Origin of the sequence: Pseudomonas sp. RL_15y_Pfl2_60 (genome assembly GCF_963970595.1) — a bacterium.
Taxonomy (GTDB): domain Bacteria; phylum Pseudomonadota; class Gammaproteobacteria; order Pseudomonadales; family Pseudomonadaceae; genus Aquipseudomonas.
Map to the genome: position 1 here is coordinate 689101 of NZ_CAXAOE010000001.1, position 57671 is coordinate 746771.

The 57671-nt window shown below is 56.9% G+C and carries 50 protein-coding genes and 2 pseudogenes (2 of these 52 only partly in view); 28 read left to right on the top strand and 24 right to left on the bottom strand.

Features of this window, described 5'->3' with window-relative positions:
* The 4 genes from AACY26_RS03255 to AACY26_RS03270 form a co-directional block, all read left to right on the top strand.
* On the top strand, positions 1-449 hold the end of the coding sequence (locus tag AACY26_RS03255) for a mannose-1-phosphate guanylyltransferase/mannose-6-phosphate isomerase (RefSeq protein WP_339510925.1). It extends 991 nt beyond the left edge of the window; the window shows 449 of its 1440 coding nt (coding positions 992-1440); its start codon lies off the left edge, out of view; it ends in the stop codon at positions 447-449.
* Positions 450-673: 224 nt separating this feature from the next.
* A complete protein-coding gene (locus AACY26_RS03260) occupies positions 674-1138 on the top strand; it encodes a multidrug transporter (RefSeq protein ID WP_339510927.1) in 465 nt (154 codons plus the stop codon).
* A gap of 90 nt (positions 1139-1228) precedes the next feature.
* Positions 1229-2062, top strand: a complete 834-nt coding sequence (locus tag AACY26_RS03265; RefSeq protein ID WP_339510929.1) for an SDR family oxidoreductase — start codon at positions 1229-1231, stop codon at positions 2060-2062.
* Complete coding sequence (locus tag AACY26_RS03270) at positions 2062-2436, top strand: hypothetical protein (RefSeq protein ID WP_339510931.1); 375 nt, start codon at positions 2062-2064, stop codon at positions 2434-2436. Before AACY26_RS03265 ends, AACY26_RS03270 begins: the two co-directional genes overlap by 1 nt.
* A gap of 53 nt (positions 2437-2489) precedes the next feature.
* On the opposite strand, the gene AACY26_RS03275 is transcribed toward AACY26_RS03270, so the two are convergent.
* Positions 2490-3389: a DMT family transporter gene (locus tag AACY26_RS03275; RefSeq protein ID WP_339510933.1), complete on the bottom strand. Its 900-nt coding sequence runs from the start codon at positions 3387-3389 to the stop codon at positions 2490-2492.
* A gap of 194 nt (positions 3390-3583) precedes the next feature.
* On the opposite strand from AACY26_RS03275, the gene AACY26_RS03280 reads away from it, so the two are divergent.
* Together AACY26_RS03280 and AACY26_RS03285 are read left to right on the top strand one after the other, a co-directional pair.
* Positions 3584-4459 (top strand): AraC family transcriptional regulator, encoded by an 876-nt coding sequence (locus AACY26_RS03280; protein ID WP_339510935.1) that lies wholly within the window; start codon positions 3584-3586, stop codon positions 4457-4459.
* A 149-nt stretch (positions 4460-4608) separates the two neighbouring features.
* Positions 4609-7242: a DEAD/DEAH box helicase gene (locus AACY26_RS03285; protein ID WP_339510937.1), complete on the top strand. Its 2634-nt coding sequence runs from the start codon at positions 4609-4611 to the stop codon at positions 7240-7242.
* 13 nt (positions 7243-7255) lie between these two features.
* Here AACY26_RS03285 and AACY26_RS03290 read toward each other — a convergent pair whose 3' ends face one another.
* Positions 7256-7726 carry a phosphate-starvation-inducible protein PsiE gene (locus tag AACY26_RS03290; RefSeq protein ID WP_339510939.1) on the bottom strand — a complete coding sequence of 157 codons (471 nt, stop codon included), beginning with the start codon at positions 7724-7726 and terminating at the stop codon, positions 7256-7258.
* 236 nt (positions 7727-7962) lie between these two features.
* Here AACY26_RS03290 and AACY26_RS03295 point away from each other — a divergent pair, with 236 nt between their 5' ends.
* Positions 7963-8952, top strand: coding sequence for an MBL fold metallo-hydrolase (locus AACY26_RS03295; protein WP_339510941.1), 990 nt, complete (start codon positions 7963-7965; stop codon positions 8950-8952).
* A 135-nt stretch (positions 8953-9087) separates the two neighbouring features.
* Positions 9088-9348: a YebG family protein gene (locus AACY26_RS03300; protein WP_339510943.1), complete on the top strand. Its 261-nt coding sequence runs from the start codon at positions 9088-9090 to the stop codon at positions 9346-9348.
* A gap of 60 nt (positions 9349-9408) precedes the next feature.
* Here AACY26_RS03300 and AACY26_RS03305 read toward each other — a convergent pair whose 3' ends face one another.
* Positions 9409-10179 carry a TSUP family transporter gene (locus AACY26_RS03305; RefSeq protein ID WP_339510945.1) on the bottom strand — a complete coding sequence of 257 codons (771 nt, stop codon included), beginning with the start codon at positions 10177-10179 and terminating at the stop codon, positions 9409-9411.
* A gap of 13 nt (positions 10180-10192) precedes the next feature.
* A complete protein-coding gene (locus tag AACY26_RS03310; RefSeq protein WP_339510947.1) occupies positions 10193-11149 on the bottom strand; it encodes a YeiH family protein in 957 nt (318 codons plus the stop codon).
* 320 nt (positions 11150-11469) lie between these two features.
* On the opposite strand from AACY26_RS03310, the gene AACY26_RS03315 reads away from it, so the two are divergent.
* Positions 11470-12138, top strand: coding sequence for a hypothetical protein (locus tag AACY26_RS03315; protein WP_339510949.1), 669 nt, complete (start codon positions 11470-11472; stop codon positions 12136-12138).
* Between the two features lie 10 nt (positions 12139-12148).
* Here the strand turns inward: AACY26_RS03315 and AACY26_RS03320 are convergent, their stop codons facing one another.
* From AACY26_RS03320 to AACY26_RS03345, 6 genes are all read right to left on the bottom strand, one after another.
* On the bottom strand, positions 12149-12448 hold the full coding sequence (locus AACY26_RS03320; protein WP_339510950.1) for a DUF6506 family protein: 300 nt from the start codon (positions 12446-12448) through the stop codon (positions 12149-12151).
* A gap of 23 nt (positions 12449-12471) precedes the next feature.
* Positions 12472-13422: a bifunctional enoyl-CoA hydratase/phosphate acetyltransferase gene (locus tag AACY26_RS03325; RefSeq protein ID WP_339510951.1), complete on the bottom strand. Its 951-nt coding sequence runs from the start codon at positions 13420-13422 to the stop codon at positions 12472-12474.
* Between the two features lie 72 nt (positions 13423-13494).
* Complete coding sequence (gene xsc, locus AACY26_RS03330) at positions 13495-15255, bottom strand: sulfoacetaldehyde acetyltransferase (RefSeq protein ID WP_339510952.1); 1761 nt, start codon at positions 15253-15255, stop codon at positions 13495-13497.
* A 57-nt stretch (positions 15256-15312) separates the two neighbouring features.
* Positions 15313-15489, bottom strand: a complete 177-nt coding sequence (locus AACY26_RS03335) for a hypothetical protein (protein ID WP_339510954.1) — start codon at positions 15487-15489, stop codon at positions 15313-15315.
* Positions 15490-15783: 294 nt separating this feature from the next.
* Entirely contained in the window at positions 15784-17274 is a 1491-nt protein-coding gene (gene pdxR / locus AACY26_RS03340; protein ID WP_339510956.1) for a MocR-like pyridoxine biosynthesis transcription factor PdxR, read from the bottom strand.
* Positions 17275-17518: 244 nt separating this feature from the next.
* On the bottom strand, positions 17519-18898 hold the full coding sequence (locus tag AACY26_RS03345) for an aminotransferase family protein (RefSeq protein WP_339510958.1): 1380 nt from the start codon (positions 18896-18898) through the stop codon (positions 17519-17521).
* A 303-nt stretch (positions 18899-19201) separates the two neighbouring features.
* Here AACY26_RS03345 and thiS point away from each other — a divergent pair, with 303 nt between their 5' ends.
* Together thiS and AACY26_RS03355 are read left to right on the top strand one after the other, a co-directional pair.
* Positions 19202-19402: a sulfur carrier protein ThiS gene (gene thiS / locus AACY26_RS03350; protein WP_339511704.1), complete on the top strand. Its 201-nt coding sequence runs from the start codon at positions 19202-19204 to the stop codon at positions 19400-19402.
* A 35-nt stretch (positions 19403-19437) separates the two neighbouring features.
* Positions 19438-20235: a thiazole synthase gene (locus AACY26_RS03355; protein ID WP_339510960.1), complete on the top strand. Its 798-nt coding sequence runs from the start codon at positions 19438-19440 to the stop codon at positions 20233-20235.
* A 26-nt stretch (positions 20236-20261) separates the two neighbouring features.
* On the opposite strand, the gene AACY26_RS03360 is transcribed toward AACY26_RS03355, so the two are convergent.
* Entirely contained in the window at positions 20262-21083 is an 822-nt protein-coding gene (locus tag AACY26_RS03360) for an IclR family transcriptional regulator (protein ID WP_339510962.1), read from the bottom strand.
* 179 nt (positions 21084-21262) lie between these two features.
* Here AACY26_RS03360 and AACY26_RS03365 point away from each other — a divergent pair, with 179 nt between their 5' ends.
* From AACY26_RS03365 to AACY26_RS03375, 3 genes are all read left to right on the top strand, one after another.
* Positions 21263-22927, top strand: a complete 1665-nt coding sequence (locus AACY26_RS03365; protein WP_339510964.1) for a GMC family oxidoreductase — start codon at positions 21263-21265, stop codon at positions 22925-22927.
* An 84-nt stretch (positions 22928-23011) separates the two neighbouring features.
* Positions 23012-24334 (top strand): MFS transporter, encoded by a 1323-nt coding sequence (locus AACY26_RS03370; RefSeq protein ID WP_339510966.1) that lies wholly within the window; start codon positions 23012-23014, stop codon positions 24332-24334.
* A 340-nt stretch (positions 24335-24674) separates the two neighbouring features.
* Positions 24675-25064 (top strand): DUF3461 family protein, encoded by a 390-nt coding sequence (locus tag AACY26_RS03375; protein ID WP_339510968.1) that lies wholly within the window; start codon positions 24675-24677, stop codon positions 25062-25064.
* A 7-nt stretch (positions 25065-25071) separates the two neighbouring features.
* Here the strand turns inward: AACY26_RS03375 and AACY26_RS03380 are convergent, their stop codons facing one another.
* Positions 25072-25317 (bottom strand): hypothetical protein, encoded by a 246-nt coding sequence (locus AACY26_RS03380; protein ID WP_339510970.1) that lies wholly within the window; start codon positions 25315-25317, stop codon positions 25072-25074.
* A gap of 208 nt (positions 25318-25525) precedes the next feature.
* Between AACY26_RS03380 and AACY26_RS03385 the strand changes: the two genes are divergently transcribed.
* The 5 genes from AACY26_RS03385 (at position 25526) to AACY26_RS03405 (ending at position 31623) form a co-directional block, all read left to right on the top strand.
* On the top strand, positions 25526-26506 hold the full coding sequence (locus AACY26_RS03385; protein ID WP_339510972.1) for a MoxR family ATPase: 981 nt from the start codon (positions 25526-25528) through the stop codon (positions 26504-26506).
* A gap of 8 nt (positions 26507-26514) precedes the next feature.
* Positions 26515-28233, top strand: a complete 1719-nt coding sequence (locus AACY26_RS03390) for a cobaltochelatase CobT-related protein (RefSeq protein ID WP_339510974.1) — start codon at positions 26515-26517, stop codon at positions 28231-28233.
* 331 nt (positions 28234-28564) lie between these two features.
* Complete coding sequence (locus tag AACY26_RS03395) at positions 28565-29581, top strand: TRAP transporter substrate-binding protein (RefSeq protein WP_339510976.1); 1017 nt, start codon at positions 28565-28567, stop codon at positions 29579-29581.
* A 109-nt stretch (positions 29582-29690) separates the two neighbouring features.
* Positions 29691-30287 (top strand): TRAP transporter small permease, encoded by a 597-nt coding sequence (locus AACY26_RS03400; protein ID WP_339510977.1) that lies wholly within the window; start codon positions 29691-29693, stop codon positions 30285-30287.
* Positions 30280-31623 carry a TRAP transporter large permease gene (locus tag AACY26_RS03405; RefSeq protein WP_339510979.1) on the top strand — a complete coding sequence of 448 codons (1344 nt, stop codon included), beginning with the start codon at positions 30280-30282 and terminating at the stop codon, positions 31621-31623. Before AACY26_RS03400 ends, AACY26_RS03405 begins: the two co-directional genes overlap by 8 nt.
* 100 nt (positions 31624-31723) lie before the next feature.
* Here AACY26_RS03405 and AACY26_RS03410 read toward each other — a convergent pair whose 3' ends face one another.
* On the bottom strand, positions 31724-32743 hold the full coding sequence (locus AACY26_RS03410) for a Leu/Phe/Val dehydrogenase (protein WP_339510981.1): 1020 nt from the start codon (positions 32741-32743) through the stop codon (positions 31724-31726).
* Between the two features lie 265 nt (positions 32744-33008).
* Here AACY26_RS03410 and AACY26_RS03415 point away from each other — a divergent pair, with 265 nt between their 5' ends.
* On the top strand, positions 33009-33812 hold the full coding sequence (locus AACY26_RS03415) for a SirB1 family protein (protein ID WP_339510983.1): 804 nt from the start codon (positions 33009-33011) through the stop codon (positions 33810-33812).
* A 9-nt stretch (positions 33813-33821) separates the two neighbouring features.
* Here the strand turns inward: AACY26_RS03415 and AACY26_RS21315 are convergent.
* From AACY26_RS21315 to AACY26_RS03430, 4 genes and pseudogenes are all read right to left on the bottom strand, one after another.
* A pseudogene (locus tag AACY26_RS21315) lies at positions 33822-34010 on the bottom strand (response regulator transcription factor); the annotation flags it as partial.
* Between the two features lie 129 nt (positions 34011-34139).
* Positions 34140-36350: pseudogene (locus AACY26_RS03420) on the bottom strand (hypothetical protein); the annotation flags it as partial.
* Positions 36351-36507: 157 nt separating this feature from the next.
* Positions 36508-37878 (bottom strand): DUF1329 domain-containing protein, encoded by a 1371-nt coding sequence (locus AACY26_RS03425; RefSeq protein WP_339510987.1) that lies wholly within the window; start codon positions 37876-37878, stop codon positions 36508-36510.
* Between the two features lie 28 nt (positions 37879-37906).
* Positions 37907-39670 (bottom strand): DUF1302 domain-containing protein, encoded by a 1764-nt coding sequence (locus AACY26_RS03430; RefSeq protein ID WP_339510989.1) that lies wholly within the window; start codon positions 39668-39670, stop codon positions 37907-37909.
* A 579-nt stretch (positions 39671-40249) separates the two neighbouring features.
* Between AACY26_RS03430 and gcvH the strand changes: the two genes are divergently transcribed.
* The 6 genes from gcvH to gcvT all read left to right on the top strand — a co-directional run bounded on the left by gcvH (position 40250) and on the right by gcvT (position 49098).
* Positions 40250-40633, top strand: coding sequence for a glycine cleavage system protein GcvH (gcvH, locus tag AACY26_RS03435; RefSeq protein WP_010486486.1), 384 nt, complete (start codon positions 40250-40252; stop codon positions 40631-40633).
* 9 nt (positions 40634-40642) lie between these two features.
* Entirely contained in the window at positions 40643-43498 is a 2856-nt protein-coding gene (gcvP, locus tag AACY26_RS03440) for an aminomethyl-transferring glycine dehydrogenase (RefSeq protein WP_339510992.1), read from the top strand.
* A 261-nt stretch (positions 43499-43759) separates the two neighbouring features.
* Positions 43760-45136 carry an alanine/glycine:cation symporter family protein gene (locus AACY26_RS03445; protein WP_339510994.1) on the top strand — a complete coding sequence of 459 codons (1377 nt, stop codon included), beginning with the start codon at positions 43760-43762 and terminating at the stop codon, positions 45134-45136.
* A 53-nt stretch (positions 45137-45189) separates the two neighbouring features.
* The gene (gene glyA / locus AACY26_RS03450) at positions 45190-46443 is read left to right on the top strand and encodes a serine hydroxymethyltransferase (protein WP_339510996.1); all 1254 of its coding nucleotides are present in this window, start codon (positions 45190-45192) and stop codon (positions 46441-46443) included.
* 98 nt (positions 46444-46541) lie between these two features.
* Positions 46542-47918, top strand: a complete 1377-nt coding sequence (locus AACY26_RS03455; RefSeq protein WP_339510998.1) for an L-serine ammonia-lyase — start codon at positions 46542-46544, stop codon at positions 47916-47918.
* Positions 47919-47973: 55 nt separating this feature from the next.
* Positions 47974-49098 carry a glycine cleavage system aminomethyltransferase GcvT gene (gene gcvT, locus AACY26_RS03460; RefSeq protein WP_339511000.1) on the top strand — a complete coding sequence of 375 codons (1125 nt, stop codon included), beginning with the start codon at positions 47974-47976 and terminating at the stop codon, positions 49096-49098.
* 48 nt (positions 49099-49146) lie between these two features.
* Here the strand turns inward: gcvT and dsbG are convergent, their stop codons facing one another.
* From dsbG to AACY26_RS03485, 5 genes are all read right to left on the bottom strand, one after another.
* Complete coding sequence (dsbG, locus tag AACY26_RS03465) at positions 49147-49905, bottom strand: thiol:disulfide interchange protein DsbG (RefSeq protein WP_445261263.1); 759 nt, start codon at positions 49903-49905, stop codon at positions 49147-49149.
* An 8-nt stretch (positions 49906-49913) separates the two neighbouring features.
* Positions 49914-50729 (bottom strand): TlpA disulfide reductase family protein, encoded by an 816-nt coding sequence (locus AACY26_RS03470; RefSeq protein ID WP_339511004.1) that lies wholly within the window; start codon positions 50727-50729, stop codon positions 49914-49916.
* A gap of 154 nt (positions 50730-50883) precedes the next feature.
* Complete coding sequence (locus tag AACY26_RS03475; RefSeq protein WP_339511006.1) at positions 50884-52014, bottom strand: M14 family metallopeptidase; 1131 nt, start codon at positions 52012-52014, stop codon at positions 50884-50886.
* A gap of 123 nt (positions 52015-52137) precedes the next feature.
* Positions 52138-52707, bottom strand: a complete 570-nt coding sequence (locus AACY26_RS03480; protein ID WP_339511008.1) for a helix-turn-helix domain-containing protein — start codon at positions 52705-52707, stop codon at positions 52138-52140.
* Between the two features lie 48 nt (positions 52708-52755).
* Positions 52756-54045: an NAD(P)/FAD-dependent oxidoreductase gene (locus AACY26_RS03485; protein WP_339511010.1), complete on the bottom strand. Its 1290-nt coding sequence runs from the start codon at positions 54043-54045 to the stop codon at positions 52756-52758.
* A 292-nt stretch (positions 54046-54337) separates the two neighbouring features.
* Between AACY26_RS03485 and AACY26_RS03490 the strand changes: the two genes are divergently transcribed.
* Positions 54338-54898 (top strand): tetratricopeptide repeat protein, encoded by a 561-nt coding sequence (locus AACY26_RS03490; RefSeq protein ID WP_339511012.1) that lies wholly within the window; start codon positions 54338-54340, stop codon positions 54896-54898.
* Positions 54899-54995: 97 nt separating this feature from the next.
* Here AACY26_RS03490 and AACY26_RS03495 read toward each other — a convergent pair whose 3' ends face one another.
* On the bottom strand, positions 54996-55340 hold the full coding sequence (locus AACY26_RS03495) for a YciI family protein (protein ID WP_339511014.1): 345 nt from the start codon (positions 55338-55340) through the stop codon (positions 54996-54998).
* A gap of 569 nt (positions 55341-55909) precedes the next feature.
* Here AACY26_RS03495 and AACY26_RS03500 point away from each other — a divergent pair.
* On the top strand, positions 55910-56113 hold the full coding sequence (locus AACY26_RS03500) for a hypothetical protein (RefSeq protein WP_010486464.1): 204 nt from the start codon (positions 55910-55912) through the stop codon (positions 56111-56113).
* A gap of 59 nt (positions 56114-56172) precedes the next feature.
* Here the strand turns inward: AACY26_RS03500 and AACY26_RS03505 are convergent, their stop codons facing one another.
* Positions 56173-57671, bottom strand: partial view of a helicase HerA-like domain-containing protein gene (locus tag AACY26_RS03505; protein WP_339511016.1) — the 3' portion only. The gene runs 10 nt beyond the window's last position; only the last 1499 of its 1509 coding nucleotides appear in the window; the start codon falls outside the window, past its right edge; the stop codon is at positions 56173-56175.

Sequence of the window (57671 nt, forward strand, 5' to 3'; positions counted from 1 at the left end):
CCCACCGCAACAGCGTCCAAGACGTCAAGCATGTGGTCAATGAACTCAATGCCAAGAATCGCAGTGAAGCGCAGAACCACTGCGAAGTGTATCGTCCATGGGGCTCCTACGACTCAGTCGATATGGGCGGCCGTTTCCAGGTCAAGCACATCACGGTCAAGCCGGGCGCGCAGTTATCGCTGCAAATGCATCATCACCGTGCCGAACACTGGATTGTGGTGGCCGGTACCGCTGAGGTGACCTGTGATGACCGCACCTTCTTGCTGACGGAAAACCAGTCGACCTACATCCCGATGACCTCGGTTCACCGCTTGAGCAATCCAGGCAAGATCCCCCTTGAGCTGATTGAAGTGCAATCAGGCACCTACCTGGGTGAAGACGACATCGAGCGTTTTGAAGATGTCTACGGCCGCAGCCATGACGAGGCCGCGCGTATAGCCGTGCGCTAAACCGAATGCGGGCTCTGCAATGGAGCCCGCGTTTCTGCCTGGCTTTTTGCTGTTTAGAGGCGATCGTTAGAGGCGATCGCTGCGCTACAGCAGCGCAGAAGACGGCTCGAAGGTGATTCATGCTATTTCAGCACTTCAGCGGTTACATTTTTTAACCCATCCACCTTCCCCACCGCGCCAGCTTGTGTAGGATGAACAGATGTTCGCCGCCCAAGGTCATCACCATGTTATTCGGTGCAATCCTGATTCTCAGCTGGTTTATCCTGCTGATTCGCTACCCGAGCAAAGCCCTGCCAGTGACATTGGTTGCAGTCGTGGGCTTGTTTATTGTCGCCTCGGTCGTGATCTGGCAGGAAAACCGTGAGAAAAGTCACCTGGCTGAACTGCAAATGCGCTTTAGCTACGACCCGCAAGGCTGCCCGGCTGACCAGCCGCTGGCCCTGAGCCTGAAAAACGCCAGCTCCAAACCCTTGCTCGACCTGCAATGGGAAATGGCGGCCTTCCGTCCAGGCGACAGTGTCAACCTGGTGGAAAACAACTATGACTCGCCCCGCTACACCGGCCCAGGCGATTTGCTCCCAGGTTCGACCTGGGAAAGCTGCCTGCCTTTACCTCCGCTGCGCAGCGGATATCGGGCCAACAGCCTTGAGTTTCGGGCGCAGCGTATACAAGGCAGCTTTGCCGACTGACTGGACGGGCATGGCAAGATATTCACGCTAGGTTTGCGAACCGCCATTGGCTTATTCTGAACCAATCCCAACTCTGCTCAGGATAGCGCTATGACGACCCAGTTCACTGCATTAATCACTGGATGCTCCAGTGGTATTGGCCGCGCCCTGGCCGACGCGTTCCAGGCTGCTGGTTATAAAGTCTGGGCCACGGCACGCAAAGAGTCTGACCTGGAGGCCCTCAGCGCTGCCGGTTTCAATGCAGTGCAACTCGACGTCAATGATGCAGTCGCCGTTGAACAGCTTGGCGCACGGCTTACCGAAGAGATTGGCGGCCTCGATGTACTGATCAACAATGCCGGCTATGGCGCCATGGGGCCACTGCTGGACGGCGGAGCTCAAGGCATGCGCCAACAATTTGAAACCAACGTGTTCTCAATTGTCAGTGTCACCCGTGCCCTGTTCCCCTTGTTGCGGCGCAATAAAGGCCTGGTGGTCAATATTGGCAGTGTTTCCGGAGTACTGGTAACGCCCTTTGCCGGTGCCTATTGCGCCTCGAAAGCGGCGGTGCACGCACTGACCGATGCACTGCGCCTGGAGTTGGCGCCCTTCTCGATTGATGTGATGGAAGTTCAGCCCGGAGCTATTGCTTCAAGCTTTGGCGCCAACGCCAGCCATCAAGCGGAACAACTTATTTCTGAAGACTCGCCTTGGTGGCCTTTACGTGAAGGCATCCGCGCCCGAGCCAACGCCTCACAAGACAATCCAACCCCCGCCCCCCATTTTGCCCGTAATGTTCTGGCTGCCGTGCAGAGCGCCAAGCGTCCACGACTTATCCGTCTGGGCAACGGCAGTCATATGTTACCGTTGCTGGCCAACATTCTGCCTAAAGCGCTGCTCGAAAAAGGGCTGATGAAGCGCTTTGGCCTCAACCGGACACTCTGATGAAGCAACCCATATTGCACTACTACGCATTCGGCGCGGTTGCGGCTGTGGCCGTGCTCAACCTAGTGGTGCGCGCCTTGGTCAAACTCGGCGGCTTGCCTGCAACCTTGCTGGTCGCCGTGGCTGTCGGCCTTATCGTGCGCGGGGTATTCCAGTGGCGCAACCAGCGGCTCCCCGACCGCCGGGAGCGCTGGGGGATGGTCGCGATCTATGCGACGGTGCTAGGACTGTTGTATTTGGGCCTGCTCGCCATGATGTACCTCAAGGATGAGCCGGGCAGCGCCGGGCATATCCTGTTCTGGCTGCATTACCTGTGCTACCCGGTGCTGCTCGCGGTTTGTCTGATTCCACGCCAAAGCGCTGACCCGCAGTAGCCTGCAGCACTCACCCAAGCACCTGCATTGCAGGCACTTGGCAACACGCAGCGCTAGCGCGCAACAACCACAGCTGCTGCAGGTGCCTTGGGCTTACGAAACACCAGAACATTACCCAGCATCACCAACACCAGGCCCATTAGCGCAGGTGCGGTCCATTGGTAGCCTTCGGCAAAAACCGAGATATTCAAGGCCACCACCGGGAATAACACAGTGCAATAGGCCGCCCGCTCCGGGCCCATGCGCCCAACCAACGTCAGGTATGCGGTAAAACCGATCACCGAGCCCGGAATCGCCAGATACAACAGCGTGCCGATATAGCGGCTATTGGCCTCAAAGGTAAATGGCGTGCCTGTAACCAGGCAGATGACCAGCAACATCAGCGCCCCATAAAACATACCCCAGGCATTGGTCGTAAGCGGTTTCAAACCGGCTTTTTGCTGCAGGCTTGAGAGCATATTGCCTGCCGAGAAGCACAGCGTACCGATAACCGCCAAGCCAATACCCAGCAAGGTTTCTGGACTCGCCTCGTGCCCCGCCAGCTCAGGCCAGAACAACAAGCCCAACCCAAACAGGCCCAGCGCACCACCGGCTAATACGTTGGCTGCAATTCGCTGCTTGAAAAAAAGCCGGGCATTGAGCGCATTCCACAGTGTGGCGGTTGAAAATATGACTGCGACCAAGCCGCTGGGAATCCACTGGCTGGCCGTGTAAAAACACATAAAGTTGATGCAGAACAGACATAGCCCCTGCACCAGGCATATCATTTGTCCGCGCCGATCCATTTTCTGCAGGCGCCCGCTGACCAGCAAGATCGCAAACAGCACGGCAGCGGCCAGACCAAATCGATAGGCAATCGAGAGTGGAATCGCCACCACGCCCAATTGCAGTTTCAAGGCGATCCAGGTCGTGCCCCAGATCAGTACGGTCATCAAATACAACGACAGGTTCATCGCACAACTCCCAGTAGATGAATCGAGTGTGCACCTGTCGTTACCGACGTGCTTGCACAAAGTTGCGCTTTTCACTGCAGTGCGCCGCCCTAACCCGCTGCGTGCGACTTACACAATCTTGCGCATTTTTCACGCTGGGGGCTGGCAGCAGAGCCACGGCGGAGTAGCATGTTCGGGCTAGAGGACAGGTATGTATGGCGCAACTAGAAGAAAGTCAGGTATTCCACGCAATGGGGCAATCGCCCAACGCTCGCTTGCACCACAGTGCCGAGCTAGGCGACGGCCTGGCCGCTGCCTTGTGGAGCAACAGCCATGATGCACGCGAGTACGAAGCGCCGACACATCACACCTTGTCGTGCTATCTGGCGGGCGGCACTGGCACCTTTCGCCGCGAGCGCCCCGACAACAAGGGCGCGCCCGGCAAGCTCTGCGTAATGCCGGCTGGGCATCACTCAAAGTGGATCATCAACGGTGAAATCAACCTGGCTCACCTGTATGTCAGCGAGGAACACTTTGCCTTGGCGGCGGTACGCTTGCTCGACCGCGAGCCGCGTGAGCTGCAATTGCGCGAGGCCACCTTCCTTGATGATGCCGCGCAAGCCCAGCGCTTTCGCCAACTGAGCCTGATGGACTGGCACGAACCCGGCGAGCGCCTGCTAATCAACAGCATCGCCCATCAACTGCTTGACCACGCCCTGCTCTCGCAAGTGGGCAAGCGCGATGGCCTGAAAATCAGTGGCGGCCTAGCCCCCGCTCAACGCAGGCGATTGCGTGAATTTATCGACAGTCACCTCGACCAGCCGCTGAGCCTTGGCCAGTTGGCAAGCATGTGCGCGCTGTCGGAGTACCACTTCGCCCGCATGTTTACCCAGAGCTTTGGCTTGCCACCGCACCGCTACGTGCTCAAGCAACGCCTGCATCTGGCCTCACAGCTACTGCGCGACAGCCAGCGCTCACTGGTTGAGATCGCCCTGGATTGCGGCTTTGCCAGCGCCAGTCACTTCAGCAACCGTTTCCGCCAGGCGTATAACGCAACGCCCAGCCAGTACCGCGCGGTGCTTGCAGGCTAATCAGCCGTTGCACCGCCCTGACCAGTGACGGCGCGGGCAATCAAAGTATTTGACCCAACGGTCTGCATCAGGCCGGTTAACTGTGCAAGAATCATCGGCTTTGCTTAATTTCACGGCGCGCCGATGACCTTCCCAGCAGACCTCCAACGATGCCCCTGAATATCCTCCAGCTGAACCAGGATAACTGGCGCTCTACATTCGATGCCGGGCATTTTCGCCGGGGGCTTGGCTACGCCGAAGAAACACGCAGCACCCTGCTGAACCTAACGGACAATAGCCTGCTTGCCAGTTGCAAAGGTTCATCGGGACAAATCTACCAGCAGCGCATCAAACTATTCCCAACCGTGCACGGTTGGAGCATTAATGGTCACTGCAGCTGCCCGGTGGGCTATAACTGCAAGCATGTAGCCGCCGCCCTGCTAACCCTTGAGCGCCAACAAAAGTCTGCCGTGGATCACAGCACCCTGATAACGCCGAGCCAGAAAATCGCCGAACAGCGCCTTGAAGGCATCAAGCCGCAACCCGTATTGAGTTTGGGCAGCCACGCGCGCGTGCATTTTGACGCACGCAAAGGCCGCATGCTGGAGCAAACGCAACATCGTGCCGCGCTTGCATTCGACTACCAAGGGCATCTGGCCTACGGACGCCAGGGCAAAGACCTGCTGATCCGCCAACAGCCCGACCTGAACCTGCGTGTCGTCCGCGATGCCAATGCCGAAAGCCTGTTGCGCAAGCGCTTGACCGACATGGGCTTGAGCATCGCCCTGCGCCAAAGCGAAGCCTTGGGTGAGCATCCGGGCGAGCACTTCGAGCTGCCCAACGAAGCCACTTGGCTGCGCTTTGTCGATAACCACCTGCCCACACTGCGCGCAGAGGGTTGGAAAATCGAGATGCAACCCGGATTTCACTACAACCTTGCGCAGATTGACGATTGGTACGCCGACATTGAAGAGTCGGCCGACCATGACTGGTTCGACCTTGAACTGGGCATCACCATCGACGGTCAACGCGTCAGCCTGCTACCTGTATTGCTCCAGGCGATCCGTCGTACGCCCTGGCTGCTCAACGGTGAGGCTGTCGCCCAACGCCAGGATGAGGAGATGCTGCTGGTCAGCCTGACGCAAACCGATCAGCGCGTAGCCTTGCCCTTTGCCCGCCTGAAACCCATGCTTGCCACGCTTGGCGAGCTGTTTTTCCGCGAACCGGGCGAGGTCACCAGCAAGATTCGCCTGCCACGGGCTGATGCCCCGCGCTTGAACCGGCTTAGTAACGGCCCGCCTATTGAATGGAACGGCGGCGAGCCCATACGTAGCTTCGCCCATCGCTTGCAGGCCTTGCCCGAGTTTAAAGCCAGAATCCCCAAGGCGCTGCACGCGAAGCTGCGCCCTTATCAAGTCCAAGGGCTGGCGTGGATGCAAGCCTTGAGTGAGCTGGAGATGGGTGGTCTGCTGGCTGACGACATGGGGTTGGGGAAAACCCTGCAAACCCTGGCCCATATTCTCGGCGAAAAACAAGCCGGTCGCTTGCAGCAACCAGCATTGATCGTGATGCCAACCAGCCTGATACCCAACTGGCAAGATGAAGCCGCGCGCTTTGCCCCGAGCTTGCGCGTACTTGCACTGCATGGCAGCAAACGCCGCAGCCTGTTCAAGCTGATTGACCAACACGACGTGGTGCTGACCACTTATGCGCTCTTGCCCAGGGACTTGAAAGCCTTGAGCACGTATAGCTATCGCCTGATGATTCTTGATGAGGCACAGAACATCAAGAACCCGCGCAGCAAAACCGCCCTCGCCGCCGGACAAATCCGAGCACACCAACGCCTGTGCCTGACCGGAACGCCGCTTGAAAATCACTTGGGAGAGCTGTGGTCGCTGTTCAACTTCCTGATGCCTGACTGGCTCGGTGACGCCAAAAGCTTTAGCCGCGACTACCGTACACCGATCGAAAAACAAGGTAACGAGCAACGTTTGACTCACCTACACGGACGTATAAAGCCCTTTGTTCTGCGGCGCAAGAAACAGGATGTCGCCCGCGACTTGCCGCCCAAGACCGAAATGACCTACTGGGTCGACCTGAGCGCGGCGCAACGTGATCGTTATGAAGCCTTGCGCCTGGCGATGGATAAAAAGGTACGTGCCGAAATCAGCCGTCAGGGCTTGGCACGCAGCCAGATTGTCATCCTTGAAGCCCTGCTGCGCTTGCGCCAGGCCTGCTGCGACCTGCGCCTGCTCGACGACACCGACGTATCACTGAAAAGCAGTGATTCGGGCAAGCTCAGCGCACTGCTGACGATGCTCGAGGAGTTGTTCGCCGAAGGTCGCAAGGTGCTGCTGTTTTCGCAGTTCACTTCCATGCTGGCATTGATCGAAGCCGAGCTGATCGCACGCAATATCAGCTACGTAAAACTAACCGGCAGCACTCAAGACCGGCGCACTCCAGTGGAGCAGTTTCAAGCGGGTGAGCACTCGATTTTCTTGATTAGCCTCAAGGCCGGTGGTGCAGGCCTGAACCTGACCGCCGCCGATACGGTGATTCACTTTGATCCTTGGTGGAATCCAGCAAGCGAAGCGCAAGCCAGTGATCGCGCCTACCGCATCGGCCAGGACAAACCCGTATTTGTCTACAAGATGATCAGCCGCGGCAGCGTCGAGGAAAAAATCCAGCACCTGCAACAGGCCAAGGCCAACCTCGCCAGCGGCGTCCTCGACGGCGGCAGCCAGGCTAAGTGGCAACTCACCGAAGAAGACTTGCAAGCCTTGCTTGAGCCGTTAACCCCTTGAGCTGAGTAACCTCTTACTGACTGGTGTTCTTGCCAATGACCTCGCCGGTTGAGTCAATCGGCTTGCTCGACGGGAACCTGTATGAGGCAAATCTGACTGCCACAACCGACAGCGCCAGCAGGAAAATCCCTGCGCAGGAATACACCAGCCCAATATCCGGTGGCCGGTGGTGCGAAACATCACCAATCAGGTAACGCGTCAGTGCTGTGATCGCCACATACAACAGAAAGCGGATCGGCAAGTGGTTGGTCTTGAAGTAGATACCCACCATCGCCCCCAGCTCGAGGTAGATAAACAACAACAGAATGTCGTCAATACTGGCCTGGCCTTTATCCAGCATGGCCAGAAACGCCATGACTGAGGCCCAGGCAGTGACAGCACCGATTGCGAACAAGCCCAGGTAATGAAAACCTTCGACCAGTAAGTTACCAACCGAATTTGCGCCCCGGTGCATGTGTTCGCGACTGCGATCGACCCACTTCATCTAAAACTCCCTAGAACACTTACACAGAGTGTGCTTAACGACTGTGACAAAGATGCCACAGCCCCTGCATTAACAACAGCATGCACAAAAAAGACCAAATACGGCCGCTAGCACCCTCTATTTGGCTGCTGTGCGAACAGTTAACACCACGCAATGCAATTGCGCTGGACAAACCCTGCGACTAGGGTCTAACACTTGATGCACGGATCAAACCTTTTACCAGACCAGGATTTAGCATGACCACTATTCAATCCTTTACTCGCCGTGCGCTGCTAATGCTGACTGTTGCTGCCAGCACCCTGTTGGCGACCAGCGCCACTGCCGCGCCAGTTGCCAAGCAAAACAACCAGGTTCCCGGCTACTACCGCATGATGGTGGGTGACTTTGAAGTCACCGCGCTGTACGACGGCTATGTCGATATCGGCACCCAACTGCTCAAGGGCGCCAGCGCCGATGACATCCAGAGCCTGCTGGCCAAGATGTTCCTGGAGTCGAGTAAAGGCGTGCAGACAGCGGTAAACGCCTTTCTGATCAACACCGGCAAGAATCTGGTGCTGGTCGACACCGGGGCCGCCAAATGCTTTGGCCCTGCATTGGGCAACATTCAGGACAATCTCAAGGCTGCAGGCTATACACCGGAACAGGTCGATAGCGTGTTGCTGACCCACCTGCACCCAGACCATGCCTGCGGTTTGCTCAGCGCCGACGGCAAAAGTGCTTATCCAAACGCGACTATCTACATTCCCAAAGGCGATGCCGACTATTGGCTGAGCAGCGCTGAACAAGCCAAGGCGCCAGAAGCCAGTCGCGGCAGGTTCGCCATGAGCCAGAAAGCTGTCGCACCCTATGCAGCGGCCGATAAGGTGCAAACCTTCAACCCCGATAGCAAGTTGCTCGAAGGCGTAGCTGTGGTGCCAAGCAACGGCCATACACCTGGCCACACCTCGTACATGTTCAGTTCGAAAGGCCAAGACCTGCTGGTGTGGGGCGATATCGTACACAGTCACTCGGTGCAATTCAGCCAACCAAACGTGGCGATCGAATTCGACAGCGACAGCGCCAAAGCCATAGCCGCGCGCAAGAAACTGTTTGCTGAAGCGGCCAAGGATAAACTTTGGGTCGCAGGCGCACATTTGCCATTCCCGGGCATCGGGCATGTACGCAAGGAAGGTGAAGCCTACGCCTGGGTGCCAACCGAGTTTGGCCCGATTCGCAGTGATCGCTAGCCAAACCAAATAAACACAGGATTGGTAATTGACGCACGCATTGCCGCTGTTCAAATGGCGGCAAGTTCTTTATGCTTGCCACAACTGTATAAACAACCAGTTAAACTAACTAGCGTGAAGGCGTAGAGGTGATGAATGGCCGTCGAAGTGGTGTACCGCAGCAGTCGAGATTTGGAGCGTTTGTTCATGGATAAAGCCGAAGCTGATCGTCATGACAAAATGCTTGAACTGGCTGAATTGCTCACCGAGGTATTGCAAAAAGCGGTGCCGAGCCTGAATGAAACCCAAGGCGAAGAACTGGGTATTTATATGGCCAAGAACCGCGATATTTTTGCCAAGGCCTTTAAAAACCAGCCCGATGCTCTACAGGACCTGGGCCAAGAGCCTGCCCAATAGGCTTAGGTAACAAGAACCCTTGCACGCTGAGCCAACCCATGGCGCATCACTCGCCATGGGTCAGGCCGAAGCCAGCAGTACGCTCGGCAAGGCATCCCAGATCAAGCCTCCCCCCGCCAGCAACAACAGACAAAAGACCAACCAACGCACGGCGCGCAGCGAGAGCCTGGGTGGATAACGGCGCATCAGGATAGTCACCACAAACACCAGCGGAAAGGCTTCCAGGCTCAACCAGATCACATGCCAGGTCATCTGACCCTGAGCGATGACCAATCCCAGGCGAGTGACTGAGTTTGCCGCGAACACGGTAATCAAGGTGTTGCGGATCACTTCGTAGCCCAGCGGCTGACGATAAAGGTGATAAACCAATGGTGGTCCACCGCTGGAGAACAAACCATTGAGCAGGCCACACAAACCGCCCGACAACCAGAAGGCCGGCTGCCGCGAAAGGCGCTCCTGAGGCTTACTCTGCACAACCAGCAGCAAGCTGCCGATGATAATCACACACCCAAGCAAGAGCCGCAGCCAGGTCATCTGCGACTCATTCAGCGCACCCAACCCCCACATTCCGATGCTCACGCCAATCAGGCTGCTGAGCAACACCGGCATCAAGACGCTGCGGTCCAGTTCAGGCTTGGGCCCGCCCAAGTTCACCAGCGCATTACCAACAGTCAGAAGGCTGATGATAATTGCGACCTCGGCCAAGGGAATCAGATTCATGGAGGCAACCATGCCCAGCAGGATCAGGCCGAAGGCAAATCCTGTGAGATTTTGAGCCAGGGTGGCAAGTAGCACGCAGCCCAGAAACATCAGGTGCAGTTGCAGGGTCATGAATCCATTGACCTTATCCCATCCAGTGAACGGCGAGCAGAATCAGGGTCGCGAGAAACAGCGTCTCACTGACCAACAAGGTTGCTGGCCGCCAACCCACTTCGAGCAGAGATTTGAGCGAAGTCTTCATCCCCAGTGCGGCAATCGCAGTCACCAGGCACCAACTCGATACGCTCACGGCAAACTCACGGATAACCGGCGTAGCAATACCGCTGCTGTTAATGGCAACGAAGACCACAAAGAAAATGATAAACAGCGGCAATGGCAGCGCGGCGCGAGGTCCGTCACTGCGTTTGCGCAGCAGCAGCGACAAGCTAAACACGATAGGCACCAGCATGGCTACACGCAGCAGCTTGACCACTGTTGCAGTATCACCGGTTTCATCGGACATGCTGTAACCCGCCCCCACCACTTGCGCCACATCGTGGATTGTCGCGCCGAGGAAAACCCCGGCCTGGCGGGCATCAAGCCCGAGCCATTGGGCAATGGGCGGATAAATGATCATGGCGATAGTGCTCAGCGCGGTGACACTGATCACGGTGAAGATGATATTGCGCTCGCTGTTTTTGTCCTGCGGCAACACGGCTGAAATCGCCAGCGCTGCAGAGGCGCCGCAAATACCAACACTGCCACCACTCAAGATACCGAAATCCCGCGACTGACCCAGCAACCGCGCCAGCACCACACCAAAGGTCATGGTCAGAAATACCCCGCCAATCACCACGGCCAGCAAGGTGCCGCCCAACGACATGATTTGCTCAAGGGTGATGCGCATGCCCAGCAGCGCGACGCCAATGCGCAAAATGGTACTTGAGGTGAAACGAATCCCGGCAACCGCCCGCCCCTCTTCCGAGAGAAAGCCCAAGGCCATGCCTAGCAGTAACGCCATCAGCATCACAGGCGCGCCGTAGTGCTCGGAAAGGAATGAGGCGCTGACCCCGACCACTGCCGATGTGATTAGGCCAGGCATTATGAGTTTGCATTTCTGAGAACGGCGGCTTAACCAGGATTCAGATCCAGCATGCTGCTCATCTGCCCGCATCGCTACCGGAGGAATCGTGTGGTGTTGTTTTGTTGTCATCTTTTCACCTACACCCGTGGTTCATAACTGACCACCGATGCTAGTGAAAGCTGGCTCTACTCATTAGGGCCACTGCGGCACCTTGTTAGGGGCCAATCCAACTGGCCCAACGCAAGCCCCCAGCTGGCGCTAGCTGGGTAACCTGCAGCGCGATAGATTGCAGCTTGCTATGTATCTATTTGGCAGGATCGAGCGTGCTGAAAAGTGACATGAACACAGCGGTAACAGAGGCGCCGGATAATCCAGGGCTGATCCATGCAAGCCAGCAGCTATGCTCACACTGGCAACAGCCAAACCCTCGGTTTGCTGGCGGAAACGATCAACGCAGCAGCGAAAACGGCTTGCTGTTGCTGTTCTATGGCAGCCTGCAAAAAGCTGCCGGTTATGACTGGCAGAACGCTGGACGCTCGCTGATCGACAAGACATATTTGCGCATGCTTGGCCAGTGCACAGGGCTGGATATGCAAGGCGTGAGTGCTGATGAATTGGCCGCGCGGATGGATGGCTTCATACGCAGCGAGCTGGCACCGCGCTGGGATCATATTCGCCAGTGTCACGACAGCGCAGGACTTGAGCTGGCGCAGGAACTCCTCGACAGGGCCAGCCACATGCTATTCGAAATGCCGGGGATGCAGGCTCAAACCAGCCCAATACTGTTCTATCTTTGTCCGCATTTACCCTTGTTGATCGGCGAGCAACCCTTGGCCAATCAGGAACAACTCAACGCCTTACCGGTTCTACCTCGTCCCCAACTATTTGCAGGAAATGCACAACAGCAGGCATTGATTCGCCAGTTGATTGAAGGCAGCGACTGGTGGCGTCGGCGAGTACTGAGCCTCTGGCGCTGTCAGGCTGAGCGAGTAGCAAGCCCCGCCTAGCAACAAGTGTTCAGGAGGATGTCAGTTGCAAGCGCTGACGGTCTTCAGCGCTGTATTGCACAACACCCAGCGGGATTTTATCGCCGAGCGCCAGCCGAATCTGCGCGACTTCATCAGCACTAAATGCACCGCACAACTCAATCAACTCCACGTGCCGTGTCAGCAACTCAAGCGCCACCATAACCGCTTGCTCAACATCGGCGACGCCACACAGGGTTGCCGCAAAACTGTCCGACTCGAGCTGGCCGTTATGGGTCATAAAATCCATGCCCGGTGCCTTGAAGATAAATCCGTAGCGTTGCACAGCCATCGATAATGCCCCTTGCTGAAAGATTAAACCGCGACGGCCCGATCAGGGCCTTGCGCACAGTACCCGGCGAAAATGGAAGATAGGGCACATGAGGCCAACCGTGCTTCCAGCGGGTCTGCTCGTGAAGTGAGAATGATCGGCACAGCTGCGCCCAGCACCAGTCCAGCCGCCGTTGCACTCATAAAATAAACCATCTGCTTGAACAGGAAGTTTCCCGACTCAAGGTTCGGCACCAGCAAGATGTCGGCATTGCCGCTGACCTGGCCACCAATGCCCTTGATCCGTGCAGCCTCTGCGGAAATGGCGTTATCAAACCCCAGCGGGCCTTCGACGCGCGCGCCGCTAATTGCCCCGATTGCCGCCAACTTGGTCAACTCTGCGGCATCCTGGCTCGAAGGCATACTGCTGCTCACCTCTTCGGTGCCGGAGAGAATGGCCATGCGCGGCGAGTCATAACCCAAGGCATGCATCAGTTGAATAGCGTTACGCGCAATATGCACCTTGTCGATGATCGAAGGCTGGACATTGATCACCGCATCGGTAATGCACAAGGCTTTATCACTGCCCGGCAGCGTCATATGGAATACATGGCTGAGCCGGCTTGCGGTGCGTAATCCTGCATCACGCTTGAGCACCGCGCGCAGCAAAGTATCGGTATGCAGATGCCCCTTCATCAAAGCGCCCGCCTCACCCTTGCCTGCCAGCGCACAACTGAGCGCGGCGCTTTGTGACTCATCAGCGGCGGGGACGATGCGCAGACCGTGCAGGTCCCAATCCAACTGCTCTGCCAGCTGTTGAATCTGACCGACATCGCCAACCAGGATTGGCTCAATCAAGCCTTCATCGCAGGCTTGCTTGGCACTGCTCAAGGTCAAGATATTGACCGGGTTAACCACCGCAGTGACAACGCGCGGCAAAGCCTTGGCCCGGTTAAGCAGAAACGCTGGGCACTCATGCGCAATGGTGCTCAACATAATTTTTCTCCGTTACTGGTGATAGACAGCGACGCCCAGAGGCGTCGCTGCAAGGGACGTTGCTGCTGCGACTTAGACGTAGTCTTTGTATTTCTCAAGGAAACGCACAGGCTTGGACAAGGCATCGCGGCGGAACGGATCACCCAACTCACGGGTGCACATGATTTCAATCACCGTGGTTTTGCCGGCTTTTTGCGCTTCACAGGCAGCCTTCAACGCCGGGCCCACATCTTCCAACCGATCCACTGTCACGCCTTCAGCTCCCATGGATCGGGCAATCCCGGCAAAGCTCTGATTCTCAAGATCGCCGGCGACGAAGCGACGGTTGTAGAAGTCGACCTGGTTTTTCTTTTCGGCGCCCCACTGGCGATTGTGGAAGACGATTGAGGTGACGGGAATGTTCTCGCGAACACAGGTCATTATCTCCATCATCGACATGCCCCAGGCGCCGTCACCGGCGTAGGAAATCGCTGTGCGATGCGGCGCAGCGACCTTGGCACCAATGATGGTTGGCAAGGCATAGCCGCAGTTACCAAAGCTCATGGCGGCGAAGAAGGAACGCGGCTGCTCAAAGCGCAGGTAGCTGTTGGAGACTGAGTTGATGTTGCCGATATCGGTCGAAACCATGGCATCGGCCGGCATGGCCTTTTCCAGCTCACGCAAGACCTGACGTGGGTGCAGGTAGTTGCCATCCTCGCCTTTCTGCTCATTGATCATGTCCAGCGAGTATTCATCTTTCTCGTGAATCCAGCCGCTCAGTTCGGTCTCCCAATTGGCTTTCTCCATGGCAATCTCTTCAGCACGAGCGCCCTTGTTTTCAAGGCACAGCACATCCAGGTTTTGCAAGCGAGCGAGCAGGTTTTGCGCTGCTGCCTTTGCATCGCCACAGATGCCCACCGAGATTTTTTTAACCAGGCCAAGCATCTTCGGATCGCAATCAATCTGGATCACCTTGGCCTGCTTTGGCCAGTAATCCATGCCGTGCTGCGGCAGCGTTCCGAATGGGCCGAGACGCGTGCCCAAGGCCAACACCACATCAGCGCGCGACAGCAGCTTCATACCGGCTTTCGAACCTTGATAGCCCAGCGGGCCGCACCACAGCTGATGGCTGGCCGGGAAGGAGTCATTGTGCAGATAGCTGTTCACCACCGGCGCACCGAGGTACTCAGCCAGCGCCTTACAGGCTTCGACTGCATCGCCCATGACCACGCCGCCACCGGAGATAATCACCGGATTCTTGGCAGAGGCCAGCAGTTGCGCAGCCTCGCTGAGGCTGTTCTCGCCACCAGCGCTGCGCTCGATGCGCATGGGCGTTGGAATATCAACATTGATATCGCCATAGAAGAAGTCGCGCGGAATATTCAGCTGGGTCGGGCCGTTTTCCTGCATGGCACGGTCAAAACAACGCGCCGTCAGTTCAGCCATTCGCGCAGGGTTGGCCACATGCCCTTGGTACTTGGTGATGGTTTCAAAGAACGGCAGTTGCTGGGCTTCCTGGAAACCGCCCAGGCCCTGGCTCATGGAGCCGGTTTCCGGGGTGATCACCACCACTGGGCTGTGCGCCCAATAGGCCGCGGCGATAGCGGTGACAAAGTTGGTGATACCGGGGCCGTTCTGCGCGATACACACGCCATGGCGACCACTCACTCGCGAGTAACCGTCGGCCATGTGACCGGCGCCTTGCTCATGCACCACCGGGATAAAACGAATGCCAGCCGGGGCAAAGATGTCCATCGCATCCATAAAGGCCGAGCCCATGATCCCGAAAATATCGGTTACGCCATTGGCGACCATGGTTTCAACAAGCGCTTCGCTGGGTGTCATGCGTGCCATATCGACTTTCCTCTCAGTACTTAGGGTACGACGGCCAAGCCGCCGGTTAATCGGGGCTTAGCCGCAGAGCGGCATCGGCGCACAGGAATAGCCGAGAAACTCGGCAACTTCGGATTCAGAACAGCTTTGCTGCCCTGTTTTAATGTTCAGGTGCTGCATCACAAGCGCCGCAACTGGCCCCATATCAAGGTGCAGTCGTAGTCGGTTGATCAGGTTCGAGATGCCATTAAGCATGTAGCGCTCTCCTCTTATTCTTGTGACGAAGCACGGTCAGCCCAGTCAAACCTGGCACTCGCAAGTGAGTGCGTGTTCGTCTGGGCTGGACCTAGAGTAGGAGCGTCACAGAGCTGCCCGATAGAACCAGTTGCGGGCCAGTTGTTGCGCCAGTGCATATCCAGCGTTTGCTGGCGCGCACGGCAAGCTACCGCAGGCAAAGGCTGCGCTAGCTTGTGCGTTGATGATGTTGCTTGACGGCTTTTCGATCAGCGCCAGAGCATGGCGTTTGAAGAAAACCCGGGGCTGTGGATCCTAGTGAAGTTGCGGCTCAGCAGGCTCCTCACTGAGCTGTTTGATCAACCCAGCCAATAGCTTGATGCCGGGGCGGATATGCTCTGCGGCAATTGAGGAGTAACCCAGGCGAAAATAGTTCAAGGGCGGCTGTCCAGCATAAAAATGAATATCGCCCGGTTCGATCAGGATGCCGTGCTTGGCGGCTTGCTTTTGCAGCTCGCGCGCATCCAGTCCTTCAGGGCCCTTGACCCAGTAACAGGAGCCACCAAAGCTCGGCTCTCGCGATGAGTCCGGCAAGTACTCGCGCAAGGCATCGCCCATTTGCTGATGCCGATCCTGATAGGCGCGCATCAGACTCATGATCAATGCATCGTGATATCCGCGTTCAAGGAACAGGGCAACCGAACGCTGATTGTTCGCAGCAGGATGGCGCACCATCAATCGGCGCAATGCCCGCGCCTCGCGAATCAACGGCTCGGGGCCAACCAGATACCCCACGCGCAAGCCAGGCGCGAGGGTCTTGGAAAGACTGCCGACGTAGAGCACCCGGTCGTTTTTATCCAGGCTCTTGAGCGCGGGAATCGGATTGGCCTTGAAGTTGGTTTCGCTTTCGTAGTCGTCTTCAATAATCAGGAAATTATGTTCATTAGCACGACGCAGCAGTTCATAACGTCTTTCCAGCGGCATGGTCACAGTGGTCGGACACTGATGGCTCGGTGTGGTGTAGACCAGGTCGCAGGCATTGAGTTGATCACTGAGCACCAGCCCTTGCGCATCAACCGCCAACGGCTGCACCCGCGACGGATTGAGCATGGCGATGTTGCGGATATCCATATAGCCCGGGTCTTCAATACCCATCAGGCTATCGGGGCGCAATAACAGGCGAGCGAGCATATAGAGCGCGTGTTGGGCGCCGACCGTGACCAGTATCTGCTCGGGTGATGCCCAAACACCCCGACGCGGCAGCAAGCGCGTGCGAATCTGCTCCATCAACAAGGGATCATCATTATCGAAACGGTCGGACGCCCAATCACGAATGGCCGGGATACTCACTGCGTCACGACAACATTCACGCCAGTTGGCAGTGGGAAACAGTACGGGGTCGAACTGGCCATAGATAAAGGGATACTGATATTTCTGCCAGTCACGCGGCTTGCTCATATTGCGTTGTTCGCTGGGTTTTACTACCAGGCGACTGGACCAGTCGGGTGCGCCATCGAACGACTCAACCGGCGCTTTAGCAGGTTCGACCTTACGCGCCAGAATATCTGGGTTAACGTAATAACCGCTGCGCTCACGGGCAACAAGATAGCCATCATCGAGCAAATGCTCGTACGCAAGCACCACAGTATTACGCGCAATATTCAGTTGTTTGGCGAGCTTGCGACTGGAAGGCAGCGGGCTGTCGAGGGGGATATTGCCGTTGAGAATGACCTGGGCAATCTGTTCACGTAACTGCTGTTGCAAGCCGGTTGGCTTATCAGCTGACAAATGAAATAGATGAAACATATCGCGGCCTCAGTTGTAGTAACTGCACATGCTGGAGTCCCTATGGTTCAACCCAGCAACTCCACTTTGCCCATGCGCCAAAGTGCGATGACTGCGGGGCAGACTAGCACCAACAGTCAGCCAAGACTATCCAGCCGCAACCCCATCAAAACCCGTACGCCAGCCAGGGTTTAAAGCGGCTTTAGGGCAAGACGCCAAAGCCGGACTGATCATCAGCCCGGCTTGGTATTTGCCTGTTTGCTGCTTAGGCAACTCGCCCTAACGCATTATCCAAAGCGTTGATAATCTGATCCAGATCGGCCTGGGTCGCGATCAACGCCGGGCTGAAGCACAGGGTATTGTTGAACTGCTCGAAGCTGCGATTGGTCCGACCGATAATCACGCCTTGGCGCATACAGTCGGCAGCGATAGCAATGGCAACACCTTCGGCAACCGGCTCTTTGCTCTGGCGGTCCTTGACCAATTCAATACCGCAAAACAAACCTTTGCCGCGAACATCGCCAATCAGCGGATACTTATCCTGCAGCTCACGCAGGCGAGCCATAAAGTACTCACCCATTTGGGTGACGTTTTCGAGCAGGCCTTCCTCCTCGATAATCTGCATATTGGCCAACGCCGCTGCCGGCCCTGCGGTGCAGCCACCAAAGGTGCTGATATCCCGGAAGTACCCCATGCGATCGCCTGCGTCATCCTTGAATGCTTCAAACACGGCTTCGGTGGTGACCGTGCAGGAGATCGCGGCGTAACCGCTGGCAACGCCCTTGGCCATGGTCACGATATCGGGCTGGATACCGTAATGCTGGTAACCAAACCATTTTCCGGTGCGGCCCAGACCGCAGACAACCTCGTCAATGTGCAACAGGATGTCGTACTTTTTGCAGATCGCCTGGATGGTTTCCCAGTAGCCAACCGGCGGCGTAATAACCCCGCCACCTGCCGTGATCGGCTCAAGCACAACAGCGCCAACAGTGTCCGGACCTTCCGCGAGTATGACTTTCTCCATCTCCAGCGCCGCACGCACGCCGTAGTCGGCCACATCACCAAACTGCGAGCGGTATTCACAGCAATGGGCAAATTCCACAAAGCCCGGCGTGAAAGGGCCATATTGATTTTTACGCTCAAACTGGCCGGTGGAACTCAGCGCCGTAATGGTGGTGCCGTGATAATCACGCTCGCGAAACAGGATTTTATGCTTCTTGCCGCCGTATTTTTTGTGGGCAATCTGACGAACGATTTTATAGGCTTTTTCATTGGCCTCGGAACCTGAGTTGGAGTAATACACCCGGCTCAGACCAGGCATCTTCTCGATCAGCTTCTTGGCGAACAACGCACCAGGAATATTGCCGGCAGTACCAGCAAAGTAGTTGAGTTTGACCAACTGCTCGCGCACAGCATCGGCAATACGCTCACGGCCATAACCGACGTTCACCGTCCACACGCCACCGGAAACCGCATCTAGGTATTCATTGCCCTTGATGTCCCATACGCGCATGCCCTTGCCTTCGACAATCACCATGGGGTCATTCTGCTCCAGCGGTTTGTGCTGGGTAAGGTGATGCCATACGTGGCTGCGATCACTGGCAAGTACTTCAGCTGCATCAAATTCATTCGTCATGTTGTTCATGCCAACCTCCTGCGTGGAACCTTGTTATTGTCAGCGGCCAGCCTGCTCGTGCAGGCGGCGCAGTCATCCAGCAATAGGCTGTGCTGGGCAAATACCTGGGCCAGCCTCTGATGACGAAACTAAGAGCATGGCGCCAACGCAGATAGAACCAGTTGTTACCCAACTGAGGTGCCAGGGCTACGACCCGGCACTTGCGCCGCCCGGACTGGACCAATGTGGCTGGCACCATTGGCTCTTCAGGCACGCCGGGATCAGGGCAAAGATGGCGTATAGCAAGCCGCGATACGCCATGGAGCTGCAATGATTGAAGTCACGATTAATGGCGAGGTTCAGCAACTGCCTGCCGACCTGAGCCTTGACCAGCTGCTTGCGCGTCGGGGTCTTGAAAATCGCCGCTTGGCCGTTGAGCTCAATATGCAGGTGATTCCACGCAGCCAGTTTGTGGCCGTGTACCTGCAAAGCGGCGATCGCCTTGAAATCGTACATGCCATTGGCGGCGGCTGATCAGACGCCATCCATTACTGTACCTGGGAGTCGACATGACGCTTGAGACGCCTTTGGATGATCCGCTGATCATCGCCGGACAATCCTTCAAATCACGCTTGCTGGTGGGTACGGGGCATTACGTCGACCTTGCCGAAACCCAGGCAGCGGTCACTGCCAGCGCTGCGCAAATCGTCACCTTTGCCGTGCGCCGAAGCAACATTGGCCAAGATGCCCAAGCGCCTAACTTGCTTGATGCAATTGCGCCGCAGCACTTTACCCTGCTGCCCAACACCGCCGGTTGCTACACCGCCAAGGACGCTGTGCGCACTTGCCTGTTGGCACGTGAACTGCTGGATGGTCACGACTTGGTGAAGCTTGAAGTGCTGGGTGATAGCCAGACGCTCTACCCTGACATTACTGAGACACTAACCGCGGCACGGCAATTGGTTGAACTGGGCTTCAACGTGATGGTTTACACCACTGATGATCCGCTAATTGCGCGGCGGTTAGAGGAACTGGGCTGCGTGGCAATCATGCCCCTGGGAGCACCTATTGGCTCGGGCCTGGGTATTCGCAATCCGTATAACATCCGGCTGATCGTTGAAAATGCCAAGGTGCCAGTGATTGTCGACGCAGGTGTTGGTACCGCCTCGGACGCGGCAATTGCCATGGAATTGGGCTGCGACGGGGTGTTGATGAACACCGCCATTGCCCGCGCTCGGGAGCCTATCCGCATGGCTTCGGCCATGCGCCAGGCCGTTTGCGCCGGGCGCGAGGCTTATCTCGCCGGCCGCATGCCGCGCCGCCTGGACGGCGATGCCTCTTCACCATTAAGTGGGTTGTTTATTTAACCCACCGGCCTGCCAACGCCTACTGCTTAGGCGTTGGGGCTAAACAAAACCGCCAACTGCTCTGCCGCCAACTGCATATGGCCAATACCCTCTATCAAGTCATTCAGGCTTTTGCGTGCCGTCGGCGCATGGCACGCCAGAGCAGCCACACAACGACCATCGCGATCACGGATTGGCACCGCCACTGCCACCATTCCCGCGACAAACTCCTCGCTGTCGATACCCACACCGCGGCTGCCAATACGCTCAAGCTCAGCCTGCAGCAGCCCTAGGTCGGTAATGGTGCGCGGGGTTTGTGCCGTCAGCTGTAGGGTTTGCAATAGCTGCTGACGTGCATCGACTGGCATCTCGGCCAGAAACAACTTGCCGCTCGCCGTGCAATGTAGGGGCACATGCGTACCGGGCTCCACATGCAGGCGCAACGGCTCATGAGTTTCAACCCGGTCGATATAAATCACCTGGCTTTCATCCAGCGCAGTCAGGTTGCAGGTTTCCCCCAGGGCTTGCACCAGCGATTCAAGGATCAGCCGATGGCGCTGCATGACCACATCATTGCGCAGTAAACGCAGACCAAGCTGCGTGGCGCGTGGCCCAAGCAAATAGGTCTTTTCATCCACTTCGCGCAACAGAAAACCCAAGCGCTCCAGAGCCTGGACCATACGCAACAGCGTGGCCTTTGGCGTGGCCAGGCGATGGCTCAGCTGGGCCAATGACATGGGCGTGTCAGCCAGGGCGATGGTCTCCAGCAATAACAACGCGCGCAGGCTGCGATCAGGATTTGCAGCTGAATCCGGACCGGCCAACACATCACTGAATTTCGATACGTTTTGTTCCGATTTAGTAATCATCTGAAAATTTCATCCCTAAATTAACTGCATGATTATAAAACAAATAATGCTATAGGCCAGTTGTACCAAGCCATTGGACTCAATCGAAACATATTTCTGGCCCAACAATAATGAACCATTTTGTTCTAATTTAATTTTGAAGTTCGGTTTCACACTAATAAAAACAAAGAGGATTTCGAATGTCGCTCACCTATGACTTCGTCGTAGTGGGTGCTGGTTCAGCTGGCTGCGTGCTGGCAAACCGGCTCAGCGAGAACGGGCGCTACAGCGTCTGCTTGCTGGAAGCAGGCCCACCCGATCGCTATCCGTGGATCCACATCCCCATTGGCTACGCCAAGACCATGTTCCACCCGGTCTATAACTGGGGCTTCTACACCGACCCAGACCCGGGCATGAACAATCGCCGCATCTACTGGCCGCGTGGGCGAGTTTGGGGCGGCTGCAGCTCAATCAATGGGCTGATCTACATTCGCGGCCAGCAGGCTGATTACGATGCCTGGGCCGAATCCGGCAACCAGGGCTGGAGCTGGAAGGACGTACTGCCCTACTTCTGCCGCGCTGAAAACAACGACCTTGGACCCGGGCCGACCCATGGCACCGATGGCCCGTTATCCGCCTCAAGCATCAAGGCGCGCCACCCTCTCACCGAAGGTTTCATTGAAGCCGCCAAGGCACTGGGCGTTCCGCGCAGCAATGACTTTAATACAGGCGATCAGGAAGGGGTCGGTTATTACCAGTTGACCACCCGCAATGGCTTGCGTTGCAGCACGGCGGTGGCCTATCTGCACCCGGCGCGAAAACGCAGCAACCTGACCATCATCTCGCTGGCCAAGGCGCAAAAAATACTGTTTGAGGGCAAGCGCGCAACAGGAGTGGTGTTCGAGAAAGAGGGGCAACTGCAAACCATCAATGCCAGGCGCGAAGTGATACTCAGCGCCGGCGCCTTGCAGTCGCCGCAGTTGCTGCAGCTTTCAGGCGTTGGCCCAGCCGAGTTGCTGAAGCGGTTTTCGATCCCCTTGGTGCACGAGTTGCCCGGCGTCGGTGAAAACCTGCAGGATCACTTGCAGATCCGTATGATCTACCAATGCACCCGGCCCATTACCACCAACGATGAGCTGCGCTCGCCCTGGCGCAAGCTGCGCATGGGCTTGCAGTGGCTCTTTACCCGCAGTGGGCCGCTGGCCATTGGCATCAACCAAGGCGGATTGTTCACCAAGGTGCTTGAACAAAGTAAAACGCCCGATATCCAGTATCACTTTGGCACACTCAGCGCCGACTCCGCAGGCGGCAAGGTTCATCCGTTTTCCGGGTTCACCATGTCGGTTTGCCAGCTAAGGCCAGAGAGTCGTGGTTATGTGCGGATCGTGTCTAACGACCCTAATCAGCCACCCTCAATGCAGCCCAATTACCTGTCCACCGAACTGGACCGGCAAACCGCGATTGCCGGTGTGCGCTACACGCGCAAGCTGGCGCAGACAGGTCCTCTCAAGGCGCTGATCAAGCGTGAGCACCTGCCGGGTATCGAGCAACAGAGTGACGAGCAGATTCTTGAGTTCTGTCGCCAGTACGGTGCAACCATTTTCCACCCTTCAGGCACGTGCAAAATGGGCTCGGACCCCTTGGCAGTGGTTGACTCGCGTTTGCGTGTTCACGGCCTCAAGGGCTTGCGGGTGGTTGATTGCTCGATCATGCCGACCTTGGTGTCCGGTAACACCAATGTGCCGGTGGTGATGATCGCCGAGAAAGCCTCGACGATGATTCTCGAAGATGCCGTCAAGCCCATGCTTGTTGAGCCCAATGCTATTGCAGCGCAGCCCTCGGAAGCGCTTTCCCACGCGCTCTGAGCAACCTACAGCAGTGAAGCTAGCGCTGCGTCGGGTAGCCGCAAGCAGGCTTTATTGCCCAGCCAAACACATAGGAATACTGACATGTCCACGCCCAATCCCGTGCGCAAAGTCGTAATCGCAAGTGTCATAGGCGCCACCATTGAGTGGTACGACTTCTTTCTCTACGGTGTCGTTGCAGGCATCGTTTTCAACCACCTGTACTTTCCCAGCGATGACCCGCTTATTTCAACAATGCTGGCCTACGGCACCTTTGCCGTCGGCTTTCTGAGCAGGCCAATTGGCGGCGTGATTTTCGGTCACTTCGGTGACAAGATCGGTCGGAAAAGCATGCTGGTCATGACCATGATGATCATGGGCGTAGCCACCTTTCTGATCGGTCTGATACCCACCTACGACAGCATTGGCATTTGGGCACCGCTCACCTTGCTGCTGTTGCGCATCTTCCAGGGCATCGGCCTGGGTGGCGAATGGGGCGGTGCAGTGTTGATGGCCTTTGAATATGCCCCCAAGAACAAACGCGGCTTCTACGCCAGTTTGCCGCAAATCGGCCTGGCCATCGGCCTGTGCCTGGCCTCGGGCGTCGTCGGGCTGCTGTCGTATTTCCTGACGGACACGCAATTCCTTGAATGGGGCTGGAGAATTGCCTTCTTGCTTAGCGCAGGCCTGGTATTTGTCGGCACCTGGATTCGTCTCAATGTCATGGAGAGCCCGGAGTTCGCCAAGGTCAAGGCGGAAAATGCCGAAGCCGCCATCCCCTTTGTCGACATGATGAAGCGCTACCCGAAAAACGTGCTGGCCGGCATGGGCGCACGTTATATCGATGGCGTGTTCTTCAATGTATTCGGGGTGTTCTCGCTGAGCTACCTGACCCAAACACTCAACCTGCCGCGCTCAGAAGCGCTGATTGGAGTCATGGTCGCCGCTGTTGTCATGTGCTTTAGCATTCCCATGTTTGGCGCCTTGTCCGACCGCATTGGCCGTACCCGGGTGTATTTCTGGGGATCACTGATTACCGCCATCTCAGCCTTCCCGGCGTTTTGGCTGATGATGACCAGCGACGGCAATATGTTCATTATTTGGCTCGCCATTGTGGTGCCACTCGGCATTTTCTATGCGGCGGTGTATGGGCCAGAAGCGGCACTGTTCTGTGAGTTGTTTGACGCCAAGGTGCGTTACACGGGGATCTCGTTTGTCTACCAATTCTCCGGGATCTTCGCCAGTGGCTTGACCCCGATGATCGCCACCGCGTTGATGCGCAGCAGCGACGGGCAACCCTGGACGACATGCCTTTATGTACTGTTCGCCGGAGCGGTAAGTGCTTACTCCGCATGGTGGATTGGCAACCGCAACAAGCGCTCGGCCAATGAATCACTGCTGAACACGGCATCTGCCACCAGTCGCTAACCGCTTGCTAAACAAGTGGCCCCGCTTGCGAGTTGTCGCTTGCGGGGCTTTTGTTTGGGCTGCTTGTACTGAGTTACAAGCCAGGTATCTGGCACCATCAAGGCGCCAATCCTGGCTCTTGGCTTAAAAACGCCAGGCACTAGACTCTGCGCACCTCTCCAACGGAGAGCCGCCTCCCTTCCCGCTGGCAACACCGCACCTTGCGTCCTGGTTGCAGATCGGGAAACAGCAAAATAATAACAATGCGCCACAAGCTTCCAACTGTTGAATCAGCCGGTTGGATTCTTTGTTGTGCGCTTTATATGGAGCCGAATATTACTGACACTTGAGAGCCACTGCCATGAACGACTATCCGACCCTGAAAGAGCTGGGCATTGACGCCGCCGGAACGATCAAGCGCTTTAGCTTGCGCCACGAACGCGACCGTGATGTGTTGAAAATCTACTTCCATCGCCCAGCCAACTCTCTGCGCTCGCACAGCCAGAAGTTCACCTTCGCACATCCACGTCGGGCCATTCCCGGACAGAGCCGACACAGTCAAGCGTTTGCCGAACTTGCTGCAAGCAGTCCGGTATTGCGTAGCGCCCTGGCAGAACTCAAGCAGCTAACCGCCGTTGAAGTCGCGCAACTGTCGCCGAAAGAGGAAGTGCTGCAAGATTTGCAACACTTGGAGAGGGTTATGGAAGACAAGCTCGCTGAAATCCGTCAGAAGATCGAATACTTGGCCTGAAACAACTTCAGGCCTGAACGGGCTCAGGCGCTTTAGTCATCTGCTGCATCTTGCTGGCAAAGAGCTGAGCCAAGGCGTCTGAGTCGCCACCCGACTCATCCAGCGCCTCAACCACGGCCTGCAAGGTGGGCTGGGTTTTCGCCAGCAGCGCCTCAATGTATTGCTCAGGCGTCACCTGGGTATGCGCTTCATAGCGTTTGAACAGGTCGAGCAACTGCTTGTTGATGGGGAGCGTCAGGGTGTCTGTGGACATGGGTAAACCTCTCTAGCGAGCCTGGCCCCATCCTTAGCGGGTTCAGCCTCGGACAATAGAGCCAGTTCAGCGCCGGATTTGGCGCCAGCCATGCTGTTAAGCCACTTATCGATCTCCTTGGCCGTATAAGCCACAGCCAACTGGCCCCTTCGCCAAGGCCCGGGCGTCTTTAGAATCAGGCCATCGTTCTGTTATCGAGGCACCACCCATGACCGACCTGACGCTTGAACCTGCCAGCCGCCTGGTGCCTGCACGCGAACTCTTTGGGATCGACAGCAACATGCGCGTACCGGTGCTGCTCAAGCAGGATAACCAAGTGCCCGAGATCGACAGCGCCTACCGCTTTAACCCAGAAGTGACCCAGGCGGTGCTTGCCGGCTTCACCCGCAACCGGCGCGTCATGCTGCAAGGCTTGCACGGCACGGGTAAATCCACCCACATTGAGCAGATCGCCGCACGGCTCAACTGGCCCTGTGTACGGGTCAATCTGGACGGTCATATCAGCCGCCTGGACCTGATCGGCAAAGATGCAATAGTGCTGCGCGAGGGCAAGCAGGTCACCGAGTTTCAGGAAGGCATTCTGCCCTGGGCGCTGCGCCGTCCCATGGCGCTGATCTTCGACGAGTACGACGCAGGGCGCCCTGATGTGATGTTCGTCATCCAGCGGATTCTTGAGCGCGACGGCAAGCTCAACCTACTCGACCAGAACCAGTTGATTACCCCGCATCCACTGTTTCGCCTGTTTGCCACATCCAATACCGTGGGCCTGGGCAACCTCAATGGCCTGTACAACGGTACGCAAGTGCTCAACCAGGCGCAGCTGGATCGCTGGAATATCGTCGCCACCCTCAATTACTTGTCGCCCGAAGAGGAGCAAGCCATTGTCGCCGCCCGGGTGCCACAGTTGCTGGGGCTTTATGACGAAAGCCTGCTGGCCTCGATGGTTGCCGTTGCCGGACTAACTCGCGAGGGCTTTGCCTGCGGCGATCTTTCAACCTTGATGTCGCCGCGCTGCGTGATTTCATGGGCGGAAAACACAGAGATCTTCGCAGATCCAGCGCTGGCATTTCGCTTGTCATTCCTCAACAAGTGTGACGAAGCAGAACGCAGCATTGTCGCTGAATATTACCAGCGCTGCTTCGATCATGAGCTTGAAGAATCTGCCCTGCCCCAGCTGGCACTGGCTTGAGCACTGGCATGCAGCCGCCTCGGCGTGAAAAGCATCAGCAACAACTCGAAGAGTTATGCGCGGCGACCTTGCGTGCGCTCTCGGGAGAACGCCGCCTGCGTTATCGTGGCGCCCGCCTTGAGGTCAATGGGCAACGAATCCCGGTGCGCGCACCACACCTGCAGCCAAACCCTGAGTTTGATGACTTTAACGCCTACCGCGGCGTCACCGACAGCCTGGCGCTGCGCCTCAAGCATAGCGACAGGGCACTGCTGCAAGCACAACTGCCCGACCAGCCGATCGCCCGTCTGGTCTTTGAGCTGCTTGAGCAGCTGCGCGTTGAGTCGCTGGTCAGCGACAGTCATCCGGGCGTACGCCGTAACCTGATGCAGCGTTTTGCCCAGTGGAGCCAGCAGTTTCTCGATTCAGGTCAAACCGAGGGCCATGTAGGGCTGATGCTCTACACCCTGGCGCAAATGAGTTGGTTCTTGCTATGCGGCGGGCGAGCCAGCGAGCAAACCGAGATGTTGATTGAGGCACCCAGGCTAAGCCTGCTCGGTCACTTTGGCCCGCACTTTGGTTTATTGCGCCGCTGCCGTCATCAACAATCGGCGTACAGCCAGCATGCGCGGTTTATCGCGGACAAAATCGTCGAACTGCTGGATCAGCTTGATGTGCAAAATGATGAGCGCCAGGTATCGCAAGTCACTGAAAAGACCCACCTCGCCTTTGCCCTGCTGCTCGACGATGGTGAAGGCGACGGCGAAGGTCAGGACAGCACTCACGCCAACACTCAGGGCAATTCACGCGATAGCCGGGAGGCATTCAGTTACCAGGTGTTTAGCCGTGACCATGACCGAGAAGTACCGGCACGCAATCTGGTTCGTGCAGATCTGCTCAAACAGCTACGCCAGCGCATGGATCAGCGCATGGCGGCTCAGGGCCTCAACGTGCCGCGCCTGGCCAAACGCCTCGGCGCATTGCTGGCCCGTCCCCAGCGAGATGGCTGGGCCTTCGCTCAGGAAGATGGGCAAATCGATGCTGGCAGACTCAGCCGCCTGATCATCAGCCCGCAACAACAGGAAATATTCCGCCAAGAGCGCGTGCGCCCACGATGCGATTGTGCAGTCAGCCTGCTGATTGATAACTCCGGCTCCATGCGCAATCACATCGACGCCATCGCCTTGCTCGCAGACACCCTGTGCCGAGCGCTGGAACTGGCAGGCGCGCAGACTGAAATACTCGGCTTCACAACCGGCCAGTGGAATGGGGGGCGTCCATTAAAGCGTTGGCGCGCAGCGGGGCAACCGGCAAATCCGGGACGTCTGAATGAGCTGGAGCATCGCATCTACAAAGATGCCGACACCTCGTGGCGTAGAGCACGACCGAGCATCGCCGCGCTACTCAAATCCGATTTATTCCGCGAAAGCGTCGACGGTGAAGCCCTGCTTTGGGCCCAGCGCAGGCTGCTGAAGCTGCAAGCCACACGGCGTATTTTGATCATCATCAGCGATGGTTGCCCAATGGACGGCGCAACACACCAGGCCAACGCCAGCGATATTCTTGACCTGCACTTAAAACAAGTCGCCCGGCAGATTGAACAGCAATCCTCGGTGCACTTGTATGCCTTGGGTGTTGGCCTGGACCTGAGCAACTACTACCGCAACAGCCTGGAGCTAGACCTTGCAAGCAGCTTCGACAACCGCGTATTCGATGAGATTCTACAGCTGCTGCAGCGGCGCCAATAAGCCTGCAGATCGACTATCATCTGGCTCCTTCACCCATAGAAAAATAAACCGCTGAGCCACGCTGTCTTTTGGTGCAAACACCTGATTTATCGCGACTTTTTGCCCCTCATTCGAGCATAAAGAACTGGCCCTAGACAGGCTGTAAATGTGGCCCTAAACAGCTCAACAACACAGGCGGATTATTGGTCCGGTCAAACATAATTGACGGGCAAAACCAGCCGCACTTGCAGCAAAATTATCCCCTGGTTTCCCGTTAAGCCTTGCTCACACAGCAGCAGTAGTTCGATCTGCACTTTCGTAATCCAAAACAACTAGAACGGAGTACGCAGTTATGACAACCAGCAAAGGATTCACACGACCAATCGTCCTCGCCCTGTGCTTACTGGCGGCCGCCATGGGCAGCAGCATTACTCAAGCGAAAACCTTCCGCGTGGCTGTAGGCGATGGTGCTGGCGGCACCCAACATGAGCTGGGCCTCAAGTTTGCTGAAGAACTAAAAGCCCGGACCGGTGGCAAGGATGACGCCAAACTCTTCCTCAATGGCCAACTCGGCAGCGAAGAAGACACTGTCAGCAACGCGGCAATGGGCACGCTGGACTTCTCGATTCTGGCCATCAATAACGTCACGCCATTCTCGCCCTCGGTTGGCATCCTGACGATGCCCTACATGATCCAAAGCCTCGATGATGCCGTGGCCCTGACCCAGAGCGATATCGGCAAGACCCTGATTGACAACACAGTCCGCGATGCCGGTGTACGCATTATCGGCTGGGCCTACTCAGGTTTCCGAGTGCTGACCAACTCGAAGAAGCCGGTCAAGACCGTGGAAGATCTGGCAGGCCTGCAGATTCGCGTCCCCAAGAACGAAATCATGATCGACACCTATCGCGCCTGGGGCATCAACCCAACGCCGATGGCCTGGTCCGAAACCTTTACCGGATTGCAACTGAAGGTGGTTGATGGCCAGGACAACCCTTACTTGACCGTCAATGCCATGAAGTTTGACGAGGTGCAAAAATACGTTACCAACCTGCGCTACCTGTTCTCTATCGAACCACTGATTGTCAGTGAGTCGATGTTCCAGGAACAAAGCCCAGAAATGCAGCAAATCATCCTCGATGCAGGTAAAGCGGCGACGCTGCACAGCGCCAAGTGGCTGGTTGAGCAGGAAGGCAGGATCAAGCAAGAGCTGGTCGCAAAAGGTATGGAAATTACCGACCCGGCCAATGGCGAGAAAGAGTGGATCGACCTGGCCGTGTCGAAAGTCTGGCCCAAGTACTACGAGCAACTCGGCGGCAAGGAGCAAGTCAATGTGGTGCTCAAGGCATTGGGTCGCGAGACCATCTAGGCCTGCATCTGAACGTTGAAACCGCCATCGGTGCAACCCACCGATGGCTGACCGCCCACGCTGTAGAACGCAAAGCTCAATTGCTGGGTGACGCGTTCGGGAAAGCGCTATGAAACCTGCCAGCCTTTTATTCAAAATTATCGACAACCTTGAAAATTACATCTGCCGGGTACTCTTGGCGCTGTTTGTAATTATCCTGTTTGCCCAGATTCTCAGCCGTAACCTGTTCAATCACTCGCTCTCCTGGACAGAAGAGTTGGTGACCTACATGTTTGTCTGGTTCGCCTTCTTTGGCGCCAGCTACGCCGCCAAACTGGCCGCCCATAACCGCGTGACGTTTCAGTTCAAGCTGATGCCGCGCAAGGTGGCCGTTGCGCTTGAAGCGCTTTCGGACTTGATCTGGATCTGTTTCAACTGCTACTTCGTCTACCTCAGCGTGATGTTCTTCATGAAGGCCAATGTCTTCTGGAAATCACAAACCCTGGGCGTGCCGATGAAGTACCTCTACCTGATTTTGCCAATCGCCTTCAGCTTGATGACCCTGCGCGTGCTTCAGGTCAACTACTACAAGCTGGTCAAGGGCATCGACATCCGTGATCCGGAGACCCAGGAGCTGGACAAGATTATCCACGACGCCCAAGCCCAGACACCTGAGCAAACCCCAGATACCCGCAAAGTAAACCACTTGGAGCGGGCTCATGGTTGATACCAATATCGTCTACATCCTGTTTGGATCCTTCATCTTGCTGCTGCTGATTGGCACGCCGATCAGCATCTCATTGGCGGTTTCGGCCCTGGCCTCTTTCCTCTACCTGGGCGAAAACCCGATCAAGTTTGTCCAAATCGCCTTCACCTCGGTGGGTTCCTTCCCATTGATGGCGCTGCCCGCATTTATTCTGGCAGGCGCATTAATGGAGGCGGCGGGTATTTCCAGGCGCTTGGTGGCGCTGGCCGAAAGCTTTGCCGGACCTATCACCGGCGGCATTTCGGCAGCCGCAGTGCTAGCGTGCCTGTTCTTCGGCGCCATTTCAGGTTCGGGCCCGGCGACCACGGCGGCCGTCGGCATGCTGATGATCCCGGCGATGGTCAAGCGCGGTTACGCCAAGGGCTATGCCTCGGCGGTTACGGCCTCGTCCGGCGGTTTGGGCATCATCATTCCGCCGTCGATTCCGATGGTCATCTTCGGGATTTCAGCCATGGGCATGCTGCCACCGCCTGCCGCAATCGAGAAATACGGTGCATTCGACACAGTGTCGATCCCAAAACTCTTTATCGCAGGCGTCGTCCCTGGCCTGATGCTGGCGGGTGGCCTGTTGATCATGAACTACTTTCGCTGCAAGAAACTGGGGTATACCGGGAGTAGCGAAGGTTGGTCGGCAAGCAAGATACGCAAGGCCATGCGTGAAGGATTCTGGTCGATGCTGGCGCCATTTGTGATTCTCGGCGGCATCTATACCGGCCTGTTCACCCCGACCGAATCAGCCATAGTGGCGATCTTCTATACCTTGTTTGTCGGTTTGTTTATCCACAAAGAGTTGCATTACAAAGAGATTTTCAAATCGCTTGAGACAACCACATGGATCACGGGCCGGGTGCTGGTCATTCTATTCACCGCCACGGTGTTTGGCCGTTTGCTGGTGGAGAATCAGATTCCAGCGGTGGTGGCCGACTCGATGCTGAGCCTGACCGACAATATCTACCTGATCTGGATATTGATTATTGGCTTCCTGCTGTTTGTCGGCATGTTCATGGAAACCCTGGCCGCAATCATGATTCTGACCCCGGTGATATTGCCGATCACCTACACCTTGGGCATTGATCCGGTGCACTTTGGTATCGTGCTGATCTGCTGCTTGAGCATTGGCTTCATGACGCCGCCCATGGGTGAAAACCTGTTTATTGCCTCGGGTATATCCGGCACCGCGATTGAGGACATATCCAAGCGTGCCTTGCCATTCGTCGCGATATTGACCGTTGCGACCTTTATCATCGCCTGCGTGCCCGCAATCAGCCTGACGCTGCCCAGATTGCTCGGTTACTGACCGGGCCCAGCAGAAATAAAAATGGCCCGTAACGGGCCATTTTTATTTGAGTGAATAACTCGCTGGCGAACCACAATAATGGCTGCAACCTCCAGCCCTGTCAGGGATATAACAAGCGCTCCGCCAACGCATCAGCCACCCGCGCGGGAGGCCGTTTATCCGCTTGGGCGTGGGCAAAGATCTCGGTCAACCGGGAAGATATTCTGGCCAAATGCGCTGTGATCGAAGGCAAACTTTCACCTTGGTGATTAAGGGCCACGTAAATCAAGCCGCCAGCGTTAATCACATAATCCGGGGCGTAGAGAATACCCCGGGCTTGCAGTGCGTCAGAAATATCAGGGCTGGCCAATTGGTTGTTGGCCGCACCAGCAACTGCAGAACAACGCAGGCGAGACACCGCCAGTTCATCAAACACGCTGCCCACCCCGCAAGGCGCCAGGATGTCACAGGGAACGCTGAGGATCTCGTGATTAGCCACTGGATGCGCGCCAAATTGCTCGATCGCCAATTCCACCTTGCCCAAATCCAGGTCGCTGACCAACAACTCCGCGCCCGCAGCATGCAACTGCTCAGCCAGTGCGTAGCCAACGTTGCCCAAACCCTGGATCGCCACCCGCAGGCCTTCCAGGTCATCCGACCCCAAGCGTGCATAGGCCGTGGCCCGAATACCAGCAAAGACTCCCATTGCAGTGTGGGGTGATGGATCGCCGGCCTGGGTGGTACTGGTGACATGTTGAGTGGCTTGGGCGATGCAATCCATATCAACACTGGAAGTACCGCTGTCCATGGCAGTGATGTAGCGGCCATCGAGGGTTTCGATAAAGCGGCCAAATGCTTCAAACAATGCGGCGCGGTCATTTACGTGGGGCGCCCGCATGATCACCGCTTTGCCACCGCCTTGATCCAAACCGGCCAGCGCCGCTTTATAGCTCATGCCCTGGGCAAGACGAATCGCATCCTGCACCGCCACTTGCGTATTGGCGTAGGGTAAAAAACGGCAGCCACCCAAGGCAGGCCCCAATCGGGTGTTGTGTATTGCAATGATTGCCTTGAGACCTGTCTGCGGATCCTGTGCGAGATGTAGCGTCTCAAACCGGGCGGCGTCCATGATGTCAAACATGATAAAGCTCCCTAGAGTCTGCTGCCCTTCCATCCCCAGCTGCGCTGCGGCGAAACGGTGACAGCCCCCAATGCGGACTGATGCAATTATAGCTTGCCGCTAAAAAAGCAACTGACTGGCTCAGCATAAGCCAGTGCAACGGCCTGCGCTGTGTGCATAAGCAGGCGCTCGCAAACCCTTGGATAAACTGCCTTATTAGATTTAACTTTCGGCTATGGACGCCAGATCGCAAGAGGGTTACAAATGGCAAATCAGAGGTATCGCCATGAGCCCACGCCAACGCTGCTTTGCCTGTCTTGCACAAAGCCCGCCCGCCTTGCTTGAGGCGGCGCTGTGGCTTGCCGCTGAACATGATCCCAGCCTGCAACCGGCGCAGACTATCGCCGAGTTCGATGAACTGCTGCATCAGGTGCGAACGCGGCTACCGGTGCTGCCAGCCGCTCAATTGGCAATGCCGTTGCTGCGCTGTTTGGGTGACCTGGATTTTCACGAGGATGACAGCGCTCCGCTGCGCCCCCAAGCCAGCTTGCTGCACCTGGTCATGCGCCGCCGACGCGGGCAACCTCTGGCGCTGGCGATAATCGCCCTGGAACTGGCCCAACGCCTGGATATACCGTTGCAGGGAGTCAATTTTCCCGGTCATTTTTTAGTCCGGGTACCTGGTGCCGATCATATGCTTGATCCTTGCAGTGGCCGTCGCCTGTATACCCAAGACTGCCGCGCCCTGCTGATCCGCTACTTTGGCAGCAGCAGAGAGTTGCAGGCAGACAACTTCGCAGCCTGCGACCACGTGGGCATACTCCAACGTATGTCGCGCAACCTGCGACACCTGCATGCGCAAGATGATGATTACCTGGCAGCCCTGAAGGATGCTGAACGCGTGCTACTGCTTGGTCCTCCCAATGCAGCAGATCATCTGGCACGCGCCGATATCTACCAACAATTGGCGTGCCCGCAAGCCGAGCGTTTTGATGTTGAGCGCGCCTTGATGCTCAGTGAAGACGGCGTGACCCAGTTAGCGCTTGGCGATCGCCTGCGCAAACTGGGTCACGCCCAACCCTTGCACTGACAGCCCTGGCTACAGCAACCCCTGCGCCTTGGCACGGGCAACCGCTTGAGTGCGTCGCGCAACCCCGAGTTTGCCGTTAATACGCCGCGCGTGGGTCTTGACCGTATGCAGCGAGATAAACAGCTGGTCGGCGACTTCCTGATTGGAGCAACCCTGGGCAATCAACCTCAAGACTGCAAGCTCGCGGCAACTGAGCAAGGTATCGACGCTGTTGGCTGCAACAGGTACATCCATGCTGCGCTGGGCCCACAACCGCTTATAGTTCAAGCGCCCAGCCAACTCATGCAACTGGCCACGGGCATGAGCCTCGCCCACTCTATCGCCCATCGCGTCGCAGGCACGGGCCAGGAGTGCCCAAAGCTCGCAGGCCACCACCAACCGTCCCTGTTCAATCACCTCGTCAAGCATCTGTAGCACAGGCCCGCGCACATCCTTGCCCTGATCAAGATCGATACTCAAGAGTGAATAGCGCAGTCGCACGATTAGCTCTGGATAATATTGTGGCGGCAGCATGGCGTGCTCGCGCCGGTGATACTCAAGCACGCGTGTAAGCGCCTCGCGCGCGCGCTCGTGATGGCCCTGAAATATCCACAACTGGCTGCTGGCCAAGAGCAACACCCCACGGTACAGAGTATCGGCTACGCGTTGACGCTGCATAAGGCGTTCGGCCTCAGCAAGCAAGGCAAAGGCACCGGCGATATCACCTTCATAGGCGGCCAGCTCAGCCATGGCCAGGTAACTGTAGAAAGCGCCCGGATCGCCGTACTCAAGCGCGTCGTTCAACGCCGTGCGCAGCAAACAGCGGGCATCCTCAAACTGGCCCTGACGGATCGCCAAGCGCCCAAGACGCAGATGGATACGCCCCAGCACCGGGGTTTTACGCAATGCCTGATGCTGGTATTGATCACGCACCCGCTCCAGCAGCGCCTGGGCGCGAACGAACTCGCCACGCACTTCAAGCAATAACGCGTGATCAAGCTCCAGCAGCGCCTCAAACACCACACTGCCATGACTTCTTGCGACCTTGAGCGCCTCGTGGGCCAAGCGCTGGGCGTCATCCAGACGGCCTTCACCAATCGCGATCTGGGTCAATACCGAGTGGCAGATCAGCGCCTGCGCCCAGGCATTTTCAGGCAGGTATTGAAGGGCCTGCTGCAAATGCTCGATGGCCTCCTCGCTGCGCACTCGCGAGCAAGCCTCGACCCCTTTTAAAGCCTGCCACTGAGCGAACATTTCACGGGTACGGGCCGGATCAGGTCGTGGCTGAAATCGCCCCAGCGCGGCAGCGCAATGGCTGGCCTCGTCCAGTCGCCCGGCCAGCAACATGATCCAGCCATTCAAAGCCACCAACCGTGGCGTACTCATCAACAGGTCTTCTGGCAAATCTGCACGCCAGCGCAGTATCAACCCAATGTCTTTACCCTGCAGCAGGTTCTCTTCGGTAAAACGTTCGAGAAAACTCGCCGCCACTTCTGGCTGGCCCGCCTTGAGCGCATGCTCTACCGCAGCGGGAATATCGCCATTGGCGGCAAACCATTGGCTGGCATGCAAATGGATGGCAGTTACAGAGGTATTGGACGAACAGTGCCGAAGCTGAATAGCCAGGGGCTCGAACAGCTGAAACCAATCCCCCTGATCATCAATCGGCTGGATGAACAAGCCGCGCGCCCGCAGCGCCTGCAACCAGTGGGCGCCCTCGCCCACACCCAGCACATGCTCACACAACTCGGCGTTGAAGCGTGACAGCTGGGCCAGCTGCAGAAGGGCCTGGCGCAACTCCGGCACCAGCCCGCAGAGCACCTCATGCTCAATATAATCGAGCAACACACTGTTGCTGCCACTGAGTTCATGATGGCTTTCATAACGCGAATGGCTGGCGGCAAGATGCAATAGGCGCATGGCTGCCGGCCAGCCGGCACAATGATCGAATAACAGTTCGGCATGGGGCAAGTGGGCGACATCTGTATTGCCCAACCACTGGCACAACTCGTCGTAGCTGAACGCAAGCTCGTTACTGCCCAGCTCGAACAGTTCGCCCTCAAGCAACAACCGCGGGAAATTACATTGCGGACGTCGGCGACTGCCCAGCCACCAACCGATACTGTCGCCAGCACTACTGATCAAGCGATCAAGGTAGCTATCGAGCAGTTCGTTGGGCTCACGCGAATAGTCGTTAAGGATAATCCAGAGCTTGCGGGTCTCGGCACCAATAGCCAGCAACAACTGGGGCTCTGAAAGCGCCTGCGAATATCCCAAGGCACTGGAGAGTTGCTGGCACAGTTCTGCGCAGCTCCAGTGCGCCCCGGCGCAATTGAGCCAGACCACTGTTCGATCGGCTGGGCACTGGCGCATGCAATCAGCCAGCAACACCGACTTGCCAAAGCCGGCCGGTGCAACCAAAAGACGCAGGCGACAGTTCTCAGCCAGCAAACGTTGCTGTAGCTGTGAACGGATAACGTGCCCAGGCGGCACTCTGGGCAATGTGGTTTTGGCGCAGACGGGAAGTGCCACGCCAGCGGAAAATGCGTAAGCGCTCATAGCCACTCATAATTATTGTTGTGGAGCAGATAGCATAGGACGCTAACGCCTATCCCGCCCGGGATGAAGCTCCATAAGCCCGACTGATGCCGGGCAATAAAAAAAGCGGCCCGAAGGCCGCTCTAAATTTGGAGTGTCAGTCTGCATCAAGCTCGAATCAACGCACCCCGGATGCGCGCAGGGCGGCTGGCGTGTAATCGGCAACGCTGGCCTTGAAGCCGAACTCGTAGGCGGTGCTTTCTTCGTTTTTCAAGCCCAGCGCGATGTAGCGTCCGGCGATTATGTCGTAGAGGGTTTCCACGGTATAACCGGTCATCTGCCGTGGGTAATAGTACTGGGCATGACCTTCAGCGACGCGCCAGAGTTGGCCGCGACCGTCGTAGTGATCGGCCAGAACGATTTCCCAGCTGTCCTCATCCACAAAGTAGTGACGTTTGGCGTAGATGTGGCGCTCGCCCGACTTCAGCGTTGCCTCGACCTCCCACACACGGTGCAGTTCATAGCGGGCAAGATCCTGATTGATATGGCCTGCCTTGATGATCTCGTCGTACTTCAGCTTCGGTGAGTCCAGCTTGTAGGCGTTATAGGGAATATACATTTCCTTCTTGCCGATCAGCTTCCAGTCATAACGGTCTGGAGCACCCGAGAACACGTCAAAGTTATCGGCGGTACGCATGCCGTCAGACGCGGTACCTGGGCCGTCGTAGGCAACTTGCGGCGCACGGCGGACACGACGCTGACCCGCGTTGTAGATCCATGCCAGGCGCGGTTCCTTGACCTGGTCAATGGTCTCGTGCACCAGCAACACGTTACCAGCCAACCGCGATGGCGCCGTTACCCGCTGCTTGAAGTACAACAGGATATTGTTGGTCTTGGCCGGATCAGCCCCTTCCAGCTCGGTCGGGAATGCCACTTCATCGTCAAACTTGACCAGGCTGTATGAGCCATTTACCTGTGGCGTGGCCTGGACGATATGCCGGCGCACGTTGCCGCCGCGATAACGAGTGATATGGTTCCAGATCACCTCAACCCCGGTCTTGGGAATCGGGAATGCATAGTAGCGACTCTCGCTGAAGTTCTGCAGGCCGTTACCGCCATCGACACCCACGGTATTGAGCGCACTTTTCTTGGCTGCCGCGTAAATTTCAGGTGGAGCACCCGCTGTGCGGTGGGTGGTGTACACCGGCATTTTGTAGGTTTGTGGATAACGCTTGAACATCGCCAGTTGGCCGGCAGACAACTTGTCCTTGTACTGGTCAACGTTGCTCGCAGTAATCACGAACAAGGGTTTCTCGTTGGCAAAGGGGTCAGTGACAAAACCGGCTGCATCGACAGCGCCAGCCGTTTTTGGCAGGCCGCCATCCCAGGCGGGAATAGTGCCTTCAGCGTTTCCAGCCTTCTCAGCGCCCAGTGGAGTCAGCGTTGTGCCTAGTTGGGCCGCTTCTTGCTCAGACACGGCAGCCATTACACTGCTGGCCAGCAATGACAGCAACAGCGCGCCCGTCGATAGGATTCTTGTGTTTTTCATCGATTACGGATCCTTTGGTTATCGTTGATCAGAAGTTCACGCCGAAGCTCAGGGCAACGAAATCACGGTCTGTAATCACGCTGTAATCACCACCAAAGAAGTCGGTATAGCTGAGGCTCGCGTTGTAGGTGTTCTGGTATTCGGCATTCAAGCCAAGGCTTATGGCTTTGCTGCCTTCAGTGAAGTTAGGACCATAACCGCTGACGTCATGCGACCACGCCAGGCTTGGAGTCAGGTTGATGCCGGCAAAAACGTTGTTGTAGTCGGCACTGGCACGCAGGCGGTAACCCCATGAGCTCGAAGTGTAGAAACCATCGTCATTACACTCGTCAGGATTTGCCGCGTTGAACGCCTCACAAACACCTGGTGCAGTAAACTCACCGGCACCAAAGATTGGGTCGCGACCAAAGCGCACCTCTCCAACATCATCGCTAATTCCACTGATGTAGTTATAGCCTACCTCGCCGAGTAAGGTCAGACGGCTGGCCCCCAATACCCGGTCGATGAACTGCACAGCCGTAATCTGCGCCTGGGTCACTTCACGGCGCTCGTAGCCATGCAGGTCAGCCGCTGATGTGTTTTGCGAGTCACCGGAAACAAAGATTGGCGAGAACGGCAGGCCCAGTGCGGCAAAGGACATGTCGGTCGAGTTGATCTGCAGCGGCATGTTCGGACGGTAGCTCAACTCACCCGAAACTGCGGTGCCTTCAACGTTGGTGGCGAAGCTCAGACCGTACAGCCGGATGTCTTCGGGGTACTCGATAAAATAGCGTGCGTCTGGCGCACCCGGAATGAACGCAGCGCTAGGCGAAGTGGTGCGAATGGTGCTGAACACCGGACCACGGCTGTGATAATTCATGGTGTACAGGCCAAACTCGGTATCGTTGAGCGACTCTGCATACCAGCGTAAGGCCAAGCCATACTGACCGCTGTCCCGTGCATCACGGTCGCCAGCACGCGGGATGTAGGCGTTATCGACAAAGGAGTTGGTCGACTCGCCCGGCGGCAGGTCCGGCCCGGCAACTACCAAGCGGTCTTCGCAACCATCCGCGACGACATCGGAGGTCGAGAAAAAGGTGCCGCAGTTATCCGCGACCGTCTGATCCCATTCCAATTGGTAGAAGGCTTCCATGCTCACGCTATCGGTCAGGCTTTGCGATACATAGAGCATGTTGACCGGAATCAAGCCTTCCTTGATTTCCGCGCCTGGGCGACGGAATGCAGCGGCGTCAATCGGGTTAATTGAGTTGATCGAGTTCTGGATAAAGGTACTTTCACCCCAACTGACCACCTGCTTGCCAACCCGTACACTGCCTGGCAAGTCGCCAATGCTGTAGTTGTGGTAGATGAAGGCATCGAGAATCTCGCCGCCCGATGATTGCGCGGCTTCTTTGCGATTGTGGTCGTCGATGTCATAGAACAGGCGGCTTTCATCCTTGGTTTCGAAGTCATACCAATACTTGCCGCGGATAAATACCCCGGTGTCACCGTACTTCAACTCAAGGTCGTGGATACCCTTGAAGATCTTCGAGAAAGTTTCACCTTTCTTGAAGTTAAGCCGGCCGTCATCCGAGGTACGCGACGAGGCGGTCCCGCCACTGGCAGTCGAGATAAAGTCCTTGTCGCCGTCACGGGTAGCCCAACTCGCCCCCACAGAAAGCGAGGAGTCAAACTGCGCCTCGATAGGGCCGATGTTGAAATTCACAGCCTGGGCTTGTGTTGTGCAGCCGAGCGCGACTGCAGCAGCCAGCGCACAAGGCTGAAAGAATGCATGTCTTGTTTTTGTTGTCATGCGACGCTCCTGAAAGCGATGTGTTGAGTGTTGCCGCCAACCTACCCAGAGCGCCCCCGGGCGATAAGCGCCCGAAAGAGGTATTTTGGCTGTCAGTCGAAAGAGTGAATCCCCCCGCCAACACGGGGTTTCAGGAGATCAATCGGCATGCACAATGGTGCATTATTGAGTGACTGAATGATGAGCCAACAGCTACCGACACCGCGCACTGCCTGGCTATGACAAACCTCTAACCCCCGCTTTAGACAGCTTGTTCGATACAAGCATCAGCCAACACAGGCTCAGGCCCCGCATCGTATTAAAATCAATACACCGTATTTAAAACAATACAACCTCAGCAACTTGCAGTTTCAGCGGCCTCGCACTGGTTGATTGAAGGTGACCGCCCTGATCCGTATTGATTTCAATACAGGCCAGGAAAACCCAGAACCCATAGACCTGCTTAAACCATTGATTTTACTGGGAATTTTAACGATGGCACCCACTTTGCAGACAGTTTTCGCAAGACGCCCGCTATGGCGGGCACCTGAATCATCGTCTGCAACAGAAACAGGCGAGACTGTCACTTGAGGAGTTCACATGAGCGAATTGCGTTTTACCGTCGAGCACGAATGGCTGCGTCTGGAAGAAGATGGCCTGGTAACCGTTGGCATCACTGCCTTTGCCCAAGAAGCACTGGGTGACGTGGTATTCGTGCAATTGCCGGAAGCGCAAAGCTACAGCGCCGAAGCCGAAGTCGCGGTGTTGGAGTCGGTTAAGGCCGCCAGCAACATCACCATGCCGCTGGACGGCGAAGTGGTTGAAATCAATACCGACCTCGAAGCCAGCCCTGAGCTGGTTAACGAAGATCCGCTGGGCCAAGGCTGGTTCTTCCGCTTCCGCCCTGCCAACCCAAGTGCCATCAATGATCTGCTCGACCAGGCTGCTTACGATCGCCTGCTAAACGCTAACGCTGACGCCTGAGGCTAGCTGATGACTGACCTGACGACCGAAAACGAATTTATCGCGCGCCACATCGGCCCGCGTGACGCTGACATCAACGCCATGCTCCAACAGCTTGGCTTTGATTCACTCGACGCACTCAGCGCAAGCGTTATCCCCGAGAGCATCAAGGGCACCAGCGTACTGGGCCAGACTCCGGGCCTGAGCGAAGCCGCTGCATTGGCCAAGATCAAGGCGATCGCCACTAAGAACCAGCAGTTCAAGACCTTTATTGGTCAGGGCTATTACGGCACCCATACGCCGTCGCCGATTCTGCGTAACCTGCTGGAAAATCCAGCCTGGTACACAGCCTACACCCCTTATCAGCCTGAAATTTCCCAAGGCCGCCTGGAAGCGTTGCTCAACTTCCAGACCCTGGTCAGCGATCTTTCTGGCCTGCCCATCGCCAACGCTTCCTTGCTCGACGAGGCCACCGCTGCCGCCGAAGCAATGACCTTCTGTAAGCGCTTGTCGAAGAACAAGGCCAGCAACAGTTTCTTTGCCTCCAAGCATTGCCACCCGCAAACCCTCGACGTGCTGCGCACCCGTGCCGAGCCGCTGGGCATTGAGGTTGTGGTTGGCGATGAAGCCGAAATCGCTGACGCCAGCGCCTATTTCGGCGCCCTGCTGCAATACCCAGCCAGCAACGGCGACATTTTTGACTACCGCGCACTGGTTGAGCGGTTCCACGCAGCCAACGCACTGGTTGCGGTTGCAGCCGACCTGCTGGCCCTGACGCTGCTGACCCCGCCGGGTGAGTTCGGTGCCGACGTTGCCTTGGGCAGCGCTCAACGCTTCGGTGTGCCGCTAGGTTTCGGTGGCCCGCACGCAGCCTATTTCGCCACCCGTGATGCTTTCAAGCGTGACATGCCTGGCCGTCTGGTCGGTGTCTCGGTTGACCGTTTCGGCAAGCCAGCCCTGCGTCTGGCCATGCAAACCCGCGAGCAACATATCCGCCGCGAAAAGGCCACCAGCAACATCTGTACCGCACAAGTCCTGCTGGCCAACATCGCCAGCATGTACGCGGTTTATCACGGTCCACAAGGCCTGACCCGCATCGCCAAGCGCGTGCACCAGATGACCGCAATCTTTGCCCAAGGCCTGGCCAAGCTCGGCTTTGCAGTCGAGCAGGACAACTTCTTCGACACCCTGACAGTTGCCACTGGCGAACGCACCTCGGCCTTGCACAAGCAGGCACGTGAGCTGTCGATCAACCTGCGCGTGGTTGATGCACAGCGGGTTGGTGTCTCGTTCGACGAAACCACTGATCAAGCCGCTGTTGAAAGCCTGTGGGAAGTCTTCGCCGAGCCTGGCAACAGCCTGCCAAGCTTCAGTGAACTGGCCAAGGCCGTTGCTACTCGCCTGCCACAGGCATTGCTGCGTCAATCAGCCATTCTCAGCCACCCGGTATTCAATCGTTACCACTCTGAAACCGAGCTGATGCGCTACCTGCGCAAGCTGGCTGACAAGGACTTGGCGCTGGATCGCAGCATGATCCCGCTGGGTTCCTGCACCATGAAACTCAACGCCGCCAGCGAAATGATTCCGGTGACCTGGGCTGAATTCGGCAACTTGCATCCCTTTGCACCAGCCGAGCAAAGCCAAGGCTACCAGCAACTGACCGACGAACTGGAAGCGATGCTCTGCGCCGCAACCGGTTATGACGGTGTATCGCTGCAGCCTAACGCCGGTTCACAAGGCGAGTACGCTGGCCTGCTGGCCATTCGTGCCTATCACATCAGCCGTGGCGACGATCAGCGCGACATCTGCCTGATCCCGCAATCGGCCCACGGTACCAACCCGGCAACCGCCAGCATGGTTGGCATGCGCGTCGTAGTTACCGCTTGCGATGCTCGCGGCAACGTGGATATCGAAGACCTGCGCGCCAAGGCTATTGAACACAAAGATCGCCTGGCGGCACTGATGATCACCTACCCCTCGACCCACGGCGTGTTTGAAGAGGGCATCCGCGAGATCGCCCAGATCATTCACGACAACGGCGGCCAGGTGTACATCGACGGCGCCAACATGAACGCCATGGTCGGCCTCTGCGCCCCAGGCCAGTTCGGCGGCGATGTCTCGCACCTCAACCTGCACAAAACCTTCTGCATCCCGCACGGCGGTGGTGGCCCAGGTGTTGGCCCAATCGGCGTCAAGGAACACCTGATCCCGTTCCTGCCGGGCCACGCCAACATGGCGCGCAAAGAAGGTGCCGTCAGCGCGGCACCATTTGGCAGCGCGAGCATTCTGCCAATCACCTGGATGTACATCACCATGATGGGTGGCGAAGGCCTCAAGCGTGCCTCGCAACTGGCAATTCTCAATGCCAACTACATTGCCCGTCGCCTTGAAGAACACTACCCAGTGCTCTACAGCGGCACCAACGGCCTGGTTGCGCACGAGTGCATTCTCGATATTCGCCCGATCAAAGACGCCAGCGGCATCAGCGTTGATGATGTGGCCAAGCGCCTGATCGACTTCGGTTTCCACGCACCGACCATGTCGTTCCCGGTTGCCGGCACCTTGATGATCGAGCCGACTGAAAGCGAATCCAAGGAAGAACTGGACCGCTTCTGCGACGCGATGATTGCCATCCGTGACGAAATTCGCGCGGTTGAACGCGGTGATCTCGACAAAGAGAACAATCCACTGAAAAACGCGCCGCACACCGCTCTTGAGCTGGTCGGTGAATGGACGCACAGCTACAGCCGTGAGCAGGCGGTTTACCCGGTCGCCTCGCTTATCGACGGTAAGTACTGGCCACCAGTGGGCCGTGTCGACAACGTGTTTGGCGATCGCAACCTGATCTGCGCCTGCCCGTCTATCGAAGCCTACCAGGACGCCTGATGCAGCACCGGCAAACGCCCGCGCTAGTTGCGGGCGTTTGCACTGATTCAAACCCGGTTCGTGATTCTGGCTCCGGGTGGGCGGCGGTCATCAATCATGATGGCCGCACCAACAACTGAATGCCGAGCGCTATCAGTCCAGCAACGAAACACAGCGGCAATCCTTACAAAGGCAACAGATTCCACTCGCAAGACCACTGCTAACAGCCCCTATCCAGCGCAGGCTACCCCTGACGCTAACAACAACAAAAAGGTGCGTTCCATGGAATTTATCAACACTCTGGTTAACTCAATCAACGGACTTGTCTGGGGCCCGCCGATGCTGGTGGCGATTCTCGGTACAGGCTTGTTCCTGATGCTGCGCCTGAAGTTCATGCCGCTGAGCAAGATTGGCGCAGGCTTCAGCTTGATGTGGAAGGGCCGTAAGAAAGACGACGAAGCCAGCGGTGAAATCAGCCCATTCCAGGCGCTGATGACCTGTCTGGCCGCAACCGTGGGCACCGGTAACATTGCCGGTGTGGCGACCGCGATCTTCCTTGGCGGGCCTGGCGCGTTATTCTGGATGTGGTGCACGGCGCTGGTCGGCATGGCGACTAAATACTGCGAAGTTGTGCTTGCAGTGCATTACCGCGAGAAAGATGAGCGCGGCGAGCATGTCGGCGGGCCGATGTACGCCATCAAAAATGGCCTGGGCAAAAAGTGGCTGTGGCTCGGCACCGCGTTCGCCATCTTCGGCGGACTGGCAGGCTTTGGCATCGGCAACATGGTCCAGGTCAACAGCATGGCCCACGCCCTTGAAACCACCTTCGATGTTCCCCTGTGGGTGACTGGCGTTGTCAGCATGGTTGCTGTCGGCCTGGTTATCCTGGGCGGCATCAAGCGTATCGGTGTGGTTGCCGCTGCCCTTGTTCCCTTTATGTGCATCGCTTACATCATCGCTTCAATCGCGGTGCTGGTGGTGTTTGCCGACCAGATCCCCAATGCGTTCAGCATGATCTTCACCTATGCCTTCAGCCCTGCAGCCGCCACCGGTGGCTTTGCGGGTGCGGCCGTCATGGCGGCGATCCGCTTTGGTGTGGCGCGCGGTATTTTCTCCAACGAAGCGGGCCTCGGTACAGCCGGTATCGCCCAAGCTGCGGGCACCACCAATAGCCCGGTACGCTCGGGCATGATCGGCATGCTCGGAACCTTTATTGATACCTTGGTGATCTGCACCATGACCGGCCTGGCAATCATCTGCTCGGGCGTCTGGACCAGCGGCGTCAGTGGCGCAGCCCTTTCGGCATCAGCCTTTGAGTCGGCAATGCCTGGTTTCGGCGGCGCATTCCTGAGTATTGCCCTGGTGATATTTGCCTTCACCACTATTCTTGGCTGGAGCTACTTTGGCGAGCGTTGCTGGGAGTTTATGGTCGGGACTAAAGCGATCTTGCCGTTCCGCATCATCTGGGTGCTGGCCGTGCCGTTCGGCGCCATTGCCCAGCTCGACTTTGCCTGGCTGCTGGCCGACACCCTCAATGGCTTGATGGCCTTGCCCAACCTGCTCTCGCTACTGCTGTTGAGCCCGGTGGTGGTCAAGCTGACCCGCGATCATTTCAACCCCGACATTGTTAAACGCAGTGTTGAATCGCTGCAGCGCTAACTCAATATGGCGCGAGCGATAAACGCTCGCGCCCGACTTTAAGGACACCTGCAATGTTCTACAAAAGCCTGACTCTGAACGAATACGATCCGGCCTTGGCCCGCGCTCTCAATGCAGAAGATCGCCGCCAGGAAGATCACATCGAGCTGATCGCCTCGGAAAACTACACCAGCCCAGCCGTAATGGAAGCCCAGGGCAGCGGCCTGACCAACAAGTACGCCGAGGGTTATCCGGGCAAGCGTTACTACGGCGGCTGCGAACATGTTGATGTCGTCGAAAGCCTGGCGATTGAACGCGCCAAGCAACTGTTCGGCGCCGATTACGCCAACGTCCAGCCGCACTCGGGTTCGTCGGCCAACTCAGCGGTGTACTTGGCGCTGCTGCAGGCCGGTGACACCATTCTCGGCATGAGCCTGGCCCACGGCGGCCACCTGACTCATGGCGCTAAAGTGAGTTCATCGGGCAAGCTCTACAACGCCATCCAGTACGGCATCGACGAACAAGGCCTGATTGACTACGCCGAAGTCGAACGCCTGGCCCTTGAGCACAAACCCAAGATGATCGTTGCCGGGTTCTCTGCATACTCGCGCACCCTGGACTTCGCCCGCTTCCGTGAAATCGCTGACAAAGTCGGCGCTTACCTCTTTGTCGACATGGCCCACGTAGCCGGCCTGGTTGCAGCAGGCCTTTATCCGAATCCGCTGCCGTATGCGGACGTAGTCACCACCACCACACACAAAACCCTGCGCGGCCCACGTGGCGGCCTGATTATGGCCAAGGCCAACGAGGCGATCGAGAAGAAACTCAACTCGGCAGTCTTTCCTGGTAGCCAGGGCGGCCCACTGATGCACGTTATCGCCGGTAAAGCGGTGTGCTTCAAAGAAGCCATGGAACCGAGCTTCAAGGCTTATCAACAGCAAGTGATCAAAAACGCCCAAGCCATGGCTGAAGTGTTTATCGGTCGCGGCTTTGAAGTGGTTTCGGGCGGCACCGATAATCACCTGTTCCTGCTCAGCCTGATCAAGCAAGGCCTGACCGGCAAAGCGGCTGATGCGGCCTTGGGCGCTGCGCATATCACCGTCAACAAAAACGCGGTACCCAATGATCCGCAGTCACCTTTTGTCACCTCGGGGATTCGCATTGGCACCCCGGCCGTGACCACCCGTGGCTTCAAGGAAGGCGAGTGCCGTGAGCTGGCTGGCTGGATCTGCGACATTCTCGATGAACTGGACAACCCAGCCGTAATCGAACGTGTACGTGGTCAGGTTAGTGAGTTCTGCAAGACCTTCCCGGTCTACGCTGAATAGGTAAGGCTCGCCAATCGCTCACGAGGCGGCTGGCGTACCCAGCCTCACACGCAATTATTGATGCGGATTGCGCCACCAGCGCAATCCACCGAGGTTATATGTCACTCAGTGTTTTTGACTTGTTCAAGATAGGTATCGGCCCTTCCAGCTCGCACACGGTTGGACCGATGCGCGCGGCGGCACGCTTTGTCGAAGGGTTGCGCCGCGATGACCTGCTGGCAGCTACCGAGCAGGTTAAAGTCGAACTTTATGGCTCGCTAGGCGCGACGGGCAAAGGCCACGGCAGCGACAAAGCAGTCTTGCTCGGCCTGCTCGGCGAACAACCGGACAGCGTCGATACCAGCACCATTGACCAGCGCCTCAAAGCGATTCGGGCCGCTGGCGAACTGGATTTACTGGGCGAAAAAACCATTCGCTTTGTCGAAAAAGAACATCTTGCAATGATCCGCAAGCCCTTGGCGTTCCATCCCAATGGCATGATCTTCCGCGCCTTTGATCAAGCCGGCCTGCAAGTGCGCAGCCGCGAGTACTACTCGGTTGGCGGCGGTTTTGTGGTGGACGATGAAGCCGCAGGCGCCGACCGCATCGTTGAAGATCAAACCCAACTGGCCTACCCCTTCACCACCGGCAAACAGCTACTGGCCCATTGTGCCGAGCATAATCTGTCGATCAGCCAGGTGATGCTGGCCAATGAAGCGGCCTGGCGCCCGGAGGCTGAAACCCGTGAGCGCCTGCTCAACATCTGGCAGGTAATGCAAGATTGCGTTACGGCCGGCTGCAACAACGAAGGCATCATGCCCGGTGGCCTGAAAGTGAAACGGCGCGCAGCTGCCTTGTATCGCCAACTGTGCAAGAACCCCGAAGCCAACATGCGTGACGCGCTGAGCGTGCTCGACTGGGTCAACCTCTATGCGCTGGCAGTCAATGAAGAAAACGCCAGCGGTGGGCGCGTAGTCACAGCGCCCACCAACGGCGCGGCCGGCATCATTCCGGCGGTGCTGCATTACTACACTCGCTTTATCAGCGGTGCCAACGATGATGGCGTGGTGCGCTTTCTGCTGACCGCTGCGGCTATAGGCATTCTCTACAAGGAAAATGCCTCGATCTCCGGCGCCGAAGTCGGCTGCCAGGGCGAAGTAGGCGTGGCCTGCTCAATGGCAGCGGGCGCCCTGTGTGAAGTGCTAGGCGGTAGCGTGCAGCAAGTCGAGAACGCTGCTGAAATCGGCATGGAGCACAACCTCGGCCTGACGTGCGACCCGGTTGGTGGCTTGGTCCAGGTACCCTGCATCGAACGCAACGCAATGGGCTCGGTCAAGGCCATCAATGCCGTGCGCATGGCCTTGCGCGGTGACGGCCAGCACTTTATCTCTCTGGACAAAGTAATCCGCACCATGCGCCAGACAGGCGCCGACATGAAAAGTAAGTACAAGGAAACCGCTCGCGGCGGCCTGGCTGTCAATATTATCGAATGCTGATTGGGCGCTGCGTGCCGCACAGGAGCGCAGCGAACAGAATACCAAGGAGACCTGCATGACTACCGAAACACTCGCAAAAACCCCGCTGCACGCACTGCACCTTGAACTGGGCGCACGCATGGTGCCATTCGCAGGCTATGACATGCCGGTACAGTACCCGCTCGGCGTCATGAAGGAACACTTGCAGACTCGCGACCAAGCTGGCTTGTTTGATGTCTCGCACATGGGCCAGTTGGTGCTGCGCGGCGCCAATGCCGCCAAGGCGCTGGAGACCCTGGTGCCGGTCGACATCATCGACCTGCCGGTTGGCATGCAGCGCTATGCAATGTTCACCGATGAAAACGGCGGCATCCTCGACGACCTGATGGTCGCCAACCTCGGCGACGACACCCTGTTCCTGGTGGTCAACGCGGCCTGCAAAGACCAGGATCTGGCACACCTGCGCAAGCACATTGGCGAGCAGTGCGAGATCGAAAGCCTGTTTGATTCACGCGCGCTGCTGGCCCTGCAAGGCCCCAAAGCCGTTGACGTGCTGAGCCGTCTCGCTCCAGAAGTGGCGAAGATGACCTTTATGCAATTCGCCCAGGTTCGCCTGCTCGGTGTTGATTGCTACGTGAGCCGTTCGGGTTATACCGGCGAAGATGGCTACGAAATTTCAGTGCCGAACGAGAGCGCTGAAACCCTGGCCCGTAGCCTGCTGGCTGAGCCAGAAGTCGAAGCTATTGGCCTTGGCGCCCGCGACTCACTGCGCCTGGAAGCTGGTCTGTGCTTGTATGGCCATGACATGAGCACCAGCACCACGCCAATCGAAGCCAGCTTGCTCTGGGCCATGTCCAAGCCACGTCGTGCCGATGGCGCCCGTGCTGGCGGCTTCCCAGGCGCTGAACAGATCTTCGCCCAACAGCAAGCCGGCGTTGCCAGCAAGCGCGTGGGCCTGTTGCCGCAAGAGCGCGTTCCGGTGCGTGAGGGCGCTGAAATCGTCGATGCCGACGGCAATATCATTGGTTCGGTCACCAGCGGCGGTTTCGGTCCAACCCTGGGCGCACCGGTTGCCATGGGCTACGTTCAGGCCAGTCATGTGCCGGCTGGCAGCGATGTCTGGGCAATCGTACGTAGCAAGCGCGTGCCGATGAAAGTGGCCAAGACGCCTTTCGTAGAACAACGCTACTACCGCGGCTGATCGACTGGCAGCAAGGGCGGACAAAAAAGCGTTGTCCGCCCGACCTCCCTACTCGCCCATGATCGCTTTTAAGGCATCTGGGCGCGGCGCACCTTGTTGCTGCTGCATTCGCCCATCTTTATCCAGATAGAAAATCGCCGGAGTCGCCTGAGAACCCAACTCGCTCATCAGCGCCAAGTTGCTGTCGAGTTGTTTTTGAGTGTCGGCCGGAATGGTTTTTAATGCTGCAAGCGAGCTTGAACGTCCCGCTGCCTCATGTTCGTTAAGGGTTTTCTCTGGCGACTTGGCCGTAAGTATTGCAGCAGCCTTGCCTTCGCTGTCGTCACGGATGATGCCGACCATGATATGGCGCAGTTGCACCTTTCCGGACTCAACCCAAGGTCGCGACTGCTTCCAGAACAATGTGCAGTACGGGCAGTTGGGATCGCTGAACACATAGACCACCTGAGGCGCATCGGCTTTACCGTCCGCCACCCAGTGGCTCTTCTCCATGCGCGCCCACATTTCCTTGGCCATCGGCTGGTAAACCAGCTTTTCCAGCGGCGCTTCGCTGAGATCAGCTCCCTGCTCATCGAGCAATGTGCCAAGCAGCACGTGTTTACCATCCGGCATCAGATACAGCGCCATGGCTTGGCCATTGTATTTGGCGGCAAAACCCTGCATACCCCCGGGGGCATCAAAGCGGCCGACAATTTCAGCACCGCGCGCCTCCACGGCCTTGATCGGCGCTGGCCATTCTTCGGCATGGATGCCCACAGCACCTGCGCTGAATAACGCCAGTGCCAGCCAGCGTGAGGGTTTAAGCATGAACCTACTCATTGTTTACCATCCTTTTTAAACAGTTCTAGTACTTGCGACAGGCTGGCATCAGACAGCTCGCCGAGGTGGCTGCCAATCTGGCGGCCTTGGGCGTCATAAAACACCGTGGTCGGTAATGCGCGTGAACCGACGAGTGGCCCGAGCTGCGCACCACTATCAATTAATACGTTGTCCATAGTGAGTTTGCCTGCCTGCAGGAATCGACTGATTTCGTCCTGCCCCTCACCTTGATTGACGAACAGGAAGGTCACATCAGTATGGCGCGCTTGCGCCGCAGCCAGCACCGGCATCTCTCGCCGACACGGCGGACACCAGGTTGCCCAAAGATTGACCACTAAAGGCTTGCCTACATAATCGCTGAGGTTGACTCCTTGGCCATCCAGCGTGGCCAGGGCCACTTCGGGGAGACGGGTGCCCTGCTCCAGAGCGCGCATCATCGCCGTGCCTGAGCCCCAGACTAACAACCCGGTAACCAATGCGATCCCAAGCGGACGGCGCATCGGCGGCTCCTTGACCAACCAATACAGGCCCAACCCCAGTGCAAGCAACACACCGGGCCATGCGATAAAACCGCCATCGCGCAGGTCGATCACTTGCCATAAATCATTCTGGAAATGCTCAAAATAGCCTGCGACAAAGGCAACCCGTGCGCCCAGCACGCCAACCAGGAACATCAGGAACAGACGGTTTTCTGGATTGCTCTTGGCGTTACGCCCAACCCACCAGCCAACCAGCGTGGCCACGAACAGGCTGGTTAATAACAGCAAATGGGCCGCTGACATATTCAACGGCCCAAGGTTAACGCTAAGCATCCGCAATCCTTGAGATGAGCTGTGCCTGAGCTGGATTACTCAGGCAGACAACTGCGACCTGTCCATTTAATAAAGAGTTCAGTACAGCCAAACCCGCAAGCGTTACAAGCCATGTTCAGTGGAGCACCGTAGCCAGAGTTGCAACGCAGACGACTCAGCGCAGCTGCTCGACCATATCAGCAATCACGCTGAGCACATCTTTGCCCAACTGCGCCGAACGCTGACCATTCCAGCCGGTGCGCGGGCACGGCGTGTCATTGTGATCCTTGAATGGCATCTCGATGGTAAACGCCAGGCAGTCGAACTCCATACCAACCGAGTTACACGCCAGCGAAGTATTGGCTTTACCCGGCTCACTGCGCGGATAACCGAAGCGCGTCTGGAACTCAGCGCCACTGGCAACCAGGCGGCTGCGAAAATCATTCTCAAGCTGTTCCAGCCGTGGGCTATACCCCGGATTGCCCTCACAACCGGCGGTAAACACGTGGGGGATTTCTTCATCGCCGTGAATATCCAAAAACAGATCGACGCCAATCTTGCGCATCTGCTGTTGGACGAAATACACCTCGGGGCTTTGCGCTTCGGTTGCTGATTGCCATGCGCGGTTAAGGTCCTGGCCGGCCGCATTGGTGCGCAAATGCCCACGGTAAGCGCCGTCAGGGTTCATATTCGGCACTAGGTACAAATCGGCATGCTCGAGTAAATGATTGAGCTGTGCGTCATCGCGGTTTTTCAGGCGCTCGATCACACCCTCCATATACCACTCAGCCATGTGTTCACCCGGATGCTGCTGGGCGATGATCCAGATCTTGCGCTGTGCATTGGGGTTGCGGCTGACTTTCAACAACTGGATATCGCGCCCTTCAATACTCTTGCCCGTGGCGAAGAGCTGTGCGCCCGCATCGGCAACTGCGCTGGCAATCAGCTGATCATGGCGAGCGCGGCTGTAGGGTTCGAAATAGGCAAACCAGATCTGCGTCTGGTGCGGGGCCAACTCAAAATCCAGCGCGCCATCCTGAAAGCGGCTCGGCACCCTGAACCATTTTTTCTGATCATATGACGCTGCGGTATCGTACCCGGTCCAGGCGTGACTGTAGGCAGAGTTGTGGGCATTTGTCAGGCTGAATCCAACCGGCTTGCCCGGTGTCAGACCGTCCACCTTGAAGTGAAACCACTGGAAGTGATGGCTGCGCAGATCAGGCCGTATCGCCAGCAAGACCCGTTGAGGATTACTGGCATCAATAACCTCAATATTGCCACTGTCGAAATCACAACTGATCTGCATATGCACCTCAAACAGGTTTAATTCAAAAGTTCCTTAAAAGGATCGCAGGTCTAACCCGACTTGCAAACGCCAATAGCGACAAAATAATTGCCGTGGGCGCATGCAATGCACCACTGGAGGCGATCACTTGAAAACCCAAAGTACCCGTGTCGGGTGCTGGCTGAGGTTGGCATAACGAAACTGGCTGTGTGGCGGCAGTTGGAAACCATCGTTGGCACGCAAGGTCACTGGATTTGCCTGATCATTGCCAGCGTCCCCAAGCCAAATGGTCAGTTCCCCCTCAAGCACAAAACCGCCTTGCTCGGAGCTGTCATCCAAGTGATCTTCGCCGCTTGTCGCACCGGGCGCCAAATGACTTTCCAGCATCGAGAAACCCGCCGACATACTTGGCGAAACCAGCACATCGGTAATCCCGCCAGCGTAATACAGGGTCCGACGCTCATCAGGGCGGGTTACCCAGCCAACTTCACGCGGCTTACTGAGGTTATAGAAATAACTGGTAGAAACACCCAGCGCCTCTGAAATGGCGGTGAGATCAGCCACCGTCGGCTTGGAGATTGCTCGCTCAACTTGCGACAGAAAACCTACCGAGCGACCGACCTGCTCAGCCAGCGCCTCAAGGCTTATCTTTTTGTGTTTGCGCAGGTCGCGAATCAGTATCGCCAGTCCTTCGACCTCATCTTGCATATCCATATCAGCTCCTTGAAGCGACTTAATCGAATCACTTATAAACCTGCAAAATTACAGCGCATCGCGCAGGCGGTACCAGGCTTTGCCAAGTGCCTCTATGGGCGCGGCAAGACGGGAGCCACCGGGGAACACCGGGTTATGCAGCGCTTGATAAAGCGTCAGCAGCTCAGTGTTGCCCAGAATCGCATCGGTCACCGCCCGTGCACCAGCCAGTGTAGGGAGCACGCCATGCCCCGAAAAGCCCTGCAACCAGTAGCGCTGCCCTTCGCAACCAATATCCGGAGTTCGCTTCATGGTGCAATCGATATGCCCGCCCCAGGCGTACTCCAGCCCAACACCCTGTAATTGAGGAAAGACCCGCTCAAGATAAGGCCGCGTAGCCGCCGCGACGTCCTTGGGAATACCACCGAGATAGGTGCAGCCGCCGCCGAATAACAGTCGGTTATCAGGGGTTAAACGGAAGTAATCAGGGACAAACTGGTTATCAATCACACAGCTGTTTTTTGGCAACAAAGTTTGCGCAAGTTCAGCTGCCAAGGGCGCGGTTGCGACTTGATAGGAACCCACCGGCAGAATGCGTCGGCTCAACGCGGGGTCCAACCTGTCGATGTAGGCGTTGCAGGCAAGAATCAGCACATCAGCGCGGACCTCTGCCTGATCCGTCCGGGCGATGTATTGTTCAGCCGCCTGGCGATAATCCAGCACCTGACTCTGTTCGAAGATCTGCCCGCCCAGTTGTTCAATCGCAGCAGCCAGGCCTTGAGCCAGCTTCAACGGGTTGATGTGCGCGCCCTGTGGGTCATAGAGCGCCGCCTTATAGCGATCGCTGCCTATCCAGTCGCGTAACTCATCGCCGGCAACAAAGCGCACACCCGGCGAGCCCCATTTGTCATGCGCCTCGCGCTCGGCGTCTTGCAACTGGGCCACGCGCCGTTCCAGCACAGCGGTGTAGAGGCTGCCCGGACGATAATCGATATCAAAACCATGACGCCTAGGTAATTCACGTATTTCATCAGCGGCCCATTGCATGCTGCGCCACAATTGCTGCGCACCACTCAAACCGAGCGCCGCTTCGAACGGTGGCATATCGCAGGACCAACCGAGTAAGGCCTGGCCGCCATTACGTCCCGATGCTGCCCACGCCAAACGACTGGCCTCCAGAACCACCACGCGCTTGCCAGCCTGTAACAACCGCAGGGCACAATGCAGGCCGCTAAAGCCACCACCAATGATCAACACATCAGTGCTGAGCGACTCGTCGAGCCTGGGCCTTAACTGCAAAGGCTCGGGATAGGTGGCTGCGTAATAACTGGGAACATGCTGGGCGGACTGCTTGAACATAGCTGCCTCATGAAATATTCAATCTAAAATTTCATGAAAATTTACTACACAAATTTCATTTCACCAAGAAGCGCATGGCTTTGCCAACTTATTCACAGAGTTGTTGTCTTTCTTGTAGCCGCATGAGGGACGGAACTGTGGAAACTGCCGGGAAAACGGATTAAACATCAGCACTCGACATTTGCGCAGGCCTGCACCAACACTTGGTGAACCTCTGAATCATTCACTTTCGCAGAAGCTCGTTAATCATGCCGCCTTTTGCACCATGCTCTCGTCAAACCAGGAATCAACTATGATCAAAACCAATCTACTGGCGCGCCCAACTCTGCCAGCCGTACTGTTTACCCTGCTTTTTCTCGGCGGTTGCGCCAGCAAAGATACGAGCACTGACACAACAGCGCCTGCCACGTCGCCAGAAACCACCCAGGAACAAACTGCCAACCCTGAGTTTGATCAATTACGTAAAGCTGCCGAAAGCGGCGACGTGGAGAGTCAGTTCAAGCTTGGCAGCGCCTACTTCGTCGGCCGCCCAGTCAAGGATCTCAAGCAAGCTGAATCCTGGTGGAAAAAAGCCGCCGACAAGGGACACTCCATGGCAGCCGTTAGCCTGGCCTACCTCTACACCGGCCGCGATGACGCCTCCTTTGCCAATCGCGATGCCATGCTCAAGTATTTGAACCAGTCAGCAGCGGGCGGCAACCCAATGGCCCAGCATATTCTCGGCAACCTTTACTTCACCGGCGAACACGGTGTAGCCCGCGACCCCAACCAGGCCAAGGCTCTATACAGCGCAGCCTGCAAAGCCAACTACGCGGTCAGCTGCGAAGCATTGAAGAAACTGCAAACGCCTTGAGTAACAGCGCGTTAGAAGTTTTGCCAATCTCGACTAAAGGCCTCTCCGCGCAAGAGGCTTTTAGTGGCGCAAACAACGCCAGCACTCATTTAATGAGTTAAACATCCAACTGCCTGACCGGACGAACTTCCACAGAGCCCACGCGCGCCGCTGGAATATCACCGGCCAATTGAATCGCTTCATTTAAATCACGTGCATCAATCAAGTAGAACCCGGCCAACTGCTCCTTGGTTTCGGCAAATGGGCCATCGGTGATTGAGAGTTGGCCACCACGCTTGCGTACGGTCGTTGCACTGTGCACCGGCTGCAGGGCTTCGGCAGCTATCATCCGGCCACTGCGTTGTACGGCTTCGGCATAGGCCCAACATTCCTCGTCTTTGGGGCTGTCTGGCGAAGTGTGTAATTGTTGTTCATTGCTGTAAACCAGGCATAAATACTTCATCACTGTCTCCTTCGCGGCGTTGTGTAGGTGATGCTTATGATCTAGTCGTTTGAGCATATTAGCATTCGACATAGCCTGATTTATTTAACCCTGGCCTCGCCTCCCCGGCCGCTTGAAACCCTTGAGTTAGAGAGGCCAAGTCGATAATTAAAAAATTCAAAAAAAATACACATCGCTCAATTTTGCTTAATGGCTGGCTGCCTATCTGTAATCTTTCAACCTCCGGCGAGTCATACATAGCGCATGCCGGGCTCCCGACTGAAACCAACAGTCACCCATTACCAATTAACGAGGCAACAAATGACGGGCTGAATACAGAACGAAGCGGTACAAAGGCTGGACATTTTTCAACTGATCGCGATAATTGCCTTAGACCGACAGTGAAAGTCGGCGCCTACACCCAGTAAGTAAGCGTTTTTTCATTGGCTGTATTTAAAACCGTCCAGTCAACGCGTTTTATAGTCACTTGAAAACTGACAGTACGCTTTCACATTAATAGTGACCGTAACAACGAGCCCAACCCGCTCGCGTTGTCACTTCAGCACATAACTCAGACCTTGGAATTTAACGTGACCAAAGACGAACTGCGCGCCGAACTTGAGCGCCAGGCGCAGCGTTACAAGGATGTCTACGGCGGAGAAGTACTCACCTACGCTGCTCAGCCGGAACCAGAACGCAAGCCTTGGCGCAAAAGAGCCTCTCTTCTTGATCAAGCTTTTGATAAAGAGATACAGAAAATCGAAAAAGAGCTGGAAGAAAAAACCGGACCTTGAGTCATCGACTGCCAGACAGAGCTATTGAACCTCCATCTGGCTGACTCAACGTCGGATTTTCAGCGCTTTTTACTGCCTAACAACGACCCCATCAAACCACGTACCAACTGCCTGCCGAACTGGTTAGCGGCTTGGCGTACGGCCGTTTTCATGGCCTGGCTGGCAAAGCCGCCCAGCATATCCGTGGCCATATCTGCAAAGCTTTCATCTTCCTTGGTTGCCTTGCTTTTGCCTGTGGTTTTAGCAGGTGCCTGCGCCTCTTGCGCAACCTCGGCGGCGGCCGCTCGCGCAGTCAGCAATTCATAAGCGGACTCGCGGTCGATAGGCTTGTCATACCGTCCGGCGAGCGGCGATTGCTTGATCAAGGTGCTGCGCTCGGCCTCGGTCAATGGCCCAACACGCGACTGTGGCGGAGCGATTGATACGCGGCGCACCATGCCTGGGGTGCCCTTCTCTTCCATGGTGCTGACCAGCGCCTCGCCAATACCAAGCTCGGTGAGCACGCTGAGCGTGTCGAACGCAGGATTAGGGCGAAAACCTTCAGCGACAGCACGCAGCGACTTCTGTTCTTTCGCAGTGAATGCGCGCAGCCCGTGCTGAATGCGCAAACCCAGTTGCGCCAGCACATCATCGGGTAAGTCACTCGGTGATTGCGTGACAAAGTACACCCCGACGCCTTTGGAGCGAATCAGGCGCACCACTTGCTCCAGGCGCTCCTGCAAGGCTTTGGGTGTATCGGCGAACAACAGATGCGCTTCATCGAAAAATAACGCCAACACTGGCTTATCGGCATCGCCACGCTCAGGCAATTGCTCAAAGAGTTCGGCCAGCAACCACAGCAGGAAGGTGGCATAGACTTTTGGCGCCTCATGCACCAAGCGACTGGCGTCGAGCAAATGCACACGGCCCTGGCCATTGGGATCTGGCTGAAGAATATCCTCAAGCTGCAAGGCCGGCTCACCAAACAAGGCCTCAGCACCTTGCTGCTCAAGGCTGGAAAGGCGGCGCAGCAGGGCCTGGCCTGATGTTTTGGTAAACAAGGCGCCGTCTTCACCCAGTACCTCGGGATGATCTTTTAGATGTCCGAGCAAGGCTTTCAGGTCTTTGAGGTCGAGCAACAACAAACCTTCTCGATCCGCCACTTTAAACGCGGCATAAAGCGCCGCTTGCTGGCTGTCGCTTAGCTCCAACAGTGAACTGAGAAGCAAAGGCCCCATCTCGCTCAAGGTGGTACGCAGCGGGTGACCACTTTCACCGTTGATATCCCAGAGAGAAACCGGGTACGCCTTGGGCACATGATTAAGCCAGGGCATGCTGGCAATGCGCTCGGCAATCTTGCCTTGAGGATTGCCCTGAGCGCCGACACCGCATAGATCGCCTTTTACATCCGCAGCAAACACCGCGACTCCGGCATCGCTAAAACTTTCAATCAAACGCTGCAGCGTCACTGTTTTCCCGGTGCCAGTTGCGCCTGCAATCAAGCCGTGGCGGTTGGCCAGACGCAAGGATTGGCCGACCGCTTGCCCCTCAAGGTCAGCGCCTAGGATTATTTGCTTTG

What these genes read in the sequence shown, in the direction of transcription:
- AACY26_RS03260 (WP_339510927.1), top strand. Translation starts at nt 674, where the DNA reads ATGTTATTCGGTGCAATCCTGATTCTCAGCTGGTTTATCCTGCTGATT.
- AACY26_RS03265 (WP_339510929.1), top strand. Translation starts at nt 1,229, where the DNA reads ATGACGACCCAGTTCACTGCATTAATCACTGGATGCTCCAGTGGTATT.
- AACY26_RS03270 (WP_339510931.1), top strand. Translation starts at nt 2,062, where the DNA reads ATGAAGCAACCCATATTGCACTACTACGCATTCGGCGCGGTTGCGGCT.
- AACY26_RS03275 (WP_339510933.1), bottom strand. Translation starts at nt 3,389, where the DNA reads ATGAACCTGTCGTTGTATTTGATGACCGTACTGATCTGGGGCACGACC.
- AACY26_RS03280 (WP_339510935.1), top strand. Translation starts at nt 3,584, where the DNA reads ATGGCGCAACTAGAAGAAAGTCAGGTATTCCACGCAATGGGGCAATCG.
- AACY26_RS03285 (WP_339510937.1), top strand. Translation starts at nt 4,609, where the DNA reads ATGCCCCTGAATATCCTCCAGCTGAACCAGGATAACTGGCGCTCTACA.
- AACY26_RS03290 (WP_339510939.1), bottom strand. Translation starts at nt 7,726, where the DNA reads ATGAAGTGGGTCGATCGCAGTCGCGAACACATGCACCGGGGCGCAAAT.
- AACY26_RS03295 (WP_339510941.1), top strand. Translation starts at nt 7,963, where the DNA reads ATGACCACTATTCAATCCTTTACTCGCCGTGCGCTGCTAATGCTGACT.
- AACY26_RS03300 (WP_339510943.1), top strand. Translation starts at nt 9,088, where the DNA reads ATGGCCGTCGAAGTGGTGTACCGCAGCAGTCGAGATTTGGAGCGTTTG.
- AACY26_RS03305 (WP_339510945.1), bottom strand. Translation starts at nt 10,179, where the DNA reads ATGACCCTGCAACTGCACCTGATGTTTCTGGGCTGCGTGCTACTTGCC.
- AACY26_RS03310 (WP_339510947.1), bottom strand. Translation starts at nt 11,149, where the DNA reads ATGCCTGGCCTAATCACATCGGCAGTGGTCGGGGTCAGCGCCTCATTC.
- AACY26_RS03315 (WP_339510949.1), top strand. Translation starts at nt 11,470, where the DNA reads ATGAACACAGCGGTAACAGAGGCGCCGGATAATCCAGGGCTGATCCAT.
- AACY26_RS03320 (WP_339510950.1), bottom strand. Translation starts at nt 12,448, where the DNA reads ATGGCTGTGCAACGCTACGGATTTATCTTCAAGGCACCGGGCATGGAT.
- AACY26_RS03325 (WP_339510951.1), bottom strand. Translation starts at nt 13,422, where the DNA reads ATGTTGAGCACCATTGCGCATGAGTGCCCAGCGTTTCTGCTTAACCGG.
- xsc (WP_339510952.1), bottom strand. Translation starts at nt 15,255, where the DNA reads ATGGCACGCATGACACCCAGCGAAGCGCTTGTTGAAACCATGGTCGCC.
- AACY26_RS03335 (WP_339510954.1), bottom strand. Translation starts at nt 15,489, where the DNA reads ATGCTTAATGGCATCTCGAACCTGATCAACCGACTACGACTGCACCTT.
- pdxR (WP_339510956.1), bottom strand. Translation starts at nt 17,274, where the DNA reads ATGTTTCATCTATTTCATTTGTCAGCTGATAAGCCAACCGGCTTGCAA.
- AACY26_RS03345 (WP_339510958.1), bottom strand. Translation starts at nt 18,898, where the DNA reads ATGAACAACATGACGAATGAATTTGATGCAGCTGAAGTACTTGCCAGT.
- AACY26_RS03355 (WP_339510960.1), top strand. Translation starts at nt 19,438, where the DNA reads ATGACGCTTGAGACGCCTTTGGATGATCCGCTGATCATCGCCGGACAA.
- AACY26_RS03360 (WP_339510962.1), bottom strand. Translation starts at nt 21,083, where the DNA reads ATGATTACTAAATCGGAACAAAACGTATCGAAATTCAGTGATGTGTTG.
- AACY26_RS03365 (WP_339510964.1), top strand. Translation starts at nt 21,263, where the DNA reads ATGTCGCTCACCTATGACTTCGTCGTAGTGGGTGCTGGTTCAGCTGGC.
- AACY26_RS03370 (WP_339510966.1), top strand. Translation starts at nt 23,012, where the DNA reads ATGTCCACGCCCAATCCCGTGCGCAAAGTCGTAATCGCAAGTGTCATA.
- AACY26_RS03375 (WP_339510968.1), top strand. Translation starts at nt 24,675, where the DNA reads ATGAACGACTATCCGACCCTGAAAGAGCTGGGCATTGACGCCGCCGGA.
- AACY26_RS03380 (WP_339510970.1), bottom strand. Translation starts at nt 25,317, where the DNA reads ATGTCCACAGACACCCTGACGCTCCCCATCAACAAGCAGTTGCTCGAC.
- AACY26_RS03385 (WP_339510972.1), top strand. Translation starts at nt 25,526, where the DNA reads ATGACCGACCTGACGCTTGAACCTGCCAGCCGCCTGGTGCCTGCACGC.
- AACY26_RS03390 (WP_339510974.1), top strand. Translation starts at nt 26,515, where the DNA reads ATGCAGCCGCCTCGGCGTGAAAAGCATCAGCAACAACTCGAAGAGTTA.
- AACY26_RS03395 (WP_339510976.1), top strand. Translation starts at nt 28,565, where the DNA reads ATGACAACCAGCAAAGGATTCACACGACCAATCGTCCTCGCCCTGTGC.
- AACY26_RS03400 (WP_339510977.1), top strand. Translation starts at nt 29,691, where the DNA reads ATGAAACCTGCCAGCCTTTTATTCAAAATTATCGACAACCTTGAAAAT.
- AACY26_RS03405 (WP_339510979.1), top strand. Translation starts at nt 30,280, where the DNA reads ATGGTTGATACCAATATCGTCTACATCCTGTTTGGATCCTTCATCTTG.
- AACY26_RS03410 (WP_339510981.1), bottom strand. Translation starts at nt 32,743, where the DNA reads ATGTTTGACATCATGGACGCCGCCCGGTTTGAGACGCTACATCTCGCA.
- AACY26_RS03415 (WP_339510983.1), top strand. Translation starts at nt 33,009, where the DNA reads ATGAGCCCACGCCAACGCTGCTTTGCCTGTCTTGCACAAAGCCCGCCC.
- AACY26_RS03425 (WP_339510987.1), bottom strand. Translation starts at nt 37,878, where the DNA reads ATGAAAAACACAAGAATCCTATCGACGGGCGCGCTGTTGCTGTCATTG.
- AACY26_RS03430 (WP_339510989.1), bottom strand. Translation starts at nt 39,670, where the DNA reads ATGACAACAAAAACAAGACATGCATTCTTTCAGCCTTGTGCGCTGGCT.
- gcvH (WP_010486486.1), top strand. Translation starts at nt 40,250, where the DNA reads ATGAGCGAATTGCGTTTTACCGTCGAGCACGAATGGCTGCGTCTGGAA.
- gcvP (WP_339510992.1), top strand. Translation starts at nt 40,643, where the DNA reads ATGACTGACCTGACGACCGAAAACGAATTTATCGCGCGCCACATCGGC.
- AACY26_RS03445 (WP_339510994.1), top strand. Translation starts at nt 43,760, where the DNA reads ATGGAATTTATCAACACTCTGGTTAACTCAATCAACGGACTTGTCTGG.
- glyA (WP_339510996.1), top strand. Translation starts at nt 45,190, where the DNA reads ATGTTCTACAAAAGCCTGACTCTGAACGAATACGATCCGGCCTTGGCC.
- AACY26_RS03455 (WP_339510998.1), top strand. Translation starts at nt 46,542, where the DNA reads ATGTCACTCAGTGTTTTTGACTTGTTCAAGATAGGTATCGGCCCTTCC.
- gcvT (WP_339511000.1), top strand. Translation starts at nt 47,974, where the DNA reads ATGACTACCGAAACACTCGCAAAAACCCCGCTGCACGCACTGCACCTT.
- dsbG (WP_445261263.1), bottom strand. Translation starts at nt 49,905, where the DNA reads ATGCTTAAACCCTCACGCTGGCTGGCACTGGCGTTATTCAGCGCAGGT.
- AACY26_RS03470 (WP_339511004.1), bottom strand. Translation starts at nt 50,729, where the DNA reads ATGCTTAGCGTTAACCTTGGGCCGTTGAATATGTCAGCGGCCCATTTG.
- AACY26_RS03475 (WP_339511006.1), bottom strand. Translation starts at nt 52,014, where the DNA reads ATGCAGATCAGTTGTGATTTCGACAGTGGCAATATTGAGGTTATTGAT.
- AACY26_RS03480 (WP_339511008.1), bottom strand. Translation starts at nt 52,707, where the DNA reads ATGGATATGCAAGATGAGGTCGAAGGACTGGCGATACTGATTCGCGAC.
- AACY26_RS03485 (WP_339511010.1), bottom strand. Translation starts at nt 54,045, where the DNA reads ATGTTCAAGCAGTCCGCCCAGCATGTTCCCAGTTATTACGCAGCCACC.
- AACY26_RS03490 (WP_339511012.1), top strand. Translation starts at nt 54,338, where the DNA reads ATGATCAAAACCAATCTACTGGCGCGCCCAACTCTGCCAGCCGTACTG.
- AACY26_RS03495 (WP_339511014.1), bottom strand. Translation starts at nt 55,340, where the DNA reads ATGAAGTATTTATGCCTGGTTTACAGCAATGAACAACAATTACACACT.